The organism is Guptibacillus hwajinpoensis (assembly GCF_020524165.1).
Classification (GTDB): domain Bacteria; phylum Bacillota; class Bacilli; order Bacillales; family Guptibacillaceae; genus Guptibacillus; species Guptibacillus hwajinpoensis_D.
Map to the genome: position 1 here is coordinate 288,358 of NZ_JAIVKU010000002.1, position 57,671 is coordinate 346,028.

A 57,671-nucleotide genomic window follows, 5' to 3' on the forward strand; every position below is an offset into this window, starting at 1 on the left:
ATTAAGATGCAGCAGAAGCATGTGTCTTTCAGTAAACGGGTTTTTGCCGGATTAGGTTTCGGTGTAGCCCTTGGGGTTTACTTACAAATTGCGTTTGGGGCTAGTTCGGAGATTGTAAGTCAAACATCCGATTGGTATAGCATTGTAGGTAGCGGATATGTTCGCTTGCTCATGATGATTGTTATTCCACTTGTGATGGTTTCCATTATCCAATCCATTACAAACCTTGAGAAAACATCAGAGCTTGGCAAGATGTCAGGTTGGATCATTGGCATTCTGGTCTCAACTGCAATGGTCGCCGCGATTGTTGGCGTTGGAAGCTCGCTTATATTTGATTTAAATGCCGAGCAAATCGAAGCGGGGCAGGCGGAGCAGGACCGAGGAAGCTATCTTGAAGAAACCCTTGGTAGCGTAAAAGATATGAGTACGCCGGATAAGATTCTTGCTTTTATCCCAGCGAATCCGTTTGAAGATATGACCGGGGCTCGTCCAACTTCTACGATTGCAGTCGTTATTTTCTCCGCAATTGTTGGGATTGCGGCACTGGGAGTTCGACGGAAAAATCCAGAACAGGCAGCTGTTTTTACGAAGGGTGTTAATGCCGTTTATGCCATCGTCATGCGCATTGTTACGCTTGTTCTTCGCCTAACGCCTTTTGGAATTATGGGCTTAATGGCAACGACAGTGGCTCAGACGAATGTAGGTGGCATTCTTGAGCTTGGGAAATTTGTTCTCGCCTCTTATCTCGCACTACTCGTCATGTTTATCATTCATTTGATTCTCATTGCAACGGGTGGACTAAATCCACTCACCTATTTGAAGAAGGTATTGCCTGTTCTTACATTTGCTTTTACTTCACGCTCAAGTGCTGGAACAATTCCATTGAATATTTCTGCACAGAAAAATAGCCTTGGTGTTGATGAAGGAACAGCGAACATGTCTGCTTCGTTTGGCGCTACGATTGGTCAGAACGGATGTGCAGGGATCTATCCTGCGATGCTCGCGGTTATGATCGCCCCAACAGTTGGTATCGATCCACTAAGTCCAGGATTTTTAATTCAGCTTGTGCTAATCGTAGGGATTAGTTCATTTGGCGTAGCAGGTGTTGGCGGTGGCGCCACGTTTGCAGCCTTAATAGTGCTTTCTTCAATGAACTTACCTGTTTATTTAGCAGGACTTCTGATTTCAGTTGAGCCGCTTATCGATATGGGACGTACAGCGCTTAACGTAAACGGTGCGATGACATCAGGTACGCTCACGTCTCGTATTCTTGGTAAGTTTAATCATGAGAAGTTTAACGACTCGAAAGCAATTGAAAAAGATATTGCCGTATAAGGAAAGAGGAATCCCGCTCCGATTAGGAAGCGGGATTTTTTTGATTCCGGGGCTCTGTGCTTCGTAAAAATAGCTAATGCGTATCCCTCATAATATACGTGAATGATTTATTCCCAAACTGTAAAAATGAAGGAAGTGAGACAGCCACCGTCGAAAAGAAAAAGGGTATAAATGGTCAGGGGGGAAGCGAATGTATTGGTTCAGGCTGATTGTTTTAAGTCTAGTAATCATCGTGACTGCTTCTTGTTCATCGCAGGCTACAACGGTTCAACATGAGACAACTGATACACTTCATCTTGTTCCAGAAGGGTTTGAAGGGAAATTAATTGTGATTTATAACGTAGAAGGCGCTCCAAAGTTGAAAAAAGAAAAAGGATTTACGGTGATTCCCTACGATCAAGATGGGACGTACTTAACGTCAACGGAAGATATGGAGTATGGAGCGGTGACGGATGAGTTTTATTACGTTGATCAAAAAGATAAGCGTACCCCCATTGAGACAAAGTGCACGTACCTTTTCCCAAATAGCGGCATTACAATAGCGGATCGCCGCTTACTTTATAATGCTTTTTACTTAACACAGTCACACTGCAACAACGATTTCCACGGAAAGGGTCCTGAAAATGCGGACAACCGCAACATTACAGGCAGTGTGGAAGAGAAGCTTAAGAAAGAAGGATTATTGGAATAGGCGATAAACAAACTAAAACGACGACTTGCCGTCGTTTTAGTTTGTTCTTTTCCATATTCTCTCGACATTTAGCAAGGTTTCTCCTTCAAAAGTCAGACAATAAACGTCAGGCATATCAAGACTACGCCAGAAAGTGACATCATACTGCTGATCAAAATGGCTCATGATTAAAGCCATTAAATTCCCATGCGTTGCAATGGCGATGCTTTTTCCTTGATATGCGTTGAGGATTTCCTTCAGTGCGTCGATGCCCCGGAAGCGCGCTTCTTTATTAGATTCACCGCCTGGATGAGCGAATGTTTCATCACGCCACACGGCTTCAATGGCTACATGAAAATGTTCAACCGGTTTTCCAGCAAGCGTTCTTTCTTTAAATGCCTCAATGATCCGGATTTTTTCATTGTGATGTTGAGCGATGCCTTCTACTGTTTGAATCGCTCGCTTGTAGGGGCTAGATAGGATGACGTCAACATGTCTTTCCATCATCTGTTGCGTTAACAACTTCACATCGCTTTGGCCAGCGTCGGATAGCTCCCGCCCGTATTCATCTGGTGAATAAGTCGAGTGCGCATGGCGAACGAGATAGATTTTCGTTTGCTTCATAGCTTCACCTCTTTAAAGTGGCGGGGGTCAGGTACGTACCTGACCCCTGTTATTTTCTCTCAAGCATAACACGTGTAAGCTGAGTACGATTTTTTACTCCGGTTTTCTCATAAATACGACTCAGATGTTTTTTAATGGTTACTTCACTTAAAGAAAGCGATTGGGCTAACTTAGCGTTTGAGTAACCTTGAATAACAAGTGAAACAACCTCCTGTTCGCGTGCAGTGAATTGATAGGGATGTTGAGGTGTCTCAGATAGATTTACGCCAAGGGCACTTGCGAATGTTTCAAGATAGTGAGAAAGACGAGCATTTCGTAAATCAAGCTCATAGGTTTTAGAAGGTCGATCAGGACCATAGTCAAAATGCATCGCTTCCGGTATTTCATGAAACCGAAACTGTTCTAACAAATCTTGATAGAAAGGAATGGGTGTTGAAGCAACAAGAATCCCTTCGGTTAGTACAAGAGGAAGAAGATGGTAAAGGAGAGCTTTTCGATCTTCCATCTGTTTTGGGCTTTTCACGCCAAGGTATCGAATCACCCAGCCGGATGGCGCCTCTTTAGAAAGAATGCGCTTCTCTTCAGCGAGGGAGATCCTCTTGAAATAACTTCTGGTTACGGGACTGCTTTGCAATTTTCTAAGCGTGTTTGACTGAATCGGAAGCAGGAAAGCCATTCCCCTCACACTTCCATCTCTTTGTCGTAGCAACTTCACATGGTGAACTCCCACAGACTCAATCATTTCTTTTGTCATAAAAGAAGAATCCTGTTTTTTGTGGTTTTTAGAAATAAAGGACTTGAACGTCTCTCCACTTTGATCATCCACAAACGCAGTCGGCAGATCTTCACTGACAAGAGCGTTCTCTTCTATATATGGAAGGATCTCATTCCAATCATCCTGACTTGCTGAAGTCATCGTGTATGTGGATAACGTTTCATGATCAAATAACGCAGCTCGCATCATAGGTTCTCCTAGCAGATAGAAAAATTCGCTAATTTCAGTAGAATCCGCTATTCGGTCATGGTCGAAAAAGGAACGACAATAGAGCAAAGCGCGCTTCCAGAGCTGATGATAATAAGATGGCTTCCTTCTTCTCAGGTCATCTCGCATCGCGCGTTGGAAAAGCGTATTTAACTGCCAGCCGGATTCAGTTTCTTCAAAAAAGGAAAGGGAGACGAGAGCTTCGAAATCTTTTCGCGGTACGATTCGATCAAGCATAACTTCAAGTTTTTCCTGTTGGATGTAGCGCCCAATAGAGGCTACTTCTATGTAAGGAATGAGGTGATCATCTTTAAGTTCACTAAGCCATTCCTTTACAACGGTGCGATAAATTTTTTGCTCATCTTCTCTATTCCATTCTTGCGTTTCGTTTAACTTCTGCACGCATAGTGATAGCGCATAAGGGTTACCACTTGAAAATTCCCAGGCTAGCTTTGTTAGTTCGGGCTTAAGCGTTTGAAAAGCAGAATCAAACTGGCCCATGCTGAATCCTTTTAATTCAATCGATGTGATAAAAGGGTACCAGATAGATGCTCTCCAAGAAGCATTTAGCTGCTTGCGTCCGCAGAAAATGAGGATGCTCGAAGAAGGTAAGGATGGAAGAAAAGATTGCCTAAACCATTCATCTAACTTTTCGAATCGTTCGTATGAATCAATCGCAATCACAAAACGAATGCCCTGTTTTTCTAGATGTTGAATATGCATGTGAATCGCTTCTAGTGGTGATATGTATAAATTTGAAGCGCCCATCTGATCAAGCAATAGTTGAAGAAAAGCGGCTGGTTCGGCCTTTGAATATTGCGCATTGAGAAGGTAGAAAACGACGCCGCGATCCGTCGCTTCTTTTTGATAGTGGGTCATTAACTCGCTTTTCCCTGTACCAGGTTGGCCATAAACTGACAGAATGCCGCTTCCACTTTGATCTAGTAAATGAGAGAAGGTAGCTAATTCTCTTTCTCTCGTAATATTAAATGGAAAAGCCTTCATCTGACTTTGATCATGATTGGGGTTATCTGGAAGGATCATCCGTATCACACTCCGCTATAAAAGATTACTCGAAATTTGTCTAAGTAGTATACTTTCGTATACTACCCTTAAATTCCTGCTTTTGATAAAATAAATTAATAAAATATTCTGAATATAAATGGTGAAGGAGGTATTGTAGTGGAGGCAGGAAATAATCCCGAAAAAATGACGCCAACCCCACGAAAAACGTCGAGCGGGTTGGAGGAAAACGTCGCAGGACTGTTGGCCTATGTACTGGGATTTGTGACGGGCATTATCTTTTTGTTAATTGAAAAAGAAAACAAGTTTGTTCGTTTTCATGCGATGCAGTCAATTGTGGTTTTCGGAGCTTTCTTCATTGCAAGTCTTGTATTAAATGTTATACCTGTGATTGGTACGATTGTTTCTGTTCTGATTCTACCTCCTCTTAGCTTAATTGTTTGGATTGTATTAATGGTAAAAGCGTATCAGGGAAATCGGTATAAGCTTCCCGTTGCTGGTGATTTTTCGGAAAAGCAGCTAGCAAAGATGAAATAAAAAAAGTCGCGTTTCTTTAAAGAAACGCGACTTTTAAATGGAGCAGAGCTTAAATCGCATGCCTATTTTTTTGTGGTTAACTCTTGATCAACAACTTGTTTCAAGTAGTTCATCACATCTTTTTGAAGATCTGGACGTGTTAAAGCAAAATCAACCGTTGCTTTAATGAATCCAAATTTATCGCCAACATCATAACGATGACCCTCAAATTCATGAGCAAACACAGCTTGCTGTTCATTTAGTACTTTAATCGCATCCGTAAGCTGGATTTCGCCACCTGCACCTTTAGGAAGGTTTTCAAGAATGGAGAAAATTTCAGGAGTTAAAATATAGCGTCCTAAAATGGCGTAGTTCGACGGTGCTTCTTCAAGGGAAGGTTTCTCCACGAGAGATTTAATTGGAATTATGCCATTGTCGATTTGTTCTCCTTTTGGGGCAATGATTCCGTATTTTGATACGGCATCGTCCGCTACTTGTTGAACACCAACAATCGACGTACGGTAGCGATTGTAGCTGTCCATAAGCTGGCCGATACATGGCTGCTCGGATTTCACAATGTCATCTCCAAGAAGAACAGCGAAAGGTTCGTTGCCAATAAAGCGGCTTGCACAATTAATCGCATGTCCAAGACCCTTAGGTTCTTTTTGACGGATGTAATGAATGTTAGCTAAATTAGAAATTTGCTGAACTTCTTTTAACATCTTATCTTTTTGCTTCTTAATCAGCGTTTCTTCAAGCTCATAAGATTTATCAAAATGATCTTCAATCGCGCGCTTTCCGCGACCGCTAACAATAATAATATCTTCAATGCCAGCAGCAACAGCTTCTTCGACAATATATTGAATCGTTGGCTTGTCCACGATCGGTAACATTTCTTTTGGCTGTGCCTTAGTTGCCGGTAAGAACCTTGTTCCAAGACCAGCGGCAGGTATAATGGCCTTTCTTACTCTCATGTTGAATCCTCCCAGTAACTAATTGATTTCGATCTACAAATAAGTGCTTACTAATATTAACATATTTCCCGACTTTTTTCCTGATTTTTCACAAAGACGTATAATGCTTTTAGCACTACGTATGAAGCGGAATTGCTTCTCATTCTAATGAAAAAATCCCGCTATACCAGATTTTTCGACACCAGAAGTCGGTATCCTTCTCGATTTTTCAATGTTATGATAAAACCTCATAGCCATCGTGCATCGTGCTTAGATTTTTTTCCATTCATATACCTTTTCATTGTTTTATTTATGTGATGAAGGGTAAAGGAACGATAACTATCTATTCGTTTATTGAGGGCTGGGCGGTATATATCAATCCAATGGTTCGGTGCTTCAAATGATCCTATACCCATTGTAAGCAAAAAAGATGTGTTCCTTTTTTTACCTGAGGCGAACTATTAAACTCTTTATAGAATAGCCATTTATTACAAGCCATTCGAAGGCCACAATCTTGATCAATATGACGAAGCATGTCATATGGTGTGATTATGCATTGACAGGTATTCCAATGCACGGCTCTATTAAACTGCAAGTTGCTGCTTTTTAGGGTGAAAGGTAAACGCATGTTGTTCACACAATTGAAAGAAAATATTCTGGTTTTCCCTTATTTTTACAATGATTATTTAGTCGAATTCATGTATACTTAAGTATTAGATTGAAAAGGTTTATTTAAAAATAGTCTCATAGAGAGAAATAGAGATAAGGCGAAGTTGTGAAGGGATGAAAAGAAATGAAAGAACTGTTCTTTTCCGTGCTTCTCGTCGTGAAGAATGAAGAGAGGTATATACGAAAGTTGCTTGAAGGTGTCTTGCAACAGGAGTTTCCTCAACATTCATATGAAATTCTAGTAGTTGATGGAATGTCATCCGATCGAACGAAAGATATTATAGAAGATGTTAGTTTAAAGAATCCGGGAAGAATCCGATTGTTTGAAAATCCAAAAGAAACCCTACCTACGGGATGGAATCTAGCCATCCAGAATGCAAAAGGGAAGTACATTTTGAGGGTAGACGGTCATACGATGATCCCGAAAGGTTTCCTAACAGGGTATTATGACTTAATTCAGCGCCAGCCTGATATGGACTGCGTTGGAGGCGTTATTCGAACGGAAGGAAAAGGATTTTGGGGAACGATTAATGCGTACGTATACTCACATCCCATGGGAGTGGGGAATTCGATGTTCCGCATTACAAAAAGCTCCAGCAAATGGGAAGGACTTGTAGACACTGTTCCTTACGGCGCTTACAAGCGTGAAGTATTCCAAAAAGCTGGATTGTTCAACGAAAACTTAAGAAGAAGCGAAGATATAGAATTTCACGCGAGGGTTAGAAATCAAGGCGGAAAGTTTTATTTATCGAGTGATATAGCTTCCACATATTTTGCTAGGGATAGCGTAAAAACGTTTGTTCAAAAGTCTTACGCTGACGGCAAGTGGGGTATTATTGCTTCTAGAAGTACAAAAGGCGTGATGAGGTTTCGACAGCTTGCTCCCTTAATGGCATTTCTAACTGGGACAGGCCTTGGAATTGGTGCGTTATTTAATGATGCCTTTTTAATAGGCTTACTATCGCTAGTTGCTATTTATCTGATGATGATCGGTGTTTCTTCACTAGGCGTTATCAACCAACATGGTTTCCGTGCATACTTTCCAACAGTGATGCAGTTCTTCCTCCTCCACTTTTCGCGAGGACTTGGATTAGTAGGCGGATACTTTAGCAAACAATACTGGAAGGTGAAGACCGGTCATGAAAAATGGGCAAGAATTACTACCGACCACATTTCTTGATAATGAGACCATTCTTTCTTACCGAAAACAGTCTCAAACATTAAGTTATAAAGAAGATCTATGGTCATGGTACGTACTACGGCGAATTTCAATTTACATTACAATATTGTTTATAAAAATGCGTATAAAACCAAATACGGTAAGCTGGATGAGTGCATTCTTTATGATTATCTCAGGCTTATCCCTTATGATTGCAACGCCGTTATCACTTGTTTTTGCGGCGCTGTTCTATAACATTGGTTATTTATTTGATTGTGTTGATGGCGAGGTTGCTAGAATCACAAAGCAAACGTCATCAAAAGGGTATTACATCGACATTATTATACAAGCAGCAGCATTGCCAGTCTTTTTATCGATGGTTTTAACTGTCTTAAGACAAGCTGGAATGCTTGATGTAAACATACTCGAAATGACGATCATCTATGTGACGTTTGTAGCTATTATTATGGCTTTACTCGTTCCAATTGCCTATCAACTAACGAAGCTTACGATGTCGCAATCAACCACTCAGGATCCTGTGAATTCGATTCGAGATGGTTCGTTCTTTTTTGATATTGTAGCTGTTCTGCTTGGCCTACCGGGCTTCTTTGTTGCTACTGTTATCATCGTAATAATTGAACAGATAACTGGCGCAGAATTTCTACTTTATTATATATCCTTTTTCCTTGCCATGCTTGTGATAAAGACAGGCTTGCGCGTCATCATTACATCACGCTCATTTAATAAAGGATAGACTTGTTTACAAATCTATTATAAAACAAATCAAGCATGTGTGATGTTAAGTATTATTAAAGATTGTAAATTGTATGTTAATTCGTGTCTCATGAAGAAACTATTAAACACTAATAACTGGAGGGGTCGAAATGAAGAAGGTTTTGACTTACGGTACGTTTGATTTATTGCATTGGGGACATATTAATTTATTGAAGAGAGCTAAGGATCTTGGCGACTATTTAATTGTAGCCATTTCAACTGATGAATTTAATGAAATTAAGAATAAAAAAGCATACCATAGCTATGAAAATCGCAAAATGATTCTTGAAGCGATTCGCTATGTTGATGAAGTCATTCCGGAAGAACATTGGGAACAAAAAGTGGATGATGTAAAAAACAACGATGTTGACATTTTCGTTATGGGTGATGACTGGGAAGGGAAATTTGACTTCTTAAAAGACCATTGTGAAGTGGTTTATCTCCCTCGTACAGCAGGAATTTCAACAACAAAAATCAAGAAAGAACTGCTTGTATCTAACGGCTAAGCAGTGAGAATAAATAGTTGGGGTGCTAGGAATTGTGATGGGACAAATTAGTGTAGTTTTAACCGTTTATAATAAAGAAGATTATATTCAAAAATGCCTTGATTCTTTACTAGAGCAGTCTTATCAAGATTTTGAGATTATCTTGATTAATGATGCGTCAACGGATCGTAGTAAAGAAATCATTCAGGGTTATCATGACAAGAGACTCGTTTGCTACCATTTAGACACGAATGTTGGTGTCTCAAGAGCACGCAATATGGGGATTGACCATGCTTCAAATGAGTTCATCTATTTTATGGACGGTGACGATTACCTGGCCCCGTATACACTTGAACTTCTCCTAAATCATATTGGAGAAGATCACCTGATTGGCGCTTCCATTTTTAAAGCTGGTAAAATTGAACTTCCAATAGAAATTGGGGAAGATTCCTACCACTTACGAAGGTTAAGAGGCGGCCGAAAAATTAAAGCTCTGCGACGCAGAAGTGCGACAAACTTATTGATTCGAAAAGACTTTATCGATGTTCATCAGCTTCGTTTCGATGAAGAAGCGTCGTTCTACACGGATTTATCTTTCTCTATTCCTGCTATTGTGAATACGGAAGAGATTCCGATGATTTCGGGCATTCCCACTTATTTAAAAGGGGAGTGCTACGATCCGATTGATCATCCTACATTGATGTTGCATTCGGTCGAGGAAAAGCTTCCTGATCTCTTTTACATCTATCACAAAATGAAGCTATCTTACGGAGATACAAAAAGCATTAGCCGTTATTTGGACTTGCTTTTGTTGAACTATTACTCAAAAAGCATTACAAATAAAGCGACGAAAGAATCATCTGTGTTGTTTGATCATTTTACCGCGTTAAAAAACTGTCTCGCCCTCGTATCTCCAGGAAGGATTAAGCGAAGAAATTTAATTGAGCGAAGAGAACATCGTCTTCTGCAAAAAGGTAAAAAAGAAGCTGTTCTAAAGTCAATGAAATTTCGCGTTCGCTTAAGACAGTGGAGAAGAGCATTAAGAAAGAAACATTTACTCATGAGTCAGCTCTATCGAACCGTACTTGTAAAGATGCCAATAAAAGAAAGAAAAGTGCTTCTTGAAAGCTTTGGTGGAAAAGGTTATTCCGATAGCCCGCGCTATATTTATGAAGAGTTGTTAAAAAGTGATAAAAAATATCATTATCTGTGGGTATATGACAAACAGAAAAAAGACATCCCCGGTAGTCCGAAGCAGGTTCGTCGCTTAAGCCCGGCGTACTACTATCATTTAGCTACGGCAAAATACTGGGTGTCGAATGCGAGAATGCCAAACTTCGCAATTAAACGTCCAGAGACGGTCTATTTGCAAACCTGGCACGGTACGCCATTGAAAAAGCTTGCCGCTGATATGAAAGAAGTTCGCATGCCTGGCACCACTACTGAAAAATATAAGCGTAACTTCTATAAAGAAGCTCAAAAATGGGATTATCTTGTTTCGCCGAACGATTATTCAACGAAAATATTTAGAAGAGCGTTTAAGTTTGGAAAAGAAGTACTCGACGTTGGCTATCCAAGAAACGATATTCTTTATCTAGAAGATCAAGAGAAGAACAAGCGTCAGCAAGAAATTAAGGCGAAACTGGGCATTCCGGCAAATAAGAAAGTGATCTTATACGCGCCAACGTGGCGTGATGATGAGTTTCATGGGAAAGGTCAGTATAAGTTTGATTTAAAGCTTGATCTAAGAAAAATGCAGGAGAAACTCGGGAATGAGTATGTGATTGCTTTACGCATGCACTATTTAGTAGCTGAACACATTGATACAACAGGCCTGAGCGATTTTGTGTATAACCTTTCTGACTATGGGGATATAGCCGAACTTTATCTACTGTCAGATGTGTTAATTACCGATTACTCATCCGTTTTCTTTGACTTCGCTAACTTGCGTCGCCCGATTCTCTTCTTCACTTATGACATCGAAAAATATCGCGATTCGCTTCGCGGATTTTATATGGATTTTGAAAATGAAGCACCTGGACCATTATTAAAAACGTCCGATGGTGTACTTGATGCGATCCAAAACCTTGAAAGAATTAAGGTCGAATACGAAAGTAAATTTGATGCGTTTTATGATAAATATTGCCATCTTGATGATGGTCATGCAGCGAAGAAAGTCATTAACAGGGTGTTTGAACCCGAACAAAACGAACTGTAGACTTTGAAGAAACAGGGTACTGCCGCTGATAAAGGCGATATGGCACTATCCTGTTTTTTCAAAGCCATCGGGCATTTCAAACGAATCTATTATTTGTCGGGAGTAAGGTGTCCATTTCATGAAAAAGCTATTAAAGATGTTGAAAATTTATCCCTTGATGAAGGCGTTCAGTCGAGTTCTCTTTGTTGCGCTGGGGCGGTTTCCAGCCAACAAGCGTCTTGTGATTTTCGAGAGCTTTTCTGGCAAGCAATATAGCTGTAATCCAAGAGCGATCTACGAATATCTTGTTGAGCACGAGTATGATCTTGAGATGATTTGGAGCGTGGAAGAAGCGCATGCCGAATTTTTTAGGAAAAGGGGTATACCTACTGTAAGACGTTTTTCGTTAAGATGGTTTTATTTAATGGCACGAGCACGTTATTGGGTAACGAACAGTCGGATGTCGCTTTGGATTCCAAAACCAGCTCACACCGTGTATGTCCAAACGTGGCATGGCACGCCACTGAAAAAGCTTGCGGGAGATATGGAGGAAGTGCATATGCCCGGGACAAATACGCTTTCATATAAAGATAATTTTTATAAGGAAGCTGCGAAATGGGATTACTTGATATCACCGAACCGATACTCAACAGAAATTTTTAAGCGAGCATTTGGCTTTAAGAAAAAGATGATTGAATCCGGCTATCCTCGTAATGATCGACTTCATCTTGAGAATGATCAAGAAAGAATCGCTTCATTAAAGGCGGAGTATCGCATTCCAACGAATAAAAAAGTGGTCCTCTACGCACCAACATGGCGAGATGATGAATTTTATCAACCAGGCAAATACAAGCATGAGCTAAAACTAGATTTAAACTTGTTACGGCGCGAAATCGGTGATGATTATGTTATTGTATTAAGGATGCACTACTTGATTGCCGAGCAATTTGATCTCTCACCCTATGAGGGATTTGTGTATGATTTATCCGTAGGTGTAGATGTGAACGATCTTTACTTGATATCAGATGTATTGATCACGGACTACTCTTCTGTCTTTTTCGATTATGCGAATTTAAGAAGACCGATTATTTTCTTTACCTACGATCTTGCATCATATCGAGACAAATTGCGTGGCTTTTACTTTGATTTAGAAGTGGAAGCGCCGGGTCCAGTAGTGACAACAACCGCAGAAGTGTTAAAAGCCATTCAAACGTTTGAAAAGGAAGGTTTTGGCGCGTTCGAGGAGAAATATAACGATTTCTATCATACGTATTGTTACCTCGAAGGAGGATCTGCTACCAAAAAGGTTGTTGACCAAATTTTTGTTAGTGAGGCAAAATAAGCATGAATTCGATGATTGCAGTTTTAAAAGAACAGGTAAGTAATTTTTACTTAATTAATCGGCTTTCGATTTATCAAGTAAAGAGTACAAATAGCAACAACTATCTTGGTATGGTCTGGGAAATCCTAAATCCTTTATTTCAAATGAGTATTTACTGGTTTGTGTTTGGATTTGGGATTCGTAACGGTAACCCTGTCGATGGGGTCCCGTTTGTGTTGTGGATGTCTGCTGGACTTGTTGTCTGGTTCTTCTTTAATCCAGCTGTTATTCAAGGATCAAAATCAATCTATACGCGGATATCTATGGTATCAAAAATGAATTTCCCGATGAGTACCATTCCGAGTTATGTGATCATGTCCGTTTTTTATCAGCATTTGATTCTTCTAGGAATTTATTTTGCAGCCGTGTTATTGACAGGGCAGGGAATATCGTGGCATTTGATTCAGCTGCCATATTATATGTTTTCATTAATTATTTTAATCTTTGCGATTTCTCTTATTACGTCGACGCTATCAACGATTGTAAGAGATGTACACAAAATGCTTCAGTCGTTTATACGGATGTTTCTTTATTTAACTCCAATCCTTTGGACAATTGATGATTTACCTGGATTTATCCAGATTGGAATGAAACTTAATCCGCTATACTATATAGTGGAAGGCTACAGAGATGCACTTCTCGGCATGGGTTGGGTTCATCAAACGCTTCAATACACCCTTTATTATTGGGTTGTTGTCGTGCTCTTATTGATGATTGGTTCCTACCTGCATATGAAGTTCAAAAGTCATTTCGTAGACTATATTTAATAAGGACTGTCGTCTATGAGCTATTCAGTTAAATTAAATGGGATTACGAAAAAATATAAAATGCACAGGCAGAATTCGGATAAGCTAAAAGACATTATTCTTCCAGGCGGTTACGGTGAGGATTTCTATGCCATTCGTGACTTAACCTTTGAAGCAGGAAAAGGTGATGTCGTGGGCATTATTGGTGTGAACGGATCAGGGAAATCGACCTTCTCGAATCTTGTAGCCAATATAACTCCCCCTACGAGTGGAGAAATTGACGTAAAGGGTGATGTATCCCTTATCGCGGTTTCAGCCGGCTTAAATAAAGAGCTGACAGGTCGTGAAAACATTGAGCTGAAACTTCTCATGATGGGCTATAAAAAAGACGTTATTGAAAAAATGAAGCCAGATATCATTGAGTTTGCGGATATTGGTAAATTTATTGATATGCCTGTTAAAAAATATTCAAGTGGTATGAAATCACGTCTTGGATTTTCAATTTCAATTAGCGTCGATCCGGATGTATTGATTGTCGATGAGGCGCTTTCGGTTGGGGACAAGACCTTTGCGGATAAGTGTCTTTTGAAAATGGAAGAGTTTAAAGAACGCGGAAAGACAATATTCTTTGTTAGTCATTCGAATGGGCAGATGAAGAAATTTTGTAATAAAGCAATCTGGCTTGAACATGGAACCATTCGTGAATATGGCGCGATGAAAGATATTATGCCAAAGTATGAAGCTTTTATTAAAGAGTACAAATCGTGGTCGAAGGAAGAAAAACGCCGCTTTAAAGAAGAGGGAATGAAGAAGCAGGAAGGTCTTTTAGCTTCTGATTCAGAAGAGAAGGAGAAAAGAAAGAAATCCAGGCTCTTGTTTAGATGATTTGCTTCCTTCTTTAGCAGAATCGCTCTCATAGAGAGCGATTTTTTCTTTATATGCCATGAAATGGGTCCATTGAATGTGATATGATGAGAAGGAATTTTTTGGAGACATTTTGAAGTGGGGGAATGAGAATGGCGGTTTTAGTAACAGGCGGTGCCGGATACATTGGAAGCCATACATGTGTTCAGCTACTTGATCACGGCTCTGACATTGTGGTCGTAGATAACTTTTCGAATAGTAAAATGGAGTCACTCGATCGCGTAAAAGAATTAACTGAACGAGATTTTCCAATTTATGAAGTGGATTTACTTGATCGGTCTTCTTTAGAAGTGGTCTTTGCAGAAAATGAAATTGAAGCGGTGATTCATTTTGCAGGCTTAAAAGCCGTTGGTGAATCAGTTTCCATGCCACTTCATTATTACCACAATAACTTAACAGGAACGTTCATTCTTTGCGAAGTGATGGAGAAATATAACGTAAGGAATATCGTCTTTAGCTCATCAGCCACTGTATATGGCATGCCAGACGTGATGCCAATTACAGAAGAAGCGCCACTAAGTGCGACAAATCCTTATGGCCAAACGAAGCTAATGATTGAACAAATTCTCCGTGATCTTTATGTGGCTGATTCCAATTGGAGTATAGCACTTCTTCGATACTTCAATCCAATCGGCGCTCATGTTAGCGGACGAATTGGAGAAGATCCGAACGGAATTCCAAATAATTTGATGCCGTATATTAGTCAGGTAGCCGTTGGGAAACTTGAGCAGCTTAGCGTGTTTGGGGATGACTATAACACAGCTGACGGTACAGGGGTACGTGATTACATTCATGTGGAAGATTTGGCGAACGGTCATTTAAAAGCGCTGGAGCATATTCTAGGCACGACAGGTGTTGAAGCATATAACCTGGGGACAGGAAATGGTTATAGCGTCCTTCAAATGGTGAAAGCTTTTGAAGAAGCAACGGGGAAAGAAGTGAAGTATTCCATTGCACCACGCCGTCCGGGTGATATTGGTGAATGCTATGCTGACCCAACAAAGGCTGAAACAGAGCTTGGCTGGAAAGCAGAAAAAGGCATTGAAGAAATGTGTCGCGATACGTGGCGCTGGCAGTCAGAGAACCCAGATGGGTATAAAGAAGGACAACGTAAGGGTCAGGTTCGAACCTGACCCCCATCACAAACAACTGTCCCTCTATAGAGGACACCTTGGAGCTCGCTCTTTAATAGAGCGGGCTTTTGTGTGTTGATGAACCATTCTTGTTATAATACCTGTAGTGGTATTGAAATTTAAGTGGAAATTCTAAGGAGGTTTCATGATGGCAGGTAAACGGTTCAAACCGGGGAAGGCAGATCGACTGCTGGATCCGAAACGAAAGGAAATCATCTCTCCTGGACAAGTCATTGATCACCTTAACGTAACAGCGACTGATCATGTGGCTGACCTTGGTGCGGGGAATGGATATTTTACGGTACCATTAGCTGAGGTGGCTGAGCGGATCTATGCGGTTGATATCGAGAAGCAGATGTTAGATCTTCTTAAGAAACGCGCAGTAGAAGCAGGGAATATCGATTATATTGTCAGTAGTCTTGAACAAATTAACCTGGCTGATCATGTAGTTGACAAAGCAATTGCGGCATTTGTTATTCATGAAGTACCTGATTTGAAGAAAGCTTTTGAAGAATTTAAGCGAATCATTAAACCGGGACAGCAGTTGCTTGTGTTAGAATGGGAAGCCATCGATATGGAGATGGGACCTCCCCTCCATGAGCGGATTTCTTCTCAGAAGATGAAGGAGATTTTTGAAGAGAATGGTCTTAAGCCAGAGGTGCATCATTTTCATGAGGCGGTTTATGGCGTAACAGCGGTAATGTAGTGGGGGTCAGGTACGTACCTGACCCCTCAAGAATGAGCGAAAACAAAAAGCCATCTCTCGATAAAGTAGAGAGATGGCTTTACGATTGATGTCTTTCCTTAATGGTTACTCTGTTTCTTCTTTCATTGGCGTCGAAAAGCGAAACGATTCGCCTTGAAGCATGGCATCATTATAAAGAAAAAGCACAACATCGAAATCTTTATCTGCCATATAATCTGTTAAGATCTGATCATCGTTGTAACGGATATCATAGACAGTCGTATTGGAAAAATGTTGAGCGATGTGAAACGCGATTGGATTTGCGTAAGAGTCTTTTAAAATCAGCAGGTGACTTTCTTCTTTTACTGCTGGATTTTCAATAGTAATTTCGGCTGTATTGTTCATGTAAAGCCCGCCAAAATCAATTGGATTGTTATCTCTGAATATGTCTGTTCCATAGACTTGTTTAAATTTCCGCTCTTTCCCGTTCCAAGTAATGGAATAGTCATCAAAGAGGTTATCTTTCGGTAACATATGACAGATCTTTTCTCCTGTAGTATCAACTGTTAAGTAAAGTTGATTGTTATAGCTTCCGATAAATTGTTTGTCGTTGTGACATGATAATTCATAGTCGCTCTCGTCCTCGTTCATTTTCGTATAATACTTTGAATTCTCAGAGAGAAGAGCAGCCACTTTTTGATAGCCTTCGAAAGCACCAAACATGTTCCAGTGATGGTCCGTTTTAAAGTACCGCTCTTTCAATTCCTGGTCCGTATATTCTTCTTTAAATTCTTTCCCAACATCGACCATTGGAATATTTGTTTGATCGAATTTAGAAAAGAAGTAATCTTTCTTTTCTAAACCAGTACCTTCTTCAAGGTAAGAAGGGAGAATATCGATTGTATTCACTTTATGAGGCAGCGAAGCAAAATAAACTTCTTTTCCTTCCTTTTTCATGGTTGCTGCGAATTCATTTAAGTTATTTACAGCATCATCAATGTGGCTAGAAGGCTTACTATAACTTGGTTTAGGAATAATCCAATTCGAGTCGGATACATAATAGTCAAAAATATAGGTTTTGTTCGTCATTTGCTGATATTGAAGATACGATTTCAGCCAAATGTTTCGCCCTGGAAATTGATCGAGAAAATAGGATTCAAAATTGTCCATGTACTCTCCGCTTGAAACATTTTCAATGGAAAGGTCCGGATTTTGAGCAAGTTCTCTTTTTTCAACATCAGATACTTCAATATCTGCAGAAACTGTGAGATAGAAGAAAACGGTAAATATAAACGCAAAGAATGAAATGATGAGGATCCATTTCCTTGCTTTTTCAAGTCGCTGAATCATTGCAAAGCTCCTTTATGGACATTAAAATCTAAAATAAATAAATGGATTGTAGCTTGAATTAACAAGGCGAATCATAGCAAAAATGACTAATGTCATATAGATTGCAGGTTCAGAGAAAAGAGTGACAAACTGAAGTCCCTTTACTTTGGTCGCTATTCTATTGAAAATATTTCTAATATTTGCAAGGAAAGGGGTGCTGAAAATGACGCCGGCCAGGAATAATACCCAGTTATCATTCCACTGCAACAGGAACATAGAATCTACAAAAGCGACCTGATTGAGGCCAAACATGGTTTGTAAGTAGTCAAATGAATAAGTAAAGTTGTCGGCGCGGAAAAAGACCCACCCGATCATAACAAGGAATAAGACATAAATATGTTGAAGAGGTGACCATTGTCGACTTAACCACTTGCCAAACCCGAGACTCTCAATAACGATAATGGCCCCGTAATAAAATCCCCACGCCATAAAGGTCCAGCTTGCCCCATGCCAAAATCCAGTGATCGTCCAAACAATTAAAAGGTTGCGAACCTGAACAAGCTTACCATGACGATTACCTCCTAATGGAATGTAGACGTAATCTTTAAACCATGTTCCAAGAGAGATATGCCATCTTCTCCAGAATTCTGAAATGCTCTTTGATATGTAGGGATATCGAAAGTTTTCGAGAAAATCAAAGCCAAACATTTTTCCAAGACCAATCGCCATGTCACTGTAACCAGAGAAATCGAAATAGATTTGTAGGGTGTAGGCAATCACACCAATCCACGCCATCATCACACTCATTTCTCCTGCTGGCGTGTTAAACGCCTGGTCTGCTACTACGGCAAAACTATTTGCCAAAAGCACCTTTTTTGAAAGGCCAATAATGAAGCGCTTTATGCCCTCGTGCACTTTATCGGCCGTAATGGTACGAGAGTGAATTTGTTGATCTACCGTGTTGTATCGAACAATTGGCCCCGCAACAAGCTGAGGGAAAAGCGCAATATACAAAGCAAGTGAAAAAACATTTTTCTGTACGGGTGCGTCTTGTCGATAAATATCGATTACATAGCTCATCGCCTGGAATGTGAAAAATGAAATTCCAATTGGAAGAGGGAGTTCTCCTAGTTCAAAACTTGTTCCTAAGAAAGTGTTGACGTTAGTTAGAAAGAAATCACCGTATTTGAAGTAACCGAGAATCGCAATGTTACCGATGATTGATAAAGTTAGTAAAAATCTCTTCAGTCGTACCTGATTTTGAAAATAATCGATCCCTCTACCAAAACCATAGTTCATTACGATTGAAAAAAGCATAAGGAACACGTACTGTGGCTCCCCCCATGCATAGAAAACAAGACTTGCCGTTAGTAGTACGATATTGCGAAAGCTTTTTCGAGCGAAAAAGTAAGAAAATAAGACGATTGGGAGAAATGCAAATAAGAAAACGAGATTGCTAAATACCATATAGATCCTCCAACTATTAAAAATAATTCACGTAATAACTATAGCATTTATATCTTAGGTAAATAGTTTGATTTGAATAATTTACAAAAATTTAAAATGATTTGAAAAGATTTGCAGTTAAAATAAAAGATTGAACTTCTTTCTAATTTTATTATGGAAATACAGGTTAGCACAACGGCGAGGAAGAAGTTCAGTAGTGTAAAAATAGAGGGAGTCTAAAAGTAAACTAATCAGTAAATATTTACTTGACTATTAGGCCTTTGTACCTTAATCTAACAATATGAATACGCTTTCATTTTGTGTTATTTAGTAAACAAATAGGAGGGGTTAAGGTGAGAAAGGTAATGGGTCGAGTTAGTTTCTTGCTGATTTTGATGTTAGTCCTCGGGGCTTGTTCTAGTAACAATAGCTCGAGTGAAGGATCAGGTGATGGAGAGAGCAGTGGGAAGAAAGTTACGGCATGGGCATGGAACATTAACGTTCCAGTTCTTGAAGAAGCAGCTGAGAAGTTTAAAGAAGAAAACCCTGATTTTGAGCTAGAAGTTGTAGAACTTGGTCGTGAAGACGTTTATTCGAAACTAACGACTGGTCTCCAAGCTGGAGGAAAAGGATTGCCGGATATCGTGCTTGTTGAGGATGATCGGATTCAGGGTTATATGGAAACCTTCCCGGATGCATTTGTAAATGTATCGGATAAGGGCTTTGATGAGAGTAAAGATAGTTTTCCTAGTTATAAAACAGATCTTCTTTCAAAAGACGGAGCAATGTATGGTTTCCCATTTGATGGTGGACCAACAGGCGTTTTTTACCGCACCGATTATTTTGAAGAAGCTGGTGTGAATCCTGACGATATTAAGACGTGGGATGACTTTATTGATGCTGGTAAAAAAATCAAAGAAGCGACAGGAAAAGCAATGCTTGGACTTGATTTGAACGGTGATGACGGCCTTTACCGGATGATGATGACGCAGCAAGGTACGTTCTATTTTGATGATGAAAAGAACGTGAATTTCACTTCTGAAGAATCCAAAATGGCAGCAGAGAAAGTGAAAATGATGAAAGAAGCAGGCCTAGTGAAAGATACAGTGGGCTGGGATGCCTGGATTAGTGCGATGGCTCAAGGCGATGTGGCAACTGCTCCATCTGGCGCATGGTTAAGTGGGTCAATTACACAACAGGCGAAAGATACAGAAGGCAACTGGGGTGTGTTTAAGCTTCCTGCTTTTGAAGAAGATGGAAACCGTGCAGCCAACCTTGGTGGAAGTAACTATGTGATTACAAGTGCGAGTAAAAACCAGGACATGGCTTATGATTTCATGGAATTCTTTACAACAAGTGAAGACGTTCAGTTAACGGCGATGGACAACGGTTTGTTCCCAACGCTGAACACGATTTATGAAAGTGATGCTTTCACGAAAGATGTGGCATTCTTTAACAATCAGCCGATCTGGGAGCTGTTTGCGAGCGAGATGAATGACATTCCTTCTGTTAACTACACAGGGAATTATGCGCTTGCAAGTGATGAGTCCATTAAAGCGCAATCTGAAGTCATGAATGATAAGAAATCGATTGAAGACGCCTATAAAGCAGCGGCGGATCGACTGAAAAATCGCATTCAATAGTAGAAAGGGGTCAGGTTCGAACCTGACCCCCTATAAAGACAACAAAGAAGAAAGTGTCCGTCACCGATGGACACTTTCTTCTTGTAAATAAGCCCATTAATTGGTAAGTAAATAAACTAGTAAACTTTTAGTAAACATTTACTTGACTCTGTTTACCTATTCAACTATTCTAATAAGTGTAGACGCTTTCATTGTGAATTTTGAAAGTTTTCAGTAATTAATTGGAGGGGTAGTTGATGAAGAAGGTAACGGGTCTAGTTAGTATAAGTATGATGCTTGTGTTAAGTCTGTTCCTGGCGGCGTGCGGGAATGGTGGAAGTGATAGTGAAGGATCGGGCGATAGCAACAAAGTAACAGCCTGGGCATGGAATATTAACGTACCGGTGCTTGAAAAAGCGGCCGAGAAATTTAAAGAAGAAAATCCAGATTTTGAACTCGAAGTTGTTGAAATGGGTACCGATGATGTTTACTCGAAGTTAACAACGGGCCTTCAAGCTGGAGGTAAAGGTTTACCCGATATCGTTCTTGTAGAAGATGATCGCGTTCAAGGTTATATGAGTGCTTTTCCGGACGCTTTTGTAAACGTTTCCGATAAAGGCTTTGATGAAATGAAAGATAGTTTCCCGTCTTATAAGACAGAGCTTGTTTCAAAAGACGGCGCCATGTACGGCTTCCCGTTTGATGGTGGACCAACTGGTGTTTTCTATCGCACGGATATTTTTGAAGAAGCTGGTGTAAATGCGGAAGATATCAAAACGTGGGATGACTACATCGAAGCTGGTAAAACCATTAACGAAAAAACAGATAAAGCGATGATTGGTTTAGACTTAAACGGTGATGACGGTCTTTACCGCATGATGTTAAATCAACAGGGAACATTCTACTTTGATGATGAGAAGAACGTTGCTCTTACTTCAGAAGAATCCAAAAAGGCAATGAAAGTACAACAGAAGCTTAATGAAGAGGGTCTTGTAAAAGAAACAGTTGGTTGGGACGCTTGGATCAGTGCGATGACAAGTGGCGATGTAGCTACTGCTCCATCTGGTGCGTGGTTATACGGTTCCATTACACAGCAGGGTAAAGATACTTCAGGTAAATGGGGGTTAATTGAGCTTCCAGCATTTGAAGAAGGTGGAAACCGTGCATCGAATCTTGGGGGAAGTAACTACATGATTCCTAGTGCAAGTGACAATGCTGATCTCGCTTATGACTTTATGGAATTCTTCTCTACAAATAAAGATGTTCAATTATCTGCAATGGAAGGCGGCCTGTTCCCTTCATTGAACACGATTTACGATAACGAAGCATTTACAAAAGAAGTTGAGTTCTTTAACAATCAGCCGATCTGGAGTCTTCTTGCTGACGAAATGGACAGCATTCCTGCCGTTAATTACACAGGAGACTATGCCGTAGCGAAAGATGAAGCTGTGAAAGCACAGTCTGAAATCGCAAATGGAAAAGGGATTGAAGAAGCGTTAAAAGCTTCAGAAGATCGTTTGAAAAATCGTATTCAATAAGCTTCAGAAATTATCAGGGGTTGATTCACTTCAACCCCTGTCATGTTAAGGTGGGATATTCATGAATCGAGCGAAACGTTTTCCATATTTATTCGCAGCTCCGGCCATTCTGCTTTTCTTAGCATTTACCGTTTATCCAATTATCGCTTCCTTTGTTCTCAGTTTTCAGGAACGAGTGGGTGGAGAATACGTTTTTGCAGGATTGAAAAACTATACACGCCTCTGGAACGATGATATTTTCTGGACGGCGATGCAGAACACATTCATTATCTTTGTTGTTCAAGTCCCAGTTATGATCATTCTCGCAATGGTACTAGCCAATGTGTTGAACAACCAGCTGTTAAAGCTAAAAGGATTTTTCCGAGTTTCTTTCTTTCTACCAGCTGTGACATCGCTTGTAGCCTACTCGATCTTGTTCTCAATCATGCTTCAAGAAGAAGGAATAATTAACACGGCACTTAGTTACATCGGCATTACGGCCATCCCTTGGTTATCCGATCCGTTTTGGGCGAAAGCTTCGATTATTATCGCGATGACGTGGAGATGGACGGGATATAACATGGTTATTTTCCTGGCAGCCCTTCAAAACATTCCAGAAGATTTATATGAAGCGGCTTCTCTTGATGGCGCCAACAAGTTTAAGCAATTTTTCTACATTACTGTCCCGCAACTAAAACCAGTGATTCTTTTTGCAGGTATCCTATCGACAATCGGAACGCTTCAGCTTTTCGACGAACCGTTCAACTTAACGGGCGGTGGACCGGCAGATTCAACGATGACCCTTGGACTTTATATTTATCAAAGTGGATTTGAATACTTTGACTTCGGCTATGCTTCCGCTATTGCATACGCGGTTGTTGTTATGGTAGGTATTCTCTCCATTATCCAATTCAAGATAGCAGGTGATGATTAATGGCTAAGAACCTAGAGGTAATTGAACAGTCGACAAATAAACTCACCCTTGCTGAAAGGCAACAAAAGAAACCGAAGAAAAAGAAGAATAAACTAAAAGCCGTTTGGATGTATACACTTCTTAGTATTTTCCTAGTTGTTTCCATCTTCCCGTTCTACTGGATGTTTATCGGTGCAACAAACGACTCTAGTAAAATGTTTACGAACCCGCCAACGCTTTTACCTGGCGATCAGTTTATGACAAACTTAACGAACTTAAATGAATCGATTGGTATTTTCAGAGTACTCTTTAACTCACTCTTCGTCTCAGGTCTTTATGTAGTGATTGCCCTTGCTGTTTGTGCGAGCGCAGCCTACGTTCTAGCGAAGTACAATTTCAAAGGGAAAAAATTCATCTTTACGGCCTTCTTACTTTCCATGATGATTCCTTACCAGGCAACGTTGATTCCTTTGTTTCAAATGATGTCTGACTTTAATCTATTAAACACGTACTTCGCGGTTATTGCACCGCAACTTTGTTTCCCATTTGCGATTTTCTTGTTAAGACAGAACTTCCTGGCTTTCCCAACAGAATTGATGGAGTCAGCGCGTCTTGATGGCGCAAGTGAAACCCGAATCTTTATCTCAATCGTGATTCCGTCGATGCGACCGGCTCTAGCAGCTGCATCAATTTTCCTATTCATGACACAGTGGAACAACTTCATGTGGCCGCTCGTTGTGTTGAACACGAACGACATGTACACATTCCCTGTTGCCCTATCTAGCTTAATGGGACTCTCTTATATCGACTACGGTCAAGTGATGATGGGCGTTACGTTAGCGACTGTTCCGATCATTGCATTCTTCTTAACTCTGCAAAAACAATTTATTTCAGGTATGCTCGGAAGCGCCTTGAAATAGGAGGAGGCTGTTATGCTGGAAGCGAGAAAGAACCAATTTTACCTAAACGACGAACCGTTTCAAATCCTGTCAGGAGGTCTCCATTATTTCAGGGTTGTCCCTGAGTATTGGAGAGATCGCCTTCAAAAGCTGAAGGCCCTCGGGTTGAATACAGTAGAAACGTATATTCCATGGAACTTTCATGAACCGAAAAAAGGTCAGTTTCATTTTGAAGGAATGGCTGACGTGGAGCGGTTCATAGCTGAAGCACAAGAAATCGGACTTTACGTCATTCTAAGGCCGTCTCCTTATATTTGCGCAGAGTGGGAAATGGGGGGTCTCCCTTCATGGTTACTAAAACAGGATGATATGGCACTTCGCTGTAGTCATCCTGCTTTTCTAAACCACGTAGAAGATTATTTCAATGAACTTCTTCCGCGACTGAAGCCATTTTTACAAAAAAATGGTGGACCGGTCATCGCGTTTCAAATTGAAAATGAATATGGCGCCTATGGCAATGATCAAAATTACCTTGCTTTCCATAAAGAACAATATGAGAAGCATGGCATTGATACGTTTTACTTCACTTCAGACGGACCAGATTTCATTAAGCAAGGTTCAATGGAGAATGTCGTGACGACGCTCAATTTCGGATCAAGACCAGAAGAAGCGTTTGCAGCTCTTGAAGCCATGAAACCTGATTCACCCAAAATGGTGGCGGAATTCTGGATTGGCTGGTTTGATCACTGGAGTGGCGAACATCATACTCGTGACGCAAAGGAAGCAGCTGAAGTGTTCCAGAAATTAATGGATATGGGCGCATCGGTTAATTTCTATATGTTCCACGGTGGAACGAACTTTGGCTTTTATAACGGAGCCAATCATTATGAGAAATATGCACCGACAATTACGAGCTATGACTATGATTCTCTTTTAACAGAGTGGGGAGATGTAACAGACAAATATCTCGCCATGGCGGATGTGTTGAAGCGTGTAACGGATGTTTCGGTTGAAGATGTTTCTAAAGTTGAGACGAAAAGCTATGGCGAAGTGAAGCTAACGGAGAGTGTCAGCCTATTCGATGTCCTTCAAGAGGTGGGAACCAAAGTAGAGTACGTGACACCACTTAGCATGGAAAAGCTTGACCAAAACTTTGGCTATACGCTTTACCGTACGACGATTCATGAGACGGGAGCGTTAGAGCTTGATACAACGCCCATTCGCGACAGAGCATTCATTTATGTGAATGGAAAGCATGAAGCGACGGTTTCCATAAATGATGAGAAAAAATCGGTGATGATTCCTTTTCCAGATGAGGAAAACACTTTTGAAATTCTTGTTGAAAACCTGGGCCGAGTGAATTACGGCAAGCACTTGTCTGATCAGAAAGGGATTGTGCAGAACCTCTGGTTAAACAATCAATATTGGTTTGACTGGGAAATGATGAAGATTGAAGGCGATCGCCTTCCTAAGACGTACACAGCAGGCGACCGTTATCCTAAATATCTTAAGGGCATATTCACGGTTGATCAATGCTATGATACATTTGTTGATTTGGAAGGGTTTACAAAAGGTAACGTGTATATCAATGGATTTAATCTTGGTCGCTACTGGCAGACGATGGGACCACAGCAGCGTCTTTATTTACCTGGCCCACTGTTACAGGAAGGTGAAAATGAAATTGTCGTTCTCGAATTAGAGGGACACACGGCAAGCGGCGTCACATTAATAAACGAACCTAAACTCGGATAAAGGATCGATGGCAATGAGTATTCTCGTTAATCAACAGCAGTTTCATCTCACAAATGGAAAAATCAGCTACATCTTTCAGGTTTTAAAAAATGGGCAGCTCGGTCATCTGTATTTCGGAAAAGCGCTTCGTGAGCGCGATTATCGTCATTTTCAGAGAACAAACAACCCAACACCGGCTAGCTGCCATACGTATGAGGACGACGCGGCTTTTTCGCTTGAAACGATTCAACAGGAGTATCCTGTTTATGGAAAAGGGGATTTTAGAGAACCTGCTTTCATGATATCGGACGGTCAAAAGCCAATTGCGAATTTTGTCTACAAATCACATGAAATTGTGAAGGGGAAACCATATTTAAAAGGCTTGCCGGCAACGTATGCACATACAGATGAAGCGGAGACGCTCCTCATAGTATTGGAAGATACTTATCAGCAGGTAGAGCTCGAGCTGAGCTATACGATTTTTAAAAATGAAGCAGTGATCGCTCGAAATGTTCGTCTTATTAATAAAACGGATGGTGCACTTTCCATCGATCGCATGATGTCCTTGTCTGTTGATTTACCTCATGCTGATATGGAAATGGTCCACCTCTCCGGTACGTGGGCCCGCGAGCGTCATGTGAAGAAGAGGAAAATCGAGCAGGGCATCCAGTCGGTTTCCAGTATTCGCGGCGCAAGCTCTCATCACCACAATCCATTTCTCGCTTTAACAGCGCTTGATGCTACAGAACATATAGGGGAAGTATTTGGCTTTCAGTTTGTTTATAGCGGGAATTTTCTTGCACAAACGGAAGTCGATCACTACGGTACTGCACGTGTGCAGGTTGGGATTCATCCAATGGGCTTTCAATGGAATCTTAGTCCGGGCGAAACATTTCAAACCCCAGAAGCGCTCATGGTTTATTCGGATCAAGGGATGAACGGGATGAGTCAAACATTCCATCGCCTGTATCGCCATCAGCTTATTAGTGAGCAGTGGAAGAACAAGGATCGTCCTGTCTTAATCAATAACTGGGAAGCGACATATTTTGATTTTAATGAAGAGAAGCTTCTTCATTTTGCGAAGGAAGCGAAAGAACTGGGAGTAGAACTGTTCGTTCTAGATGACGGGTGGTTTGGAAAGCGGAACAACGACCGTTCGTCGCTTGGGGATTGGACGGTTGACTTAGAAAAGCTTCCAGATGGCATTGCTTCTCTTGCAGAAAAAGTGAAGAGCACCGGACTTCAATTTGGTTTGTGGTTTGAGCCGGAAATGATTAGTCCTGATAGCGAGCTGTATAGAGAGCACCCTGAATGGGCGATAGGCATTCCAGGTGAACACTTTACACTTGGACGCAATCAGCGCGTACTTGATTATACACGACCTGAAGTAGTGAACTACATTTTTGAACAAATGAAAGAGATTATTGAGGCAACGAACTTGGACTATATTAAGTGGGATATGAATCGGAACATTACGGAGGCCTACTCTGCAGGTTTAGAGAACCAGGGTGAGTTTTTCCATCGCTATATTCTAGGTGTCTATGATCTTTATGAGCGCTTAACATCAGAGTTTCCAAATGTACTGTTTGAATCGTGTGCTGGGGGCGGTGGGCGTTTTGATCCGGCACTTCTCTACTACGCACCACAAGCATGGGCGAGTGATGATACAGATGCAGTAGAGCGTCTAAAAATCCAGTATGGTACATCGATGGCGTATCCTATTTACAGCATAGGCTCTCATATATCTGCCGTCCCAAACCATCAAACGCTTCGTGAGACCCCTCTTTCGATGCGAGCTGATGTTGCGTATTTTGGAACATTTGGATATGAGTTGGATCCTTCTAGCCTATCAAATGAGGAAAAAGAAATTGTGAAAGCCCAGATCAAACGTTACCAATCACTGCGTCATCTCGTTCGTGATGGCGAGTTTATCCGCTTACAAAGCCCGTTTGAAAGCAATGAAACGGCCTGGATGATTGTTTCAAAGGATCAGACTGAAGTGCTTGTTGGCTGGTATAAAGCATCAAGTACGCCAAATCCACGCACCAATCAGTTTGTGAAGTTAAGAGGTTTAGCTAGTGATCGAGGTTACAACGTTGATGGGGAAAAGTATTTCGGAGATGAACTGATGTTACACGGGCTACCGCTACCAGTTGAGTTTAACGGTGCGAATGGTGAGCAAGCTGAGCGCGGTGGAGACTTTCAATCGAAGGTGTTTTACTTAAAAGCAGAATAAAAAAGGATGATGGCCATGGCAACGATTAAGGACATCGCACAAAAAGTGAAATGTTCCACATCGACCGTTTCACGCGTCCTCAATTATGATGAAACGTTATCAGTGTCGGATGATACGAAAAAGCGAATTTTTGAAGTAGCAGAAGAGCTTTCTTACAGCAAGAAGCGTGGAAAGAAGTCGCTAACACCGAAAATTGCCATTATCCACTGGTATACGGAAAAGGAAGAGTTGAACGACCTTTATTATATGTCGATTCGACTCGGAGTTGAGCAACGCTGTCAGGAAGAGCGGCTTGAACTCGTGAAAATTTTTAAAGATAACTATGATGAATTAGAAAAAGAAAACATACAGGGTATGATTGCCGTTGGAAAATTTAGTAGTCAAGAAATTGCTTCATTAAATAAAGTTACACCAAATATCGTTTTCGTTGACTATGATCCAGATAACGAGAGGTACGATGCCGTTGTCGTTGATTTTGAGAAGGCGACAAAAAAAGTACTCGATTATTTTACAAGTAAAGGTCATGTGCGAATTGGCTATATTGGCGGAAGAGAAGCGTTTCGGGACGCCAGCGCTGAAATTGTTGATGAACGTGAGCTTACGTTCAAACGCTATATGACAGAATGCGATCAAGATCATGAAGCTTACGTTTATACGGGATCATTTACGGTTGATGACGGCTATTCCCTTATGAAGCGTGCCATTGACGAGCTTGGTGAAGAGCTTCCAACCGCATTCTTTGTTGGGAATGACACGATGGCAATTGGCTGTCTTCGTGCCTTGCATGAAAATGGGATCTCTGTTCCAGACCGCGTTAGCTTAATAGGTGTCAATGATATTAGTGTCTCAAAATATGTCTACCCTGCTTTAAGTACGGTTAAAGTGTACACCGAATTGATGGGTGAAACGGCAGTTGGACTTTTAATGGAGCGTCTATTAAGAAGAAAAGTCGCAAAGAAAGTAACGATGTCGACAAAATTAAAGCTGCGAAAAAGCAGTAAATAAACGAGGCCGGGTGAAAAAAATGAAATCGCTATATGCACAATTTCGAAAGGTGTTCGGAGACAGTGGTGAAATTAGAAGCTTCTTCTCGCCAGGGCGTGTCAATTTAATTGGCGAACATACAGATTATAATGGAGGACACGTATTTCCGTGCTCACTTAGCATTGGGACCTATGCGGTCGCTAGAAAACGAGAGGATTCTATCATTCGTTTCTATTCCATGAATTTTGAAGAGAAAGGCGTCATGACGGTTAATGCGGATAAGCTCGTCTATGAGGCTGAGCATGACTGGGCAAACTACCCAAAAGGGGTCGTATCGATAGTAAAGCAATCAGGTTATGATGTGAGCGGATTTGATGTGCTTTACTATGGCAATATTCCAAATGGAGCCGGATTATCTTCATCGGCATCCATCGAGTTAGCGACGGCCGTTTTATTGAATGAATTAAATGACATTCATCTTGAGATGGTTGAAATGGTGAAAATGAGTCAACGTGCGGAGAATGAGTTTGTTGGCGTAAACTGCGGAATTATGGATCAATTTGCGATTGGGATGGGGAAAGAAGCAGCGGCTGTTCTTCTTGATTGCAACACGCTTCAATATAGCTATAGTCCTGTTGTTCTCAAGAATGCTGCTCTTGTGATCGCGAATACAAACAAACGAAGAGGGTTAGCAGATTCAAAATACAATGAGCGCCGTTCTGAATGTGAGCGTGCACTTAGTCAGCTTCAGGAGCACCTCCAGATTGAGTCGCTTGGTGATCTGACGGTTGAAGCGTTTGAAGCGAATAAACACTACATCACGAACTCAATTGATCAGAAACGAGCAAAGCATGCGGTTTATGAAAACGTTCGTACGATTGAAGCAGCTAAACGGTTAAATGCTGGAGAGATTGACGTGTTCGGTCAGTTAATGAATGAGTCACACGTTTCTTTGCGCGATGACTATGAAGTAACAGGTCTTGAGCTTGATGCTTTAGTCGAAGCTGCCTGGGCAGAAGAAGGTGTCATCGGCTCCCGTATGACAGGAGCAGGGTTTGGAGGTTGTACAATCACCATTGTTGAAAATCAGTTTTTACATTCATTCCAAACAAATGTAGCCAAAACTTATAAAGAGAAAACGGGCTTAACACCTGAATTTTACGTTGTGGAAATTGGTGCAGGAGCAAGAGAAATCAACCAGCTTTCAGAAGCGCTGTAAATCTGGAGAGGAGTGGAGAGAAACCATGAGAAGCATCGATAAAGAGATTAACCGTCTCCTCCAATATGGATTGAATAACCATCTGATTCATGAGTGGGATTTATCATACGCGCGAAATCAAATTCTAGAAGTGCTTCAGCTTGAAGAGATCGATCCAATATATGTTCCTTCGAATATCCCTGACAGCCCTGTTACGATTTTGGATCAAATTTTAGATTGGGCCTATGAAAATGGAAGACTCGTTGAAAATACGGTCACTTATCGTGATTTGCTTGATACAAAAATCATGGGATGCTTAACGGAAAGACCATCAGGCGTGATTGAGAAGTTTGAAAAGACTTATGAACAAACTGGACCTGAAGCAGCCACGGCTAACTTTTATCAATATTCAAAAGATGTTCACTACATTCGTACGGATCGCATTGCAAAAAATGAGGAGTGGCTCACATCAACGCAGTATGGTGAGATGGAAATCACGATAAACCTGTCCAAACCAGAAAAAGATCCAAAAGCAATTGCGGCTGCGAAAACAATGAAGTCAACTGGCTATCCTGAGTGCTTGCTTTGTAAAGAAAACGTCGGATATGCAGGGCGAATCAATCATCCGGCACGACAAAATCTTCGGATGATTCCTGTCACGCTTGAAGAGAAACAGTGGTATTTACAGTACTCTCCATACGTTTATTACAACGAACATGCCATTGTATTGTACGGAGAACACGAACCAATGAAAATTTCGCGCGGCACGTTTGATCGACTGCTTGAATTTGTTGGGAAGTTTCCTCATTACTTTATCGGCTCAAATGCAGACCTGCCAATCGTTGGCGGTTCTATTTTAAGTCATGATCATTTTCAAGGAGGAAAGCATGACTTTCCAATGGCAAAAGCAGAGATGGAGCGAGATGTTAACTTAACCGCTTATCCAAATGTAAAGGCTGGCGTTGTGAAGTGGCCGATGTCAGTGCTACGTCTGCAAAGCAACAATCGAAACGAGCTTGGAGAACTGGCCGATGCGATTCTTCAGTTCTGGAAAGAGTATAGCGATGAAAGCGCCGAGGTTCATGCGTTTACAGATGATGAGCCGCATAACACGATTACGCCAATCGCGCGTCGTCACGGCGATAATTATGAGCTTGACCTTGTGCTACGAAACAATCGCACGACAGAAGAGCACCCGATGGGACTGTTTCATCCTCATGCGGAGGTGCACCATATTAAGAAAGAAAACATCGGTTTAATTGAAGTGATGGGACTGGCAGTGCTTCCCGGCAGACTACAAGAAGAGCTGCACTTACTTGGTGAATCACTGATCGGTGAAAATCCACTAGAACAAATCGAACGTGATGAGCGGATTAGCAAGCATGTTGTCTGGGCGGACTCACTTCTTGAAAAATATCCGGACCTTAATTCATCAAATGTACAGGGGCGGTTGCGGGATGAAATCGGACTTATCTTCTCTGATATCTTAAGCCATGCTGGTGTCTTTAAACGAACAGTACCAGGTCAAGAAGCGTTTGATCGCTTTACGCATGCACTTAACATCCATTTAAATCAATAAGAGCTTGCCGATCCTGGCGAGCTTCTTTTCAAATTAGCAAACACAAAACGGCAAAAGGAGCTAATGCAATGTATATAGGTGTGGATTATTACCCGGAACAGTGGCCAAAAGAGCGCTGGAGTGAAGATGTCCGATTGATGAAAGAACTCGGTGTGAACGTTGTACGTATCGCAGAATTTGGATGGCAGTTGATGGAGCCTGAGGAAGGGACGTATGATTTCGCCCTTTATGATGAAGCGATTGATTTGATGAAGAAGAACGGGATCAAGGTGGTTCTTGGCACACCGACCGCAACACCACCTGCTTGGATGGTTGAAAAGTATCCTGAAATTTTACCTGTTGATCCGAATGGTACGGTTATTTCCTTTGGAGCAAGACGTCACTATACGGTAAACAGCGAAGTGTACCGTAAGTTTTCGGCAAAAATTGTAGAAGAAATGGCAAAGCACTATGGTCAACATGAAGGGATTATTGGTTGGCAGGTAGATAATGAATATGGTCATGAAAAATCAGATCGTAGCTATGGCGATGTTGATCAGCAGGCTTTTCAAATTTGGCTACAGCAAAAATATGACAATCTTGATGCGTTAAACGAAGCCTGGGGTACCGTGTTCTGGAGTCAAACGTATACAGCTTGGTCCCAAATTCCTGTACCACGTAAAGTCTTCCAGGAGCATAATCCGAGCCTGCTTCTTGACTTTGATCGTTTCTGTGCGGACGCGTATACATCTTACAACAAGCTTCAAACAGACATTCTTCGACAGCACGTTTCTGATCAGTGGATTACGCATAACTTTGTTTATACCGATCAGGCAATTAATCAGTGGGATATGTCGAAGGAACTTGATTTCATTTCGTTCGATAACTACCCGGTTTGGGGAGGGTTACCTGAGCCAATTGCGCCGGCTGCGATTGCTCATCAGCATGATCTTTGTCGTTCTTCTAAAGACGGGAAAGGCTTCTGGGTGATGGAAGAACTTTCAGGAGCGCAAGGTTGGAGTCGCATCGGCTACTTGCCTCGTCCAGGTCATATTAAGCTTTGGACGTATCAGGCAATTGCTCGCGGAGCTGAAGCAATTGTTTACTTCCGCTGGCGCGCTGCTCGTTTTGGAACGGAAGAGTTTTGTCACGGTGTTCTTGATCATGATGGGAGACCAAAGCGTAAATACAATGAAGTGAAAGAAGTGATTGATTCCCTTAGCGTGTTTGGGGATGAGTGGATTGCGTCTGAATACAAGGCGGATGTTGCCGTTTATTATGATGTGGAGAATGCTTGGGCATGGGGAATTCAGCCGCAAAGCAATGCGTTTGAATACAAACGAGAGTTCCTTCGCTTCTATAGCCCCGCCCATCGCATGAACGCGATGACGGACATTGTAACAAAAGAAAGTAATTTGGACGGATACAAGGTGTTGGTTGTACCGGTTTATTTCCTAACCGATCCAGCTGTTAATGAAAAAATTTCACGCTTTGCGGAGCAAGGTGGAACCGTCATTCTTTCTTATCGCGCAGGAGTGAAAGAACAGAATAATTTTGTCGTAGAAGATACGCTTCCGGGTGCACTACGTGAGCTCGCCGGTGTTGAAATAAATGAATACGAATCGCTTCAACTCGGTCAAAACAATCAGGTTGAAGGCATTCAAGGTGCTCTTAAAGGTGTGAACTCTGTTGCTTCGATCTGGTGCGATCTCGTAGAGCCGACAACAGCGGAAGTACTTGCTGAATACCGAGGCTGTTTCTATGAAAAAACAGCGGCAATGACGAAAAACCAGTATGGAAAAGGAACGGTGTACTACATTGGGTCGGCTCTTGAAGAGGAAATGATGGATCGTCTTTATGCAGAAATTTTCCAAGCAACTGATGTATCTATGATCGCTTCAAGTGAAAATGTGGAAGCTGTTACGCGTACAGGAAAAGATGGGACCATTTTCTTATCCGTTGTGAATCATTCGACGGATCATAACGGTACGCTCATGCTTCCAGACGGCACGTGGATCGATGCGGTTTCACAAGAGGAATATCGTGGGGAAATGACAGTCGCACCGCTTGGTTCCTATGTGCTGAAGTTTAACTAGTATTTTCCGGGAAATAACGATCGAATTCGACGATTAATGCTTTAATTGGAGGGGAAAACATGGCGATTTTAGTCACAGGTGGTGCCGGGTATATCGGGAGCCATACGGTTATGTATTTACAAGAGCAGAATGAAGATGTGGTTGTACTCGATAATTTAACAAAAGGACATGAACAAGCTGTGCTTAACGTGCCGTTGTATAAAGGAGATTTAACAGATGGAAAAGTGATCGATCAAATTTTTGCCGATCATGATATCGATTCTGTCATTCACTTTGCTGCGAGTTCACTTGTTGGTGAGAGCGTGACAAATCCGCTTGAATATTATCGCAATAACGTAGTGGGTTCCCAGGCACTTGTTTCAAAACTCATTGAACATAATGTGAAATACATCGTGTTCTCATCGACGGCTGCCACTTACGGAAATCCAGAGAGAACGCCGATTGAGGAAAATGATGTAACAAATCCAACAAATCCGTACGGTGAGACGAAGCTTGCGATTGAGAAAATGCTGCGCTGGTGTGATGATGCGTACGGCTTAAAATCAACTTCGCTTCGCTACTTTAATGCAGCTGGTGCAGATCCAGAAGGGAAAATTGGGGAAGACCATCAACCGGAGTCTCATCTCATTCCAATCGTCCTTCAGGCGGCGCTTGGTCAACGTGAGAAAGTATCGATTTTCGGTGATGATTATGATACGAAAGATGGTACGTGTGTACGTGATTATATTCATGTGCTTGACCTTGCGCAGGCTCACTACCTTGCGTTGAAAAAGATGAAAGAAACGAATGAGAGCGGTATTTATAACCTTGGTAATGGAAAAGGATTTACGGTGAAAGAAGTGATTGATACGTGCCGTAGCGTGACAGAGAAGTCGATTGAGGCAGAAGTAGCCCCGCGTCGTGCAGGGGATCCAGCGACATTAATTGCTTCTTCTTCGAAAGCGATGAATGAACTTGGATGGAAGCCTGTTTATCCAGAGCTTTCGCAAATTGTTGCGCACGCGTGGAGCTGGCATCAAAATCATCCTGAAGGGTACGGAGAACAGTCATGAGTATTGAGAAGGTGCGTTTGTTTTTAGAAGAACAGGGTTATGATGGTGTCTTGCTTAGAAGACGGAATAATTTCTCTTGGATCACAGGAGGGAATACGAATTACATCGTTCAGACGATGGAAGCTGGCGTGGCTGACTGGATCATTACGCGTGATCATGCGTATCTTGTCACCTCAAAAATGGAAGAACGCCGCATTGTGGAAGAAGAATGTGCCGATCTTTCGTTTTCTTTTGAGGTGCTGTCTGATGATTGGTACAAACCTGCTGAGCATTTAATTGAATCGGTAACGTCTGGAAAGCGGATGGCAGCTGACATGCCTTATGCAGACTGGGATGTGGTTGATGAAGAGCTTGGGAAATACCGTTCTGTTTTGACAGCAGATGAACGTGAGCGTTATCGCAGTCTGTGTCAAAAAGCTGCCAAAGCGGTGGAAGAGACGTGCCGTGAAATTGAACCTGGTCAAACGGAAAAAGAAATTGAAGCCCATCTTGCTACGAAAATTCTTGCTGGTGGGATGTCGATTCAGGTGCTTCTCGTGGCGACAGACGAACGCATCTATCGCTATCGCCACCCGATTCCAACTGAAAAGAAGCTGGAGCGTCAGGCAATGATTGTGATTTGTGCGGAAGAAGCAGGTCTTGTTGCCAACGTTACGCGACTTGTCTACTTTGGCGAAATGCCAGAAGAGCTTCGTCAGCATAGCGCTGCGGTTGCAAGGATTGATAGCGTGATGAATCATGCGACAAAAGTGGGTGCTACGGCAGGGGATGTGATTCAATCTGGGATCGCGGAGTACGCAAAGCAAGGCTTCCCGGAAGATTGGAAACTTCTTCACCAAGGTGGTTTAACCGGATTCAATTCACGCGAATTCCTTGCGAATCCTGACACGCCAAACAAGATTGTCGTGAATCAAGCCTATGCATGGAATCCTTCATTGCCTGGCGTAAAGTCAGAAGACACGGTTCTTCTAACAGAAGAAGGGTTGGAATTTATGACTTATACTGGAGAATGGGTGTATCAGGAAGTTGAAGTAGAAGGCGTTACGTATGTGCGGAATGCGGTGTTGGAGAGGTAGAGAAGTGAAGAGGGTGAAGGGGTGAAGGGGGTCAGGCGCGAGCCTGACCCCCTTCGCAAACAAAAAACCTCAAAAGTCCACCTCCAGCGGACACTTCTCGCTGGTTCTTCGCTTCTTCCAATATGCACCGCAAATGGCGAGAAGTGTTGAGAAGATAAAGCATTTGAAAAATGTCGTGATGGCGGAGGAACCGATAAAAAGAAATGGTACGTCTGTCATGTCTTGAAACTCTCCGGCTAGGAAATCGAACGTAAACGTGAAGCCTGTATTTAAACCGGCAGCTAGTAAAGACATCATAAAAGCATATAACAAACCAAATACGACAAACCGATGAAGCTGAATGGCGCCTCCCTGGTGCATCCTATAGCCTGCCCATAAGAACAAACCAATGGGGAGAAGTAACCCGAGCATCATATAGAGTTTGAGGTTTCCTGGATTGCTTGAGAGGAAGCTAAACATTGAAAAAGGATCATTTGTTTCAATTTTTAGCCCGCCAAGTGCAGAATACATCACCCGTAGTTTCTCATCTAGCAAGTTCATATCTAACGTAAGAGAAGAAAGGTTGAGCGTATTCCATAGAAGAAATCCGCCTTGAAACACAATGATCAGAAAATAGCTTGCGGGAATATCGTCAAAGCTAAGGAAAGGGTTAGCGTCAGACATAAAACGATAGAGTAATAGAACCATGACGGCAATTGAAAGTGAAATTCCGAATAGGATCGTCCTAATACTTTCTTTTAAAGGAGAAGATGTTAATTGTTTCATCGTGCCACTTCCATACAAACTACCAATAAACGAAAAGACTGTCCCGAGGAAAAATGCAGCAAAGAAAGCTTTTATGAACGGATAGTTGTTTTCGATCGCCAAATTTGCAACCAGACCGCTATCTTGTGCTGAAGCATCGAATTGGAATCCTGCGATTAGTGCAACTACTGCCGTTAGCATGCCATAAACAAGCCCGATTAAAAGTGAAGATACCCAATAGTGTTGAAACGTTCCTGAAGCTTTACGCCCATACAAATACCCTGCAATCAGAAGTGAAATAAGGGGCAGTAAAAGTAGGATCAACAGACCAGACTGAAGCTCAAGGTCTCCTCCAGATCGCTCACCAGCTTTCGTCATATTGAAGGAAAGCGTAGAGTTAAGGAGATGAGCTGACATCCAATAATCAGTCATTCCAAAGAACGGATCGGGTAATGGAGCATTTTCAGTACCGTAGTTATAATAAAAATCGTTTACGACTTCTGTCGGCCCAACCTCGATTAGGTCATTCAAGGTTTGTTGAAAAGTCGTGGCCTGCTGCTGAAACCCTTCTGATACAACGAAGGACATGATGCCGACCACAAGAAAGGCAAGGAAGGCGCAGAGTATGGCCAATCTTTTATTGATGCCGCTTAGATCGGGAATCGTATGAGACGTCGCCACCTTTTCCTGAGTGCGTTCCACTTTAAAAGGGACGAGGGGAAGTTGAAAAGAACCACACTGTAAACAGTATTGCTGGTGACCGCTGTTCTCTGTTCCACAATCTGAACAAAATTTTGGTTTGGCGCCCGATGTAAGGCTTGGATCCGCTGCATGAAGCTGAAAAGTCCCATCAAAAGGACAGTAATTGTCGCTAACCTCGTTGCCACATGTTGTACAGTACGTGATGATCAACACCTCCTAGCCGTTTTTCAAACCGCAACAACCGCAGAATCGAGCAGACTCAGGTACTTCTTCCTTACACATTTTACACGGTTGAGTTGCAAGCGCATGAGGGGGTTCTGATATCAGGACTTTGCATCCACAGCTTCCACAAAACGTATCCTCTTCTTGAAAGGAGGCTCCGCATTCGCAAACATGTTCACTTGATTCTTTTTTCATTTGGCTGAGGGCACGATTCGCTTGATAAAGTTCCAGGTCGTATGGAAGAAGGCGTTCAATTTGTTCAGTTAAATCAGAATGCTGGATTTCTCCTTTTCGAAGGAGGCGATACGTAAGCTCTCCAAGCTGGTTGATGACTTTCATGCGATTTGAAGCAGTATCACTTGCATGTTTCTTTAGTTGTGAAACTTCCTGTGCTGTTTGGAGTTTGTTTTTTCCTTGCTGAAGGCCATCTTGAAGTTTTGATAAACCTCCACCTATTTTGGTTTGTAGATCTGACATGCCCATCTCCTCCTTGCGACTATTCGCTCTTGTCGAGGAAGAACGAGTGCTTTTCCCGACCTTTTCATAGATATGATAAAAGTTCGAAATCATGTTTAAGAAAGCGGTTCTATAAATGGTTTGGAATAGCAGGCATAAATAGAAATCTCTCCCATATGATTTGGAATAATGGGCGGAGGTGGGAAGATGAATTGGTGCAATTCCTGTCATCGAAAAGAAGCTGGTGCTTTTTGTGTAAAGTGTGGACAGCAGGTAGGGAGATCGACAAAGGTGCCAGCAGGAAAGTCAAGATGGCTGTTATGGGGGGCAATTGTTGGAGGCATTTTGGTTGTCTTAATTGGTAGTTTTCTAACGTTAAAATGGATTTCGTCTCCAGAGCGGACAGTGGAGCATTTTCGCGAGGCATTGTTAGAAGAAGATTACGAAGCGATCGGTGAAATCATTCCACACATCAATCCCTTTCTTTCACATGAAGCTGAACTCGCGAGTTTTGTTTCGTTACTGAAAGATCACCCTGAACAGCGGGCACTACTACTTCAGGATTTGGAACGACAGGCGAGGACGTTTGAGGGTCATACATTCACAAAGCCAAATGAAGACTTGTTTCTTCAAATGGATGTAAGGAAGGATGGAAAAGTCTTTTACTTGTTTGATCACTACGTTATTTCTCCAGGTCCAATCTATGTAGAGGTAGGAACACAATTCGCTAAAACTACCCTCTATATTAATCAAGAAAAGAGTGAAACGATTGGAGAAAATGGGAAAAAAATCGGTCCATTTCTTCCAGGAATCTATCATTTTGAAACAAGATTAGATCATGAAGGGTATACGATGCGAGGAGAAGTGGAAGTAGAATTGGCTACTTCTGAAGAAACATTGCAGGTCGATTTGCCTGTAAATGGCGCTTTCTTGATGGCAGATTCGAATTATGAGGATGCTCGCCTATTTATTAATGGAAAAGATACCGGTGTTACAATTGGCGACGCCGAGAAAATGGGTCCCTATCCAACTGACGGTTCTGTTGTGATGCATGCTGAGAAAGCGTTCGATGCAGGCGTTGTAAAAAGCCCCGCCGTTCACTTTGAAGGAGAAGATCTATTTTTTGCGATCGACTATAGTGAGCCAGAACCTGTTGAGGTTGAAAAAGAAGTGGTCGAGGATCAGTCAGACGTGGCGCAGGAGGAAGTGAATTCAATTCTATCTTCAGTCAATACGTACCTGAATGATTGGATCTATGCCTATGAAAATCTTGAAACAGATTACTTCTCGAATGTTACACCAGAGTTAAAAACGTATTTTGACGAACGTTTCCGGTCTGTGAAAGAAAATAACGCCGCTTTTACCGGAGAGGTTGTGGAAGCCGCTTTTGATCTCGACAGCCTTTATATCAATTCATCTGGAAAGGTAGCAGAGATCGACGTTCTCGTTACGATGGATTCAGCGAATCATGAGCAAGGAGAAACCAACGTGGAGACAGAAGTAACTTCAAGTGGTTTTCACTATAAACTAGTGAAAAGCGGTGGGAAATGGTTGATTGATAGCCGAGAAGAAGTGGAGCATGTTGATTTAACGAATGCTGTTTTCTATTAAAGTGGTAGCGTAGTGAGGGTCAGGCTCGAACCTGACCCCTACAATGAAAATACAGATAATTTCAAAAAAACTATTGCAATCATGAATGCGTTTACAATATAATGTGATAAAAGGTTATGATGTTTAATTAAACATTACTACTTATATCGGAGGTACGGATATGATTGAGGCTTTACGCGAGTTAAATCCGCATTTGGATTTACAGTCTGTTGATTCTGAAGTGTTTCGAACGTATGGCAAGGTTCTTCCTGACTTTCCATTTGAGCAGGTGGCGCAGTTAATGAGGGAAACAGAAATTCCCGAACAGGGAAATCACTATGTTCCTTCAAAAAAAGAGCTTGAAGCGGAGGCTCTTAAAGCGTTCGTTGAAAACAGCTACTATGGAGGGATGCCGGTACAGATTGGTTATTGTAACGGTAACAATTCAGCTTTAGGAGGACTGGAATTTCATAAAGGTAGTGAAATTAACATTGCCATAACAGATTTTGTACTGCTTCTCGGACATACGAATGACATTGTAAACCATACATACGATGTGAAGAAGATAAAGGCGTTTTATGTTCCAAAGGGTTCCGCCATTGAAATGTATCAAACAACTCTCCATCTTGCCCCTTGCAAAGTGAGCGATGAAGGATTTAAATGTACGGTGATTTTACCCGAAGGAACCAATATCCCATTAGAAGATACTCAAAAAGGACATGATCCACTGCTTTTTATGAAAAATAAATGGCTTCTTGCTCATCAAGAGCATGAACGATTTATGTCACTTGGCGCACACAAAGGAATTGTCGGTGAAAATATTACAGTTGCTTACAGCAAGGGATAAAGGAGGACAACCTTATGTCAGGTATCACATTCACATTAGTTTCATGCGTCTTTTTTATGGCACTAGTTGCGTGGGTTTCCTACTTAAAAACAAGAAACTCCGTTAATGACTCAGATGGTTACTTTCTTGCAGGTAGAGGGTTAACGGGAGGATTCATTGCTGGTTCTCTTTTGCTCACAAACCTATCTGCTGAACAGTTGATCGGTTTAAATGGACAGGCTTATCGAACGAACCTTTCCAACATGGCGTGGGAAGTAACAGCAGCGTTTGCCATTGTCATTATGGCGCTCATCTTGTTACCTCGCTATCTTGGCGGTGCCTTTTCAACGTTACCTGAGTTTTTAAGCAAACGTTATGATGAAAGCGTTCGCAGATACACCGTTATCTTATTTATGCTTGGTTATATGTTTGTGACGATCCCATCTGTCCTATATTCTGGGGCACTTGCGATTCTTCGTCTTTTTGATGTACCAGAGCTACTTGGGATTTCATTTGAATCATCCGTTTGGCTCGTGATTTGGGTTATTGGAATTATTGGCGCCGTCTATGCCATCTTTGGTGGGTTAAAAGCAGTAGCGGTATCCGATACGTTAAACGGAATAGGACTTCTCTTTATCGGGTTAATTGTTCCCATTCTTGGCTTTTTTGCACTCGGAAATGGCGATATGTTAGAAGGAATCAAAACGATTACGACGGAAAATCCAGAGAAGTTAAATGCGATTGGCTCGAGTACCGATTCTGTTCCATTTTCAACCATTTTTACCGGAATGATTTTTATGAACATGTTCTACTGGGGAACGAATCAGTACGTGATTCAACGAACGCTTGGTGCGAAGAACCTTGCGGAAGGTCAAAAAGGTGTTCTTTTATCAGGGTTCTATAAACTGACAGTTCCATTTATGATGATGATTCCAGGTGTTATTGCCTTCCATCTTTATGGAAGCTCAATGGATCCAGTAGATCTTGCTTATCCAACGGTAGTCTCAAATCTACTACCGACGTTTATGTCTGGTCTCTTTCTAGCAGTACTTCTCGGCGCCGTATTCTCAAGCTTCAACTCACTATTAAACAGTGCAGCAACGATGTTTGCGCTTGATGTGTATAAAGCTGGGATTAACAAAAACGCAACGGACCGCCAGCTAATCAACGTTAGTAAATATTTTGGAAGCGTTCTCGCGCTTGTCTCTTTCTTTATTGCACCAATGCTGATGAACGCACCAGATGGATTGTGGGATTTGATTCGTCGCTTTACAGGCTTCTTTAACATCCCGATCATTGCCATTGTTCTTGTTGGGATTGTTTCAAAACGGATCCCTGCACTTGGAGCGAAAATCGCGATTATCTTCCACGTCATCACGTATTACATGCTTGTGTGGGGATTGAACCAGTTATTTAACATTGAAATTACGATGAACTTTATTCACATCTCAGCGATTCTTTTCTTAATTGAAGTTGCCATCATGATGGTCGTTGGCCGTATTCGTCCACTTCCTGAAGCGTATGAATTCCGAGCGAATCCAAAAGTAGATATGGTTCCGTGGAAGTTTACGATTCCAGTATCCGTTGTGCTGATTAGTCTAGTTGTCATGGTCTACATTCTCTTCTCACCAATTGGATTTGCTTACGAGGCTGGAATGGTTTCCGGATGGTTCTGGCCATCGATCTTAGGAACGGCTGTCGCTGGAGCACTCTGCTACCTTCTTGCACTAAAATCATGGAATAAGAAATACTCAGGCTTTGTTACTAAAAAACATGAAGAAGCGGTTAACGCTGATAAAAAATTTAGAAGCGCTTAAACGAAATGAACGTAGGGGGAAATTGCATTGAATATACTATCGACTAAACCGAGTTTTGAAGTGAATCAAAATGGAGAAGAATTTGACGTTTATCTTGACCGACGCTTACTGTTTCGTCATTCACCTGCCCGCCCGTTCATTTTCGTTGGTAGCGGTGAAGAAACGATTGATATGTATAGAGGGAATTTTAAAATAAAAGACTATGTTGTTGAGCGAGTGGCTCTTCGCTATGCAACGGTCCGGTACGAAGGAGAGACGTGTCGCATCGGGTTTCGCCACTTTTCTCATGATCATGAACTGTTAACGATGGTATTAAAGCAGGATAACGAAGGCCTTCGTGTTTCTTTTGAGCTTGTTGACCCCTTGTTTAATCGGTTCTGGGTACGCGTTAACGCGGATAAAGATGAGAAGGTTTACGGCTGTGGGGAACAGCTTTCCTACTTTAATTTAAGAGGGAAAAACTTCCCGCTCTGGACATCTGAACCCGGTGTAGGACGAAATAAATCAACCTATACAACCTGGCAAGCGGATGTGAAGGATCAAGCTGGTGGTGACTATTACAATACGAATTATCCACAGCCAACCTATGTATCTACCAATAAATATTACTGTCATGTCGAGACAACGGCTTTTGCAGATTTTGATTTTCAACGTGATGATTTTCATGAGCTTCACATTTGGGAAGCACCGGCCTCTATTTTGTTTGAAACAGGTCAAACGTATAAAGATCTCGTTGAAAAACTAACGGCTCGACTTGGTAGACAGCCCGAGCTTCCCGACTGGACGTTTGATGGGATCTGGCTCGGCATGCAGGGAGGAACGGAACGCGTACAAAATAAGATTGATCGTGCGATTGAAAAAGGGATGAAAATTGGAGCTGTTTGGTGTCAGGATTGGCAAGGAAAACGAGTGACGTCATTTGGTAAACGGTTGATGTGGAACTGGAAATGGAATTCAGAGGAATACCCTGAGCTTGACCAAAAAGTGAAGGAATGGAAGGAAAAAGGCATCCGTTTTATGGGGTACATTAATCCCTATGTTGCTGTCGAAGGAGACCTGTACCGTGAAGCTTATGAAAAAGGGTATCTTGCTACCGCATTAGATGGCGGTGATTATGTTGTTGACTTTGGCGAGTTCTATTGCGGCGTTGTGGATTTTACAAACGAAGCCGCTTGTGAATGGTATGAAGATGTGATCCAGAAGAACATGATTGATTTTGGAATGGACGGATGGATGGCCGATTTCGGTGAATATCTGCCAACTGATTTAAAGCTTCATAATGGAGAAGCTGCAACAAAAATGCACAACGCTTGGCCCGTCATGTGGGCAAAGGTAAATCATAACGCGGTTCAAAAAGCTGGACGCTGGGGCGATATTGTTTACTTTATGCGTGCAGGTTACTCAGGGAGTCAGGGATATTGTCCGCTATTATGGGCTGGGGATCAAAGTGTCGATTGGAGTCTTGATGATGGTCTTGCTTCGGTTATTCCAGCCGCGTTATCTGCTGGGATGAGTGGGAATGGCGTTCATCATAGTGATATTGGTGGTTACACAAGTCTTCATGGGAACAAGCGAAACAAAGAGCTGCTGCTTCGCTGGGTGGATATGGCAGCCTTCACACCCGTCATGCGAACGCACGAAGGAAATCGTCCTGATGACTGCTTCCAGTTCGATCAAGATGAAGAAACGCTTGAGCACTTTGTGAAAATGACGAACGTATATACAACTTTGAAGCCTTATCTAAAAGCATTAAGTAAAGAAAATGCCGAAAAAGGGATTCCGATCCAACGTCCGATGTTTATGGAATATGAGCATGATCTCGCTTCTTATAACATTCAGTATCAATATATGCTTGGATCTGAATTGGTCGTCGCTCCGGTTTATGAAGAAGGAAAAGAAACGTGGTCGGTGTACTTGCCTGAAGATGAGTGGGTTCATTTATGGACTGGTCAGGAAACAAGTGGTGGCCAGGTTGAAGTGAATGCGCCAATTGGTGAAACGCCTGTTTTCTATCGCAAGCGTTCTGCTTATGCAGACATTTTCCAAAAAGCGGCCATGGCGATAAAATAAGAAAATGAAATTAAAGGTTACTACCTATTTTAAAACATAATAATGTATGGTATAGTATTACCAACAAACAGAGAAGAAAGGTTGTGACCAATCGTGCCAAAAACGAGTATTCTTTACGTACCAATTGGGAGAAAAACGTTTGATCTAGAAGCAGGAGAGCTACAGCGAAAGAAAAGTTCAGAATTTCTTCATAGCGTCACTGAAAATGTGATTGAGCCAGAGGAGATCATCACGTCGCCTGAAGACTTAGAAGCTTTTCTTGAAAACGTTAACAGCGAAGAGATTATTGCAAGTATCTATCAGAGCGTGACGTTTGCGGATGGAGAATTTGTTGAAGCGCTTATTAAAAAAGTGGAAGCCCCTGTTATTGTCTGGTCCGTTCGTGAGCCAAGTGTGGGAGGACGACTTCGCTTAAATTCATTAACTGGTGGAAACAGCACGAGTCATGTGCTTCGATGCGCAAATCATCCATTTAGCTTTGTATTTGGGAACGGAGATGAAGCTCAAGTCCAGAAACGAATTAAGGTTCAGCTCAAAGTGCAAAAAGTAATTGAAGATCTGAAAGGTCTTACAATTGGTGTGATTGGAGAACATCCACCAGGCTTTTTCTTCTCAGGAACGGATGAAGAAGCGCTTCAAAAACAACTTGGCGTAACGGTGAAAAACTTCGATTTAAACAAAGCATTTGAAGAATGCGTTAAGCTACCTCGTGAAAAATGGGAAGGCGCGATTGAACGAGCAGAGCAACAGGTGATTGGGCTAAATCGGAATGAAGAAACGGTACAGCGATTTGCTCAGTTTACGACGTATGTTCAGGAACAAATTGATGCAGAAGACGTATCAGCGCTTGCGATCCGCTGCTGGCCAGACTTTTTCAATGAGCTTGGTGCTGCGGCATGTTCAACCCTTTCTCAATTTACTGAGGACGGCGTTGTGTCATCGTGTGAATCCGATATTCACGGTTCAGTATCGATGTTTATTCTGCAACAGCTAACAGGAAGTGCGCCGTATCTTGGCGATATGGTTCACGTCAATGAAGCAAGTAATTCGGTTGTGTTCTGGCATTGCGGTGCTGGCGCTTATTCGCTCGCCCATCCTGATCAAGGTGCACGCCCAGGCGTTCATCCAAACCGAAAGCTAGGCTTTACGATGGAATTTGGATTAAAACCAGGTCGCGTGACGATGTTCCGCGTTGGCTATACGCCAGAAGGATATCGCTTGCTTGTGATGCGAGGAAACGCACTCGATACGCCTCAGCGTTTCAATGGAACGTCTGTTGAAGTGGAACTTGAAACCGAAATCAATGACACGTTATATGGGTTAATGGAAGAAGGCTTCGAACCACACTACGCCATTATTTATGATGATGTAGCCGATGAGCTCGTTGAACTTGGAAAGCAGCTTGGTCTGAAGACGACGGTCTATACAAAGAACTGAAGGGAGACAGTTGCATGAAAAAGGTCGCTATTGGTCAGGCCGGGGGACCTACGGCCGTCATAAATGCTACCCTCGCAGGGTTTGTGAAAGAGATCGAACGAGATCATTCTCTGCTGTTTATACAAAATGGTTATGAAGGATTAGCGCACGGTACGTATCTTGATGGTGATAAAGAGATGCTTGGTCGCATTCAACTTCATCGCGATGTGCCAGGTGCGTGCCTCGGATCCGGACGTTTTCCACTTACAGATGAGCAAATTGAAAATGGCGTGCGCTTGCTTCACGCCCATGGTGTTGAAGTGCTTGTTTTTATCGGAGGTAACGGAACGATGGAAGCGTTAGCGAAAGTAGAAGCGGAAGCAAGAAGACAAAACATTTCGCTTCAGGTACTCGGGCTTCCTAAAACGGTCGATAACGACCTTGGCGGGACGGATCATGCGCCTGGGTTTGGAAGTTCAGCACGATATGTTGCTCAGGCAACGCGAGATATGAGTCGGGATCTTGCGTCGATGCAAAACTTTGAGAAAGTTCGAGTACTGGAGACAATGGGAAGAAATGCAGGGTGGTTGGCCGCTGCTTCTGGCCTTCTTCAGGAATATGAAGAAGAAGGTCCTCACTTTATCGCCATACCAGAGCGGTCTATTCAGTCAGATAGACTTCTTGACAACGTAAATACGGCACTGAACCGCTTTGGCTATGCCACAATCGTTGTTAGTGAGGGCGTTAGTCTAGGCAAAACAGGTCAAGTGGCGAGAGAAAAGATCGGTGGTAGAGCAGTACTTGGGGGAATCTCAAATGAGATCGCGCGCTTTTTAAAAAGTGAGTTAAACGTGATGACCAGAGCAGAGCTTCTTGGCATGAATCAACGCAGCTTCTCTGCAGTCGTTTCGGACGTGGACAGAGAAGAAGCTTATCTAGTCGGAAGCGTTGGAGGCAAATGGATACGTGAAGGTGTTTCAAGCGTAATGGTGTCTATTCAAAGGAATAAACATTCCCGCTATTCAGTGAGAATGCGACCAATTGAGCTTAAAAAAGTGGTGGCTGCTGGAGAACGGGTCATGCCTGATGCATTCATTGAAGATCGAAAAAGGTATTTTGAGTGGCTAAAACCGCTCATTGGAGAAGAGATTATCGCATACCCTCCTCCCTTACAAAGGACTGAAGTGTATGTCGATTAATCCGGCCGGAGAGGCGCTCTACCTTCAAGTTAAGGATGTGCTCATTGATCGCATTCAGAGCGGAACCTGGAAACCCAATACCATTATTCCAACAGAGCAAGCACTGATTAAAGAATTCGGTGTAAGTCGGACGACGATTCGTCAGGCAATTACGATTCTTGTTCAAAATGGACTGCTTGAAAAAAAGCAGGGACATGGCACGATTGTAAAGCCCCATCAGCTTGTAGGAAATCTTGGCCAGCTTAAAGGGTTTGCTGAAGAAGTGATGGAAAAAGGCCAGATTCCTTCGTCTAGGTTAATAAGGGCAGAATTCAAGACGAATCTGTATCTTGAAAATGAGATGCTTCAAGTTGCTGAAGGAGCTCCGGTTCTTCTTGTTGAACGCATTCGCTTCGCTGATGAGACGCCTGTGGCGCTTGAACGAACGTGCTGGCCAGAGCCGATCGGAAAGCTTCTGATACAACATGATTTAAATGAAGCAAAATACTATGAAATTCTAGAAAACTATCAGGTTTATTTAAACAAAGCGCAGGAGCGAATTGCGGCAATTAACGCCACGATTGACGAAGCTGATTCATTGGCCATCCGCCCGGGTGAGGCGCTACTTGAAATGACTCGTCTCAGCTTTGGATTGAATGATCACCCAATCGAGTATACAAAAACGAAGTATCGAAGTGATCAGTACCATTACAATATTGAATTGAAGCGATAGAAGGGAGAAATGGTGATGCCATTTATTAACGGAAAAACAATGCTGGATCATGCTTTTCAAAATGGATATGGGGTAGGGGCATTTAGCGCACATAACGCGGAAACCGTGCTTGCCATTTTCGAGGCAGCTGCAGAGGAAAAAGCACCCATTATGATTCAAGTAGGACAAAAAGTCATTCAAACGCTAGGCATGGAAGCATTAAAAGTTCTGATTGATACGTATGAAAAAGAATTTGATGTTCCAGTCGCAATTCATCTTGATCACAGCCGTCAGTTTGAGCAAACGATGCAAGCTGTGCAAATGGGTTTCCAATCCGTCATGTTTGATGGTTCCGGTTTATCGTTTGAACAAAACACGGCGACAACGAAAAAAGTTGTCGACATTGCAAGGGCCCTTGGTATTGGCTCTGAAGGAGAAATCGGTAAAATTGGTGGCACGGAAGATGACATTACAGTTGATGAAAAGGATGCGCTGATTACAACAACCGAAGAAGCCGTAGCTTTTGTTGAAGCAACTGATGTTGATTATCTTGCGGTATCAATCGGAACGGCTCACGGGATTTATAAAGAAACACCTAACCTACGTTTTGAACGATTGAAAGAAATTGTTGATGCCGTTCAGCGTCCTGTCGTTCTTCATGGTGGATCAGATGTGCCAGATGAACAAGTGCAACGGGCGATTTCACTTGGAATTGCGAAAATCAATGTGGACACAGAGCTTCGTCAGGCATTTACGAGAGGCGTTCAAGAAGCCTTTTCAGAAAATCCGGATGATATTGTGCTCGCAAGTTCACTTGGCCGTGGTCGCTTACGCATGAAAGAAAAAGTACAAGAAAAGATTCGCGTATTTGGTAGCAGGGGTAAAGCAGAAGAACTTTTGTCAGATAAAAAGGTCGTAACGTTATAAAAAAGGAGGATGATGTTAACGTGGCTACACAAACTTCAGTAAGAACATATGGGTTATATATTAATGGGGAATGGCGTGAAAAAACAGCAACGGATGCCGTTTTAAATAAATATACGCAGGAAGTAGCAGCGAATACGGCTACAGCTGAAGAACAGGACGTAAAGGATGCGGTGCAAGCTGCTAAGACAGCTTTGAAAACCCCCTTTTCGCCTTACAATCGGTACACTGTTTTGATTAAAGCTGCCGCAACACTTCGAGCTCGTCAGGATGAGCTTGGAGAAGTGCTTGCGAAGGAAGTTGGAAAGCCTTTAGCAGAGTGTAAAGGTGAAGTAGGTAGAGCCGCTTTAACATTAGAAGTTTCGGCAGAAGAAGCAAAGCGGATACACGGAGAAGGGATTCCTGTGGAAGCTGCGCCTGGATCTGAACAGCGTCAGGCTTACACACGACGCTTTCCAATCGGTGTTGTTGCTGCAATCACACCATTTAACGTACCACTGAATCTTGTATGCCACAAAATTGGCCCTGCGCTTGCAGCAGGAAACAGCGTTGTTTTAAAACCAGCTGAAGTGACGCCGGTATGTGCGATTCTTTTAACGGAAATATTTGAAGAAGCGGGACTGCCAGCAGGACGCCTGAACTTGATTACGGGAGAGGGAGCAACGGTAGGCGAATGGCTTCTTTCGAATCAAGATGTGAATATGTTTACGTTTACGGGAAGCCCGCGTGTTGGCCAGCTAATTCGAGAAAGAGCTGGACTACGCAAAGTGGCATTAGAGCTAGGAAACAATTCAGCAACGATTGTGCATCATGACGCAGATGTTGAGACAGCCGCAACGCAGTCAGCACAAAAAAGTTTTAACAACGCAGGTCAGGTTTGTATCTCAGTCCAACGCGTCTATGTACATGAAGATATTTACGAGCCGTTCCTTGCAAAAATGAAGGAAGTAACAGAAGGACTTGTTTTAGGTGATCCAATGGATGCAGCGACTGATATCGGCCCGATGATTGCTGAGCGCGAAGCGATTCGAGTAGAGAGCTGGGTAAACGAAGCGGTTGAGCAGGGAGCTGTGATTGAAACGGGTGGAAAACGAGATGGTGTATTCTATCAACCTACTATTTTAACGAATGTAAATGATGATATGAAGGTCTGTCGTCAAGAACTCTTTGGTCCGGTCGTAGCGGTTAGCACGTACCGCTCAACAGACGAAGTGATTGCGAGAGTGAATGATTCAGAGTATGGTCTTCAAGCTGGACTCTTTACGAATGACCTCGCCTTTACGTTAAAAGCGATCAATGAGGTTCATGTAGGTGGACTGATTATTAATGATACGTCAGGCTATCGCGTTGATCATATGCCATACGGTGGGGTGAAGAAAAGTGGAACGGGCAAAGAAGGTCCACGCTATGCGATTGAAGAAATGACAGAAGAAAAAATTATCGTTTTTAACGGATGAGGGTAGACAGGGGGCCGATAAATTGAATCGGGTCCCTTTTCATCCTGTCATAGGACGCTATCGCTTTTAGAAGCTGAAGGAGAATGAAGATGTCAATCATAACCATACTGCTACCGATCTTTTTCGTATTTGGCGTCGGGTATCTTGCGCAGCACTTTTTAAAATTAGAGACGAAAGTGCTTTCGAATCTCGCTTTATATGTGCTCGTGCCGCTTCTTGTTTTTCGGACGTTCTATGAACAAGAAATTGATTCATCCTACGGGTATTTATCGATCTACATGCTTGGTCTGTGCTTTGCACTTATTGCAATTGTGAGCATTTTATCGAAAATATACGGCTATACCGAATCAGAACGGTGCGGTTTGGTTTTATCGAGTGCATTTATGAATAATGGAAATTATGGCACACCGCTTGTTCTGTTTCTATTTGGAACGGTCGGGATGGAAACAGCGATTGTGTTAATGGTGCTCCAGCAGTTGTTAATGAGCACCCTTGGCGTCTATTATGCGGCAAAAGGAAGTCCGGATCACGACGGGGTAAAAGCGGCCCTTAGAGCGGTTCGGAAAATGCCGATGGTATACGGTGCCATTGTGGGCATCTTGTTTCAATGGTTACACATTCCGCTCGGCACGATCCGTGATGGCGTGGATTTGATAGCGGACGCAGCGATTCCCGTTATTATGGTGACGCTTGGTATGCAGCTTGCCAATATTCGGTTGCGCGTGATTGATTGGCGAAAGCTCTCAACGGCGTTATCGCTTAAATTAATGATTGCGCCGCTTATTGCAGCTGGAATTGTTTTACTCATGCCGGTTGATCCATTAACGAAGCAAATTATGATCATTATGGCCGCAACTCCAACGGCTGCCAATACGACGATGTACGCGATTCAGTTTCATACGGAACCTCAAAATGTTTCAAGTGCAACGCTTGTTTCCACCGTTTCGAGCTTAGCTACGATGCCGGTGGTGATTTATTTAGCAACGACGTTTGTTTGAAGATAGGAGGTTGGAGGTTAAAGGGGGTCAGGCTCGAGCCTGACCCCCTTCACAAACAAAAAGGCGAAAGTGTCCTCCCACCGTGGACACTTTCGCCTTTTGAATCATTGTATAAAAGAAGCGATCAATAATGCGAGAAAGATAAGCGAAATAAATGCAAGGAAGATCACGCCCATTTTGCGAATCGCTGGAGGGAAGCGATCGGTTAGCGGAACTCTTATTAGAAAGATCATGATCGCAAGAGTAAGAATAAGTAATAAGAAGTAACCCAAGTATGACACCACCTAGTTCCGTTTTAAGTGGTGTTCCCTAAGGAGAGCGAAATCAATCATAACGTCCGCTAAGCAGACGTTATGATTGATTTCTTTAGGGGTGTTGAATATTCGCAAGTGACGCTTCGACAACTTTTCCATTAAAAGCAGATTGATAGATGGCACGAATATCTGCTTCGTAAAGAGGTAGAGGACTCCTAGCCAGCAATCTTTTCTGCTTCAATCCATCTTCCGTCAGGGATTCAAGAGCAGAAGTTGGAATATCGAATCCACCAAGAGTCCCTGGGATGCCTACGTCTTGAACGAGCCTTTCTAACTGACGTACACATTCATACGATGCTTCTTCTTCAGAAAGGAATTGTGAGTTACCACCAAGCGCATTTAATATATCACCCATTCGCTTCGGACAGCTTTTTCGGATATACCCCATTACGTAAGGAAGAAGAACGGCATTGGAATCACCGTGAGCGATATGAAACTGGCCACCAAGAGGGTAAGCGAGGGCATGAACGCCCGCCACACCAGCGTTAAAAAAAGCAAGACCCGCGATATAGCTTCCGTTACTCATATCGATTCGAGCTTCTCGATCCTCGCCGTTAGAAACGGCGCATCTGATGGAGCGGCTAATTAACCGGATTGCTTGTAAGGCAAGTCCATCCGTCGTTGGACTCGCGTTGACCGAGACGTAAGCTTCAATCGCATGGGTAAGGGCATCAACACCTGTTGCTGCGGTAACCTTTGCCGGAACAGAAATGGTTAGTTCTGGATCAACAATCGCTGCATCTGCGAGAAGATAGTCGTGTGTCACCACATCTTTTGAGCTTTCAAGAGAGAGCACGGCGATGTTGGTTACTTCAGAACCAGTCCCTGCCGTTGTAGGAATCAGAATTTTAGGGAGGCCTTTTTCTGTAATTTGTCTCCTTCCTGATAAATTTAGATAATCAGAAGCGGTTCCTTCATGGGCTGAAAGAACCGCCGTTAACTTGGCGAGATCTAAGGCACTTCCTCCACCAAGTCCAATGATGAGGTCGAATTTATTTTCTTTCGTGTAGTTAACGAGCTTTTCCCCGGTGGCAAGAGGCGGTTCAGGAACAATATCTGTATAAATTTCGACGGTATATCCTGCATCCGCTAATGGTATCCGAACGCGGTCAACGAGACCGATATCATCTAAAACGGGATCCGTCACAACAAGAATACGCTCCGGAGAGTGCTTCTCCACTTCAGGTAAAAGCTGTTCAAGTGAACCCCAGCCGGTGTAGCTGAGTGGCGTGAAAACAAGTTTAGAAAAAGACATACGGTGTTGCCTCCTTTTGTTTAGATAAACCTTACACGACAGAGTTTCGTGATTTAATAAAGAAATCCCTTCATTTAGAACTTAGAACGTGAAGAACTTCTCAATAGAAGATCACTTTTGTGACTATGGTAAAAAAATACTAAATTTTCTAGGTTAAATCTCATGAAAAAAGGTTATAGAAAGGTAATATAGGAGATTTGTATCTTTACCATGACTGGTTAAAAGCGAAAGGGGAGAGTAGAGTGAAACCTTTATTGTTAACTGGAATTGAACCTTTTCTTGAGCATCGACACAACCCGACCGAGCAGATTGTCATGGAATTGGATGAAGAAACGATTGGTGGATTTGAAATTATTTCGCGCGTGTTGCCTGTTGATTATGAACGAGCGGCAGAAATGCTGATTGAATATGTTGAACAGTGTGAGCCGTTTGCGGTCATTATGCTGGGGCTCGCTGCAAATCGAACGAAGATCACGCCAGAGCGGATTGCGATTAACGTCAATGACAGTGTAGAGGATAACGCAGGACATGCTCCTGAAGACCAACCGATTGTTGAAGGAGGACCAGCTGCTTATTTTTCAACGCTACCTGTGAAAAAAATGACGGATGCGCTTGTACAGAACGGCATCCCTGCAGAAATATCCAATACAGCTGGAACCTACCTCTGCAATAACGTCATGTATAGCGTGCTTTATGCTCTTGAACAAAGGAACCTCTCTATTCCTGCTGGATTCGTTCATGTGCCGCCAACTTTTGAGATGACGCTTCATCATTCCGCACATACGGGTTTTCCATTTACGAGTATTCGAGATGCTATTAAGATAATGATTCACACTCTTTCCGATTTAGAAGGACACGCACATGATCATTCTAAAAGCTGAGCCGTTCAGCTTTTTTCCATTTCGAAACCCTGGGCGAGCGACACTCGTATAAAGAGTAAGGGGGAATGAACATGGCTACCTGTCAACAATGTCATACAGAATGGACGTGGAAAGAAACATTTCGCGCGGTGATTCATTTTAAACATTACAACGTTTGTCCATATTGCGGTAGTAAGCAGTATCCTACGCGAAGGACTCGGAATAATCTGGCCGTGATCCCGAGTATTGTCGCCGTTTTCTGGCTACCGATGCTTGCATTTGGTTTCCCACTTTCCATTATTGTTCCGTTTGAACTCGCGATGGCTGTTGCTTCAATTGGCATTTTACCTTTTTTTTATCATGTTACCGATCGTAACGAGCCGATGTGGTAATCGACTCGTTATGCTTACATATTTGTTGGGAAAAGTGAAGCAGGCTGCTTTCATTTCTCAATCAGTTAAGACAAACATAAAAGGTGTAAGGAAACAGTTCATGCCTTTTAACAGTAAAAATGAGCGAATGCTTCGGCATTCGCTCATTTACATAGAGATTTGAATTGGATTGTCATTTAACGCCGGATTTTCTTTAATCATCTTAATAAATGCATGGACGAGTTCAGGATCAAACTGTGTGCCTGCACATTTCTCTAGCTCATCGATCGCTTCGCTAATCGATTTTGTTTTTTGGTAGGGGCGTTCCGTTGTCATGGCATCAAATGAATCAATAATCGTTAACACGCGTACAAGTTTCGGAATCTCTTCACCGCTTAAGCCAAAAGGATAACCTTTTCCATCATATCGTTCATGGTGGAGCTCGATGAGGGGGAGGAGGTCGTGGAGTTCGCGATTTGTTGACACAATCTCCCTTCCCCATGTGACGTGCTTTTGAACCATCTCCCATTCATCTTTCGTCAGTTTTCCCTTTTTGTTAATCACGTCACGGGGAATTTCAAGCTTCCCGATATCGTGTATCAATGCCCCCATCACAAGCGTTTTCTGATCATTCGCATGTAATGTTAATTTATTGCTAAACTCAATCGCATACTCATGGACTCTCTTGCTGTGTTTATACGTATAGACGTCTTTAGAGAGAAAGAGCTTTAATTGTTGCTCTAACAGTTCCATTTCTTTATGGTTGTAAAACGTTTTGGTAGGTACGTGATTCGCATCATAAACACAAACATAATTCTTGCCTTTTGTTTTGGCAAAATACATGGCTTGATCCGCTTTTTCGAGTACCTCTGATGAATCGTACATATCCCGGTTGTACTGAATAACACCTGCAGAGAATGATAAACAGCCATGTGGAAGAACTTCGACACCCTCAAAATAATGGTCGTTTACTTCTTTTCGAAAGTGATTGATGATGTGATAGGCTTCTCGTTCCGTTTTCTCGGGCATTAATAGTGCAAATTCTTCTCCACCGTAGCGAGCCGCCGTAAACACGTCTTGCCCATTTCTTTTCAGTTCTGCCCCGAAGTGTTTGAGAAGCTTATCCCCTTGTAAATGACCGAACTGGTCGTTGTATTTTTTGAAATCGTCAAGATCGATTAACCCGATTGATAAAGGCTGTCCTGTTGCTTTTGCCGTTTTTATTTCGTTCTCTAAAATCGATTTAAAATAGCCGTGATTGTATAGCTCAGTGAGATGATCGATGTCCGCTTTTTGTGCAACTTCTTGGTAGAGTTCGAAATACTGTTTAAAAGAAACCGACAGCAGGACGGCAACAGATAAAAATAATACCATTCCTAGAATGATCTGTTGTTGCATTAATAAAACGAGAATTAAGGAAAGAACAAGCGTGATGAAATAACTTGATATTGTCTCTTTTAACATGCCTTGAACGATCTGAACTAAGTTTTCAGTCGCGGATAAAAGAAAGAAAACACCTATTAAGAGCACATTTAAACTAAAGTAAATGAGTAGAGAGAGCATATAAGAAGCGACGTTTAAGAATGAGAGCTTGCCGATCGCTCCTCCAGAGAGAATAAAAGCTTCGTATGCTCCGATGATCATGATGCTATAAATGGCAAAGTTAAATAAATGCTTCCACCAGACAACTTTTTTGTTATATAGAGCATAGATGATCGAGGTTACAAGCAAAAGGGTTAGCGTCATATGGAGATCAAATACAAATAAGACTGCCAGATAAATCGCTGAATCCATTGATAGCGAGTTCCCGCTTGGTGGCAATAGAATTGTATAATGATTCAATAACAGGATTGCCGCAACGAACGTGAAGGCCAGACTCCAGTTAATTTGATGAAATGTCAGTAAGTACTGCGTAAGGAAAAGAGAACTTCCTGCGATTGTTGTGAGTGCAAGGTATACACTTACAACATTAGTAAATTTCTGAAAGATGCCCTTCATGTCTCGATCACTCTCATTTAAATTTAGTTTTTTTAGGAGAAGCAATGCCTCTCCTTTGTGATTAAACCAATTTAAATCCAGAAGTTAGTGCGATAACAGCAGTAGTAATAATAGCAATATTCATAAGAATGCCTGTTAGCTTAATTCCCTCTTTCCGTTCCATCAATGTCCACCTCCTTTCAAGTACTTTTTTGAGGCGCTGGCGTTTGGATGAGGTTTTCTGGATGTTTGGTCTTAACCATTACGCGCTGGATGAAAATAAAAATACCGATATTCATGATTATGTCACCAATACTGATCACCTGGTCCTTTGGATAAGGGTCCGTAATCGGAATGACGTCGCCAAGGAACCAGAATGCAGTACCTTCGGCTAGTACGGCATGCTTGCCGTATAGACCATTTTTAATTGCTTCTGCATAAGCCGGATCAAGAATGTTCGCTGCTTCAAGGGATACAGGCATCCTGCCTCCGTTAAGAGCCATGACGATAAAATTTAAGAGAACACCGATGAAAAGAATCATGATCCCAACGTTCATTTTTCGATTTAACCAAAGAAATGTTAGTCCGACGATGTAAATCAGCATAAAGAGTGGTGCGCTTAGTTTTCCAATCCATGCATAGGTAGATTGAAAGGAAAAGATAAGCACCTCAATAACAAGCAGCAGTGGAAAGATCCATCCAGCTCGAAATGAGAGATAAGCAAAGCCTTTTAAACTTCCTTTTCTTAAGTATCCGACAAGAATTGCTACTAAAATGCCGTCAAAAACCATTGAAGTCACCCGATTTGTGTCATTTTATTATTAGTTTAGCAGAGGGTTGGGAGATTAGGAAGAATTTTCTTAAAAATGACAATACTCGTTTTACTGTTCTCTTGTTCTTTCATAGAAAAATTTCGACATTCTATCATATTTTTCAACGCCTTCTAACACAAGAATTCGTGATAGGATATAAGAAAGAGTGATAGGGAGGTAGAGAAATGGAAAACGTGTATATTGGAGTAGACCTTGGGGGTACAAACCTTCGTGTTGGAATTGTCGATGGGAGCGGACGAATTCTTCAAGTGAAACAAATAGCGACAGAAGCCGAACAGGGCTACGAATCGATTATTGAGCGAATGACCAATTTAATAAAAGAAGTGAAAAAAGCGTATTCTGCGGTTTCCATTGGGATTGGTTCACCAGGTCCTCTTAATCCTTTTGAAGGAATCGTGATATCCCCACCTAATCTCCCTGGATGGAAAGATGTACCGATTACCTCACTGATTGAAGAAGCAATCGGCATTCCCACGTATCTCGTCAATGACGCCGATGCGGCTGCGCTAGGTGAAGCCTTATTCGGCGGGGGAAAGGATCGAGAAAGCTCATTTTACATAACAGTTAGCACAGGCGTTGGCGGTGGTTACGTGCAAAATAATCGCCTTATGCAAGGCGAACACGGCTATAGCGCGGAGATTGGCAATATGATTATCCAGCCTGGTGGTCAGAAGCACGCGAATATGAATGCAGGCTCTCTTGAAGCGCTCGCTTCTGGTACGTCGATTGCAAGGGAAGCAAACGCACGATTTGGCAAATCTTTAGGAGCGGAAGAAGTGTTTCAACTTGCTAAAGAAGAAAACCAAGAAGCCCAGGCGATTATTGAAGAGGCGGTAGATGCGCTTGCGATTGGGATCGCCAATCTTGTTCACACTGTTGATCCGTCTGTCTTTATTCTCGGTGGCGGGGTGATGCAGGAAAAAGAAATGCTTTTACCGATGTTACGAAAAAAGGTTGATACCTACGTGTATGAAGGACTTCGTGGGAAAGTCGCAATCGAACCCGTTCAGCTGCATGATAAAGCTGGCATTATTGG

47 protein-coding genes and 1 pseudogene (2 of these 48 only partly in view) are annotated in these 57,671 nt (G+C 42.2%); 37 read left to right on the forward strand and 11 right to left on the reverse strand.

All coding sequences use genetic code 11. The features are described 5' to 3' along the window. Together LC090_RS03060 and LC090_RS03065 are read left to right on the forward strand one after the other, a co-directional pair. Positions 1-1,335 carry the 3' portion of an L-cystine transporter gene (locus LC090_RS03060; RefSeq protein ID WP_226655166.1) on the forward strand. 60 nt of this gene lie to the left of the window's left edge, so only the last 1,335 of its 1,395 coding nucleotides appear in the window; its start codon lies off the left edge, out of view; its stop codon occupies positions 1,333-1,335. A 190-nt stretch (positions 1,336-1,525) separates the two neighbouring features. Next, positions 1,526-2,026, forward strand: coding sequence for a DUF6843 domain-containing protein (locus tag LC090_RS03065; protein WP_226655167.1), 501 nt, complete (start codon positions 1,526-1,528; stop codon positions 2,024-2,026). Positions 2,027-2,062: 36 nt separating this feature from the next. Here LC090_RS03065 and LC090_RS03070 read toward each other — a convergent pair whose 3' ends face one another. Together LC090_RS03070 and LC090_RS03075 are read right to left on the reverse strand one after the other, a co-directional pair. Further along, entirely contained in the window at positions 2,063-2,629 is a 567-nt protein-coding gene (locus tag LC090_RS03070; protein WP_226655168.1) for a histidine phosphatase family protein, read from the reverse strand. Positions 2,630-2,678: 49 nt separating this feature from the next. Beyond that, positions 2,679-4,655 carry a LuxR C-terminal-related transcriptional regulator gene (locus tag LC090_RS03075; protein ID WP_226655270.1) on the reverse strand — a complete coding sequence of 659 codons (1,977 nt, stop codon included), beginning with the start codon at positions 4,653-4,655 and terminating at the stop codon, positions 2,679-2,681. 138 nt (positions 4,656-4,793) lie between these two features. Between LC090_RS03075 and LC090_RS03080 the strand changes: the two genes are divergently transcribed. After that, positions 4,794-5,171, forward strand: coding sequence for a DUF4870 domain-containing protein (locus tag LC090_RS03080; RefSeq protein ID WP_226655169.1), 378 nt, complete (start codon positions 4,794-4,796; stop codon positions 5,169-5,171). A gap of 62 nt (positions 5,172-5,233) precedes the next feature. Here LC090_RS03080 and galU read toward each other — a convergent pair whose 3' ends face one another. Further along, complete coding sequence (gene galU, locus LC090_RS03085) at positions 5,234-6,124, reverse strand: UTP--glucose-1-phosphate uridylyltransferase GalU (RefSeq protein ID WP_224596794.1); 891 nt, start codon at positions 6,122-6,124, stop codon at positions 5,234-5,236. A 772-nt stretch (positions 6,125-6,896) separates the two neighbouring features. On the opposite strand from galU, the gene LC090_RS03090 reads away from it, so the two are divergent. From LC090_RS03090 to LC090_RS03130, 9 genes and pseudogenes are all read left to right on the forward strand, one after another. Further along, positions 6,897-7,952 (forward strand): glycosyltransferase family 2 protein, encoded by a 1,056-nt coding sequence (locus tag LC090_RS03090; RefSeq protein ID WP_226655171.1) that lies wholly within the window; start codon positions 6,897-6,899, stop codon positions 7,950-7,952. Further along, on the forward strand, positions 7,912-8,685 hold the full coding sequence (locus tag LC090_RS03095; RefSeq protein WP_226655173.1) for a CDP-alcohol phosphatidyltransferase family protein: 774 nt from the start codon (positions 7,912-7,914) through the stop codon (positions 8,683-8,685). Before LC090_RS03090 ends, LC090_RS03095 begins: the two co-directional genes overlap by 41 nt. 130 nt (positions 8,686-8,815) lie before the next feature. Further along, the gene (gene tagD / locus LC090_RS03100; RefSeq protein ID WP_159785318.1) at positions 8,816-9,211 is read left to right on the forward strand and encodes a glycerol-3-phosphate cytidylyltransferase; all 396 of its coding nucleotides are present in this window, start codon (positions 8,816-8,818) and stop codon (positions 9,209-9,211) included. 37 nt (positions 9,212-9,248) lie between these two features. Continuing rightward, entirely contained in the window at positions 9,249-11,408 is a 2,160-nt protein-coding gene (locus tag LC090_RS03105; protein ID WP_226655272.1) for a bifunctional glycosyltransferase/CDP-glycerol:glycerophosphate glycerophosphotransferase, read from the forward strand. 118 nt (positions 11,409-11,526) lie between these two features. Further along, complete coding sequence (locus LC090_RS03110; protein WP_425590619.1) at positions 11,527-12,729, forward strand: CDP-glycerol glycerophosphotransferase family protein; 1,203 nt, start codon at positions 11,527-11,529, stop codon at positions 12,727-12,729. A gap of 2 nt (positions 12,730-12,731) precedes the next feature. Further along, positions 12,732-13,535 carry an ABC transporter permease gene (locus tag LC090_RS03115; protein ID WP_226655175.1) on the forward strand — a complete coding sequence of 268 codons (804 nt, stop codon included), beginning with the start codon at positions 12,732-12,734 and terminating at the stop codon, positions 13,533-13,535. Between the two features lie 15 nt (positions 13,536-13,550). Then, positions 13,551-14,336: pseudogene (gene tagH, locus LC090_RS03120) on the forward strand (teichoic acids export ABC transporter ATP-binding subunit TagH); the annotation flags it as partial. 194 nt (positions 14,337-14,530) lie between these two features. After that, entirely contained in the window at positions 14,531-15,571 is a 1,041-nt protein-coding gene (gene galE / locus LC090_RS03125; protein ID WP_226655178.1) for a UDP-glucose 4-epimerase GalE, read from the forward strand. Between the two features lie 145 nt (positions 15,572-15,716). Then, positions 15,717-16,277 carry a class I SAM-dependent methyltransferase gene (locus tag LC090_RS03130; RefSeq protein ID WP_226655179.1) on the forward strand — a complete coding sequence of 187 codons (561 nt, stop codon included), beginning with the start codon at positions 15,717-15,719 and terminating at the stop codon, positions 16,275-16,277. Positions 16,278-16,382: 105 nt separating this feature from the next. Here LC090_RS03130 and LC090_RS03135 read toward each other — a convergent pair whose 3' ends face one another. Together LC090_RS03135 and LC090_RS03140 are read right to left on the reverse strand one after the other, a co-directional pair. Further along, positions 16,383-17,606, reverse strand: coding sequence for a DHHW family protein (locus LC090_RS03135; protein ID WP_226655180.1), 1,224 nt, complete (start codon positions 17,604-17,606; stop codon positions 16,383-16,385). Positions 17,607-17,627: 21 nt separating this feature from the next. After that, the gene (locus LC090_RS03140) at positions 17,628-19,052 is read right to left on the reverse strand and encodes an MBOAT family O-acyltransferase (RefSeq protein ID WP_226655181.1); all 1,425 of its coding nucleotides are present in this window, start codon (positions 19,050-19,052) and stop codon (positions 17,628-17,630) included. A 332-nt stretch (positions 19,053-19,384) separates the two neighbouring features. Between LC090_RS03140 and LC090_RS03145 the strand changes: the two genes are divergently transcribed. The 12 genes from LC090_RS03145 to LC090_RS03200 all read left to right on the forward strand — a co-directional run bounded on the left by LC090_RS03145 (position 19,385) and on the right by LC090_RS03200 (position 35,913). After that, positions 19,385-20,674 carry an ABC transporter substrate-binding protein gene (locus LC090_RS03145; RefSeq protein WP_226655182.1) on the forward strand — a complete coding sequence of 430 codons (1,290 nt, stop codon included), beginning with the start codon at positions 19,385-19,387 and terminating at the stop codon, positions 20,672-20,674. 236 nt (positions 20,675-20,910) lie between these two features. Beyond that, positions 20,911-22,191 (forward strand): ABC transporter substrate-binding protein, encoded by a 1,281-nt coding sequence (locus LC090_RS03150; protein ID WP_226655183.1) that lies wholly within the window; start codon positions 20,911-20,913, stop codon positions 22,189-22,191. A gap of 61 nt (positions 22,192-22,252) precedes the next feature. Further along, positions 22,253-23,104 (forward strand): carbohydrate ABC transporter permease, encoded by an 852-nt coding sequence (locus tag LC090_RS03155; RefSeq protein ID WP_159785293.1) that lies wholly within the window; start codon positions 22,253-22,255, stop codon positions 23,102-23,104. 107 nt (positions 23,105-23,211) lie between these two features. Then, positions 23,212-24,003 carry a carbohydrate ABC transporter permease gene (locus LC090_RS03160; RefSeq protein ID WP_048312872.1) on the forward strand — a complete coding sequence of 264 codons (792 nt, stop codon included), beginning with the start codon at positions 23,212-23,214 and terminating at the stop codon, positions 24,001-24,003. 12 nt (positions 24,004-24,015) lie between these two features. After that, entirely contained in the window at positions 24,016-25,734 is a 1,719-nt protein-coding gene (locus LC090_RS03165) for a glycoside hydrolase family 35 protein (protein ID WP_226655184.1), read from the forward strand. 13 nt (positions 25,735-25,747) lie between these two features. Then, entirely contained in the window at positions 25,748-27,949 is a 2,202-nt protein-coding gene (locus LC090_RS03170; RefSeq protein WP_226655186.1) for an alpha-galactosidase, read from the forward strand. Between the two features lie 15 nt (positions 27,950-27,964). Beyond that, the gene (locus LC090_RS03175; RefSeq protein ID WP_226655188.1) at positions 27,965-28,954 is read left to right on the forward strand and encodes a LacI family DNA-binding transcriptional regulator; all 990 of its coding nucleotides are present in this window, start codon (positions 27,965-27,967) and stop codon (positions 28,952-28,954) included. 19 nt (positions 28,955-28,973) lie between these two features. Continuing rightward, positions 28,974-30,152, forward strand: coding sequence for a galactokinase (locus LC090_RS03180; RefSeq protein ID WP_226655190.1), 1,179 nt, complete (start codon positions 28,974-28,976; stop codon positions 30,150-30,152). Positions 30,153-30,177: 25 nt separating this feature from the next. Then, on the forward strand, positions 30,178-31,710 hold the full coding sequence (gene galT, locus LC090_RS03185; RefSeq protein WP_226655192.1) for a UDP-glucose--hexose-1-phosphate uridylyltransferase: 1,533 nt from the start codon (positions 30,178-30,180) through the stop codon (positions 31,708-31,710). Between the two features lie 68 nt (positions 31,711-31,778). Further along, positions 31,779-33,785 (forward strand): beta-galactosidase, encoded by a 2,007-nt coding sequence (locus LC090_RS03190; RefSeq protein WP_226655194.1) that lies wholly within the window; start codon positions 31,779-31,781, stop codon positions 33,783-33,785. Positions 33,786-33,844: 59 nt separating this feature from the next. Beyond that, a complete protein-coding gene (gene galE, locus LC090_RS03195; protein ID WP_226655196.1) occupies positions 33,845-34,837 on the forward strand; it encodes a UDP-glucose 4-epimerase GalE in 993 nt (330 codons plus the stop codon). Further along, the gene (locus tag LC090_RS03200; protein WP_226655197.1) at positions 34,834-35,913 is read left to right on the forward strand and encodes a M24 family metallopeptidase; all 1,080 of its coding nucleotides are present in this window, start codon (positions 34,834-34,836) and stop codon (positions 35,911-35,913) included. The genes galE (LC090_RS03195) and LC090_RS03200 overlap by 4 nt, the downstream gene beginning before the upstream one ends. Positions 35,914-35,982: 69 nt before the next feature. Here LC090_RS03200 and LC090_RS03205 read toward each other — a convergent pair whose 3' ends face one another. Both LC090_RS03205 and LC090_RS03210 read right to left on the reverse strand, forming a co-directional pair. After that, entirely contained in the window at positions 35,983-37,569 is a 1,587-nt protein-coding gene (locus LC090_RS03205; RefSeq protein ID WP_226655199.1) for a zinc ribbon domain-containing protein, read from the reverse strand. 6 nt (positions 37,570-37,575) lie between these two features. Next, a complete protein-coding gene (locus LC090_RS03210) occupies positions 37,576-38,058 on the reverse strand; it encodes a zinc ribbon domain-containing protein (protein ID WP_226655201.1) in 483 nt (160 codons plus the stop codon). Between the two features lie 186 nt (positions 38,059-38,244). Here LC090_RS03210 and LC090_RS03215 point away from each other — a divergent pair, with 186 nt between their 5' ends. From LC090_RS03215 to LC090_RS03260, 10 genes are all read left to right on the forward strand, one after another. Next, positions 38,245-39,648: a zinc ribbon domain-containing protein gene (locus LC090_RS03215; protein WP_226655203.1), complete on the forward strand. Its 1,404-nt coding sequence runs from the start codon at positions 38,245-38,247 to the stop codon at positions 39,646-39,648. A gap of 160 nt (positions 39,649-39,808) precedes the next feature. Next, the gene (locus LC090_RS03220; protein WP_226655206.1) at positions 39,809-40,474 is read left to right on the forward strand and encodes a DUF4867 family protein; all 666 of its coding nucleotides are present in this window, start codon (positions 39,809-39,811) and stop codon (positions 40,472-40,474) included. Between the two features lie 14 nt (positions 40,475-40,488). Then, positions 40,489-42,270: a solute:sodium symporter family transporter gene (locus LC090_RS03225; RefSeq protein ID WP_226655208.1), complete on the forward strand. Its 1,782-nt coding sequence runs from the start codon at positions 40,489-40,491 to the stop codon at positions 42,268-42,270. Positions 42,271-42,297: 27 nt separating this feature from the next. Next, positions 42,298-44,340 (forward strand): alpha-glucosidase, encoded by a 2,043-nt coding sequence (locus LC090_RS03230; protein WP_226655210.1) that lies wholly within the window; start codon positions 42,298-42,300, stop codon positions 44,338-44,340. A 93-nt stretch (positions 44,341-44,433) separates the two neighbouring features. After that, on the forward strand, positions 44,434-45,777 hold the full coding sequence (sftI, locus tag LC090_RS03235) for a sulfoquinovose isomerase (protein ID WP_226655212.1): 1,344 nt from the start codon (positions 44,434-44,436) through the stop codon (positions 45,775-45,777). A 14-nt stretch (positions 45,778-45,791) separates the two neighbouring features. Then, the gene (locus LC090_RS03240; RefSeq protein WP_226655214.1) at positions 45,792-46,955 is read left to right on the forward strand and encodes a diphosphate--fructose-6-phosphate 1-phosphotransferase; all 1,164 of its coding nucleotides are present in this window, start codon (positions 45,792-45,794) and stop codon (positions 46,953-46,955) included. Further along, positions 46,945-47,667: a GntR family transcriptional regulator gene (locus tag LC090_RS03245; RefSeq protein WP_226655216.1), complete on the forward strand. Its 723-nt coding sequence runs from the start codon at positions 46,945-46,947 to the stop codon at positions 47,665-47,667. The genes LC090_RS03240 and LC090_RS03245 overlap by 11 nt, the downstream gene beginning before the upstream one ends. Before the next feature lie 15 nt (positions 47,668-47,682). After that, complete coding sequence (locus LC090_RS03250) at positions 47,683-48,573, forward strand: class II fructose-bisphosphate aldolase (protein WP_226655218.1); 891 nt, start codon at positions 47,683-47,685, stop codon at positions 48,571-48,573. Positions 48,574-48,593: 20 nt separating this feature from the next. Next, positions 48,594-50,027: an aldehyde dehydrogenase family protein gene (locus LC090_RS03255; protein WP_226655221.1), complete on the forward strand. Its 1,434-nt coding sequence runs from the start codon at positions 48,594-48,596 to the stop codon at positions 50,025-50,027. An 89-nt stretch (positions 50,028-50,116) separates the two neighbouring features. Beyond that, positions 50,117-51,025: an AEC family transporter gene (locus tag LC090_RS03260; protein ID WP_226655223.1), complete on the forward strand. Its 909-nt coding sequence runs from the start codon at positions 50,117-50,119 to the stop codon at positions 51,023-51,025. Between the two features lie 104 nt (positions 51,026-51,129). Here LC090_RS03260 and LC090_RS03265 read toward each other — a convergent pair whose 3' ends face one another. Together LC090_RS03265 and LC090_RS03270 are read right to left on the reverse strand one after the other, a co-directional pair. Further along, positions 51,130-51,297 (reverse strand): hypothetical protein, encoded by a 168-nt coding sequence (locus LC090_RS03265; protein WP_226655225.1) that lies wholly within the window; start codon positions 51,295-51,297, stop codon positions 51,130-51,132. A gap of 94 nt (positions 51,298-51,391) precedes the next feature. Next, a complete protein-coding gene (locus LC090_RS03270) occupies positions 51,392-52,594 on the reverse strand; it encodes an iron-containing alcohol dehydrogenase (protein ID WP_226655227.1) in 1,203 nt (400 codons plus the stop codon). Between the two features lie 242 nt (positions 52,595-52,836). Between LC090_RS03270 and LC090_RS03275 the strand changes: the two genes are divergently transcribed. Together LC090_RS03275 and LC090_RS03280 are read left to right on the forward strand one after the other, a co-directional pair. Next, positions 52,837-53,475, forward strand: a complete 639-nt coding sequence (locus tag LC090_RS03275; RefSeq protein ID WP_226655230.1) for a pyroglutamyl-peptidase I — start codon at positions 52,837-52,839, stop codon at positions 53,473-53,475. Between the two features lie 71 nt (positions 53,476-53,546). Continuing rightward, entirely contained in the window at positions 53,547-53,846 is a 300-nt protein-coding gene (locus LC090_RS03280) for a TIGR04104 family putative zinc finger protein (RefSeq protein ID WP_226655232.1), read from the forward strand. A 147-nt stretch (positions 53,847-53,993) separates the two neighbouring features. On the opposite strand, the gene LC090_RS03285 is transcribed toward LC090_RS03280, so the two are convergent. Beyond that, positions 53,994-55,823: a diguanylate cyclase gene (locus LC090_RS03285; protein ID WP_226655234.1), complete on the reverse strand. Its 1,830-nt coding sequence runs from the start codon at positions 55,821-55,823 to the stop codon at positions 53,994-53,996. Between the two features lie 179 nt (positions 55,824-56,002). Further along, on the reverse strand, positions 56,003-56,593 hold the full coding sequence (locus tag LC090_RS03290; RefSeq protein ID WP_226655236.1) for a DUF5317 domain-containing protein: 591 nt from the start codon (positions 56,591-56,593) through the stop codon (positions 56,003-56,005). Positions 56,594-56,799: 206 nt separating this feature from the next. Here LC090_RS03290 and LC090_RS03295 point away from each other — a divergent pair, with 206 nt between their 5' ends. Then, a protein-coding gene (locus LC090_RS03295) for an ROK family protein (RefSeq protein WP_226655238.1) crosses the window boundary here: on the forward strand, positions 56,800-57,671 show its 5' portion. The gene runs 55 nt beyond the window's last position; the window shows 872 of its 927 coding nt (coding positions 1-872); its start codon is at positions 56,800-56,802; the stop codon falls past the right edge of the window.

Coding starts and splice junctions, on each gene's coding strand:
- LC090_RS03065 (WP_226655167.1), top strand. CDS start 1,526: ATGTATTGGTTCAGGCTGATTGTTTTAAGTCTAGTAATCATCGTGACT.
- LC090_RS03070 (WP_226655168.1), bottom strand. CDS start 2,629: ATGAAGCAAACGAAAATCTATCTCGTTCGCCATGCGCACTCGACTTAT.
- LC090_RS03075 (WP_226655270.1), bottom strand. CDS start 4,655: ATGATCCTTCCAGATAACCCCAATCATGATCAAAGTCAGATGAAGGCT.
- galU (WP_224596794.1), bottom strand. CDS start 6,124: ATGAGAGTAAGAAAGGCCATTATACCTGCCGCTGGTCTTGGAACAAGG.
- LC090_RS03090 (WP_226655171.1), top strand. CDS start 6,897: ATGAAAGAACTGTTCTTTTCCGTGCTTCTCGTCGTGAAGAATGAAGAG.
- LC090_RS03095 (WP_226655173.1), top strand. CDS start 7,912: ATGAAAAATGGGCAAGAATTACTACCGACCACATTTCTTGATAATGAG.
- tagD (WP_159785318.1), top strand. CDS start 8,816: ATGAAGAAGGTTTTGACTTACGGTACGTTTGATTTATTGCATTGGGGA.
- LC090_RS03105 (WP_226655272.1), top strand. CDS start 9,249: ATGGGACAAATTAGTGTAGTTTTAACCGTTTATAATAAAGAAGATTAT.
- LC090_RS03110 (WP_425590619.1), top strand. CDS start 11,527: ATGAAAAAGCTATTAAAGATGTTGAAAATTTATCCCTTGATGAAGGCG.
- LC090_RS03115 (WP_226655175.1), top strand. CDS start 12,732: ATGAATTCGATGATTGCAGTTTTAAAAGAACAGGTAAGTAATTTTTAC.
- galE (WP_226655178.1), top strand. CDS start 14,531: ATGGCGGTTTTAGTAACAGGCGGTGCCGGATACATTGGAAGCCATACA.
- LC090_RS03130 (WP_226655179.1), top strand. CDS start 15,717: ATGATGGCAGGTAAACGGTTCAAACCGGGGAAGGCAGATCGACTGCTG.
- LC090_RS03135 (WP_226655180.1), bottom strand. CDS start 17,606: ATGATTCAGCGACTTGAAAAAGCAAGGAAATGGATCCTCATCATTTCA.
- LC090_RS03140 (WP_226655181.1), bottom strand. CDS start 19,052: ATGGTATTTAGCAATCTCGTTTTCTTATTTGCATTTCTCCCAATCGTC.
- LC090_RS03150 (WP_226655183.1), top strand. CDS start 20,911: ATGAAGAAGGTAACGGGTCTAGTTAGTATAAGTATGATGCTTGTGTTA.
- LC090_RS03155 (WP_159785293.1), top strand. CDS start 22,253: ATGAATCGAGCGAAACGTTTTCCATATTTATTCGCAGCTCCGGCCATT.
- LC090_RS03160 (WP_048312872.1), top strand. CDS start 23,212: ATGTATACACTTCTTAGTATTTTCCTAGTTGTTTCCATCTTCCCGTTC.
- LC090_RS03165 (WP_226655184.1), top strand. CDS start 24,016: ATGCTGGAAGCGAGAAAGAACCAATTTTACCTAAACGACGAACCGTTT.
- LC090_RS03170 (WP_226655186.1), top strand. CDS start 25,748: ATGAGTATTCTCGTTAATCAACAGCAGTTTCATCTCACAAATGGAAAA.
- LC090_RS03175 (WP_226655188.1), top strand. CDS start 27,965: ATGGCAACGATTAAGGACATCGCACAAAAAGTGAAATGTTCCACATCG.
- LC090_RS03180 (WP_226655190.1), top strand. CDS start 28,974: ATGAAATCGCTATATGCACAATTTCGAAAGGTGTTCGGAGACAGTGGT.
- galT (WP_226655192.1), top strand. CDS start 30,178: ATGAGAAGCATCGATAAAGAGATTAACCGTCTCCTCCAATATGGATTG.
- LC090_RS03190 (WP_226655194.1), top strand. CDS start 31,779: ATGTATATAGGTGTGGATTATTACCCGGAACAGTGGCCAAAAGAGCGC.
- galE (WP_226655196.1), top strand. CDS start 33,845: ATGGCGATTTTAGTCACAGGTGGTGCCGGGTATATCGGGAGCCATACG.
- LC090_RS03200 (WP_226655197.1), top strand. CDS start 34,834: ATGAGTATTGAGAAGGTGCGTTTGTTTTTAGAAGAACAGGGTTATGAT.
- LC090_RS03210 (WP_226655201.1), bottom strand. CDS start 38,058: ATGTCAGATCTACAAACCAAAATAGGTGGAGGTTTATCAAAACTTCAA.
- LC090_RS03215 (WP_226655203.1), top strand. CDS start 38,245: ATGAATTGGTGCAATTCCTGTCATCGAAAAGAAGCTGGTGCTTTTTGT.
- LC090_RS03220 (WP_226655206.1), top strand. CDS start 39,809: ATGATTGAGGCTTTACGCGAGTTAAATCCGCATTTGGATTTACAGTCT.
- LC090_RS03225 (WP_226655208.1), top strand. CDS start 40,489: ATGTCAGGTATCACATTCACATTAGTTTCATGCGTCTTTTTTATGGCA.
- LC090_RS03240 (WP_226655214.1), top strand. CDS start 45,792: ATGAAAAAGGTCGCTATTGGTCAGGCCGGGGGACCTACGGCCGTCATA.
- LC090_RS03245 (WP_226655216.1), top strand. CDS start 46,945: ATGTCGATTAATCCGGCCGGAGAGGCGCTCTACCTTCAAGTTAAGGAT.
- LC090_RS03250 (WP_226655218.1), top strand. CDS start 47,683: ATGCCATTTATTAACGGAAAAACAATGCTGGATCATGCTTTTCAAAAT.
- LC090_RS03260 (WP_226655223.1), top strand. CDS start 50,117: ATGTCAATCATAACCATACTGCTACCGATCTTTTTCGTATTTGGCGTC.
- LC090_RS03270 (WP_226655227.1), bottom strand. CDS start 52,594: ATGTCTTTTTCTAAACTTGTTTTCACGCCACTCAGCTACACCGGCTGG.
- LC090_RS03280 (WP_226655232.1), top strand. CDS start 53,547: ATGGCTACCTGTCAACAATGTCATACAGAATGGACGTGGAAAGAAACA.
- LC090_RS03285 (WP_226655234.1), bottom strand. CDS start 55,823: ATGAAGGGCATCTTTCAGAAATTTACTAATGTTGTAAGTGTATACCTT.
- LC090_RS03290 (WP_226655236.1), bottom strand. CDS start 56,593: ATGGTTTTTGACGGCATTTTAGTAGCAATTCTTGTCGGATACTTAAGA.